The following is a 56,976-nucleotide window of genomic DNA, read 5'->3' on the forward strand; positions in this document are numbered from 1 at the left end:
GAAGAGTTCGAACAGCAGGAGTTTAAGATGGCAGCATAAGGGTTTTTAACGTGTCCTCTATTGCGAAGACAGGTCACTCCTCAACCCAAAAGCAAATCCCCCTAAATCCCCCTTCGCAAAGGGGGACTTTCAACGTCACCGCTGACTGACCACGAAAAAAGGGGCCGTCAAAATCCCGGCCCCTTCCCTGTTTTTTTGTCGTTGCAGTGCGGCGGACTGCGCCGCCAACCACGTACCTCCGCCTACATCACGAACTTCAGCATCGCCTGCGGCGCGAACTCGTTCACGCCCTTGACGCCGAATTTGTTGTGCCAGTAGATCACCTCGGTACCGACGAAGACGCTGCCCGGAGCATCCCAGAACTTGCCCAAGTCGAGCAGCAGGCGGGGCTGCGCGTCGATGTTGAAGGCGAGGTTCCCCTCGCTGCCGGCGATATCGGTGAAGCCTTCGAAGATCATGTTGGCTTTGCCGACGGCGAAAGGGAGCTGCCAGCAGGGGGTCACCTGGTAGGTACTGCCGGCCTGCTTCGGATCGTTACGCACGTAGACGTTGACGTCGGCGAAGTTGAATTTGGGCAGGTTGAGGCTGAAGCCGACGCCGTAGAGGTAGTTGCGGAAGCCCTGCCCGACCTCGACGGTGCCCGCCAGGAGCACGTCCTTCACGAAGGGAGCGGAGAAGTCGCGGCCGGTGATCTTGCCCAGGGAAAGCCTCGGAGAAAGCTCGCCGTAGATGCCGGTTTTGTCCTTGTCGGCGTCGGTGACGTCGAAGAACAGGAAGTTGTCGCCGTACTTCCAGGCGTTGGCATGCTCGACGGTGATGGTCGACTGGGTTCCCTTGGTGCCGGTGAACGGGTTCTTGAATTGCCCGCCCCACAGGGTCTGGATGTTGGTCTCGTTCCAGAGGGTCATGCCGGCCTGCGCCTCCTGGGCGGCAAACGGGGCCAGCAGCAGGGCGGCGAGGGCCAGGGCTTTGAAACCGGTGGACAGGGCGCTACGGATCGATCTCTTCTTCAAGGTGCTCTCCTTTTGTGGTACATGCTGACTACTTCGCGTAGCTGAAAAACGCACTTCAGGGGATTGTCGACGGCGCAAGCATACGGGCGCAGCACTGCGGAGACGGGCAGTGGTGGGCCGTAACCGTTATGGGTCGACAGGCACTCTTTTCGGGGAAAGTCGCAGGCTGGGGGTGGTTGCTCTGCTAATGGGGGATAAAGCGCAGGAGACGAACCGCTGCGCCCGTGACGGGCGCGACTCACCTTGTCAAACGTTTCCGCTTCAAAAGCGGCGTAAAACTACCACGTTTTTCGGCGCAGTTCACCTTTTTTTGATCTAATTAAACAACATAAAAAATTGGTCAGACCAGGTCTCTCCATCTCATCAGCGTTTCCATCAGCTTGTTGGAGACCTGGTTGAAGTGCCCTTCGTGATCCATGAGCTTTTCGGCCTCCTGGGTTTCACCCTGGGCGGCCAGACCGGCCACGCGGCAGGCGACCTCGTGGAACTCGCCGTGCAGCTGTTTGACCTGCTTGTAAAAGTAGGACGAACGATGGCGGGAGGAAACGGCGGTGCCGTAAAACCACTTGCCGAATTGGCAATCGGTCTCGGTGCAGGGGCCGTGGTGGTCTTCCAGTTCCCCCTTGCGCACCATCTCGTTCAGTTTCACCTTGTAGATGGCATGTTCAGTTATAGCGTTGTTGATCTCTTGCTTTTCCATGCGCACACCCTTTCTGAAAATATGGTATGACATCCGGTTGCTTTGGCTGATAGAGCGCTTTCCTCTGCTCCACGTCAATGCAATCAGCAACAACTGTTCCAATTTGCAGCAAGTAAAGCCACCGCTGGAACCCGAACTCAACGCAAGTACTTTTCCTGCTGAAATCATTAGCAAAAATGCAACTGAAGCGTCAGCACGCCGTTTATACAATTAACACAGTTTTAACAATCAGATCTCAGCAGGCGTAACAGCTGCGCTAATTGCCCCACCTCCTCCGGTGTCATGCCCCCTTGCCCCGTCCACATTCATCTTGCAAAGCGCCCTCTGCTATGGCAATTTTGCCCCACTTCGAGGAGGCTGACCCCATGAACAGGAACACACCCAGGCTCTTTGCCGCCGGAGACGTCAACGCCTTCTTCGGGCTCATGCTGGACAACATGTCCGGTCTCGTCATCATGGCCGGCATCTTGACCGGCGTCTTCGGCATGCCGCGCGACCTGGTCCTGTCCCGGATGCTTCCCGGCAGCGCGGTTGGCGTCCTCCTGGGCGACCTGCTCTACTCCTGGCTCGCCTGGCGCCTGGCCCGCCGCACCGGGCGCAGCGACGTCACCGCCATGCCCCTGGGGCTCGACACCCCCTCCACCTTCGGTATGGCCTTCGGTGTCATCGGCCCCTGTTTCCTGGCCACCAAGGACGCCCACCTCACCTGGCAGGTCGGCATGGCGACCATCGTCCTCATGGGGGTGTTCAAGGTAGCGGCCTCCTTCTGCGGCCCCGCCCTGAGAAGGAACATCCCGCGCGCCGGGCTATTGGGGAGCATCGCGGCGGTGGCGCTCCTGCTCATCGCCTACCTCCCCTTTTTGAAGCTCTTCGCCTCGCCGGTGGTCGGTTTCCTTTCGCTCGGCATCGTCTTCATCTCGCTACTGGCGCGTTACCGGCTCCCGCTGCGCCTGCCCGGAGCCCTGGCCGGCATCCTGATCGGCACGGTCGCCTATTACCTCCTGGGCGCAGCGGGACTCCTTCCCGGCGGCGCGCCTGCTCCTCTTGCCGCGCCGCAACTCGCCGTCTACCTGCCGCTCCCGACCCTTGAATTCCTCGCGGGGATCCCGCGGGCGCTCGGCTACCTGCCGCTGGCGATCCCGTTCGCCCTGGCCACCGTGGTCGGCGGGGTCGACGTGACCGAGAGCGCCGCGGTCGCCGGGGACGACTACAACACCCGTGACATCCTCCTTGTGGAGGGGGTGGCGACGCTGGTCGCCGGGATGTGCGGCGGCGTCATGCAGTCCTGCCCCTATATCGGCCATCCCGCCTACAAGGACATGGGGGGACGGGCCGGGTACACGGTCGCCACCGCCCTATTCATCGGCTTAGCCGCCGTCACCGGCTACCTCTCCTTCCTGGTCGGGCTGCTGCCGGAAGCGGCGGTCGCGCCGATCCTCATCTTTATAGGCATCGAGATCACCGCCCAGGCCTTCGAGGCCACCCCGCAGCGGCATTACCGCGCCGTCGCCATTTCCTTCATCCCGGTCATCGCCTGCCTCACCACCATCGAGTTCGGGCAGATGCTCGGGGGGCTGGGCAAGAGCGCCGCCGATCTCAGCGGTGACCTCCTGGCCACCTGGCAGGCCACCACCATCCTCGGCAACGGCTTCATCGTCACCTCGCTCATCTGGGGCGCCGCTTTCGCCAACGTCCTGGACCACCGTCCGGGCAAGGCCGCGGGGTACCTTCTCCTTGGTTCGGTCCTGTCGCTGTGCGGCGTCATCCACTCCCCGCTTGCCTCGGGCGCCATGTTCTCCCCACTGGCCCCGCCCCTGCCTATCGTGTGGCACCTCGCCGCAGGATATGCCGCCATGGCGCTCTCCTTCTGGCTCCTCTCTGTTATCGGCCCCGCCTCCGCCGCGCCGGAGTGACCCGCCGCGTGGGGACTGGCTCCGCAGGTGCCTGTCCCCTTTTCCTCCGCACCATCGACAAGGCCGTTCCGACAGGGGCGGCCTTTTTTCGTCGCCGCTGCCCACGTATACGATCCTGGCAAAAGGACCAGCGTGTGCTAGCATTGGTTGTCGTCCGCTTGTCGGAGCGTGCCCACTGTCACAAACTTCAGCTGTTGCTGTCGCAGGAGAATCTGATGCTTACCATGCAGGAGATAAAGAACCACTATTACTTCACCGACACCGATGCGGAACTGCTCAAAGAGCTTTATCCCCTCGCCCAAAGCAAAAGCGACGCGATGGTCGAAGACTTCTACACCTACCTGTTGAAGATTCCGGAAACCGCGGCTTTTCTGCGCGAACCCAAGGACCTGGCCCGGCTCAAGAAGACCCATGCCGAGTGGTTCCTCTCCCTGTTCTGCGGGCACTACGACAACGAGTACATGCTCACGCTGCAGTCCATCGGCCAGGCCCACGTGCGCATCAAGGTGAGCGCCCACTACGTCAACGCCGCCATGAACGTGGTGCGGCGCTTCCTGATCGAGATGCTGCAGGCCAACTTCCCGGACATCGCCGTGCGGCGCAAGTACCGTATCGCCGTAGAGAAGATCCTCGACATCAACCTGGACATCATGAGCACGTCGTACCAGGAGGAGGAACTGCGCCGCGTCTTCGTCTCGCACCGGCTGGAGTCCCACCTGATCCACGCCGCCGAGCGCTTCACCTACGGCCTCAACCTGATTCTGGTCATCGCCCTGGCCGGCGTCTCGCTCTCCGTGGTGAGCCTCTTTTTCTGGGACCTGGTCCACATCTTCCGCGGCGACTTCGAGAAAGGGATACTCTCCGCGCTCGGCTCGCTCCTGATCCTCTGGATGATGATCGAGCTCATGGACAACGAGATCAAGACGCTCAAGGGGGGCAAGTTCAACATCCTCATCTTCATCGGCGTGATCATCGTCGCCCTGATCCGCGAGATCCTCATCTCGACCCTGCGCCACGACGCCCTGGAAACCCAGGCCTTCCTGGCCGGCACGCTCCTCATACTGGGCATCGTCTACTACCTGGTAGCCAAAAGCCAGCACAACGGCGCCCACTCCTGACCAGAGGCGCCTCCGCCGAGTCGCACAAGCCAAAAGCCAAAAGCCAAATAGTAAAGGGCGTCCCGCAAACAGGGCGCCCTTTACTATTCGTTTCAGCCGGTCATCCAGGTTTAAACCGGTCACCGTGAGCCCGTGTCGCGCCCCCACCAACCATCTGTGTTGCCAGTTCATCCCGCCTTCGCGAAGGTTCGTTTAAAAATATGGAAGAGGGTGGAGTGTCAACCATTACCGGCACACGTGGCGAAGCGTCCCCCCCTTTGCGAAGGGGGACAGGGGAGATTTGCCTTGCCCACCCCTCCCTCCACGCAATCAGGTAAATAAAATCACCTTCCTGCCGATACAAGTACCAGCCAACCGGCAGCAAGTGGAGTCTTCGATGCACATCTACCGTCTCATCGAGTTACGTGAAATCTTCCCCCCGGCGCTCACCCCGCTGTTCTACGGCCGTTACCTTGCAGAGGTGCGCGAGGACGGGACTCTTTTCTGCGACAACCACCAGTACGCCATCGACAGCGCCACCCCGCCCAGCCCCGGCACCAAGGTCATGATCTGGTGCAGCAGGGATTACTTCTGCTGCCCCACCCAGGAGTTCAAGCCGAGCTAATCCCCCGCCGCAGGATGCTCCCGCCCCGTTCGACCGTTGCCAGGTTCCCGGTTAACCATGCTGATGCACTTTGCTGTGTCCCGCGCCGAGCACCGCGAGAAAGCCGAGCGTGCCGCACAGGGCCATGGTGCCGGTCATCGGGAGGGCGGTGCCGTTGTGGAAGGCCCCGACCAGCGCGCCCCCCGACGCTCCCAGTAGGTACTGGATGGTGCCGAGCAGCGCCGAGGCGCTTCCGGCCGCCTTGTCGAAGGGGGCCAGGGCCAGGGCGGTGATGTTGGGGTAGAGCAGTCCGGTCATGCAGAGGCAGACGAAGATGAAGAGCATCTGCAGCGGGAAGCCGCCCAGGCCGGTCGCGGTCGCCGCGATGAGCAGGACCCCGGCCACGCCGGCCACGAGAAAGGCGCTCCTGGCGATGACCGCGGGCGTGTGGCGGCGCAGCAGGCGTCGGTTCAACTGCGATGCACCGATCAAGCCGCAGGCGTTGACGCCGAAGAAAACCCCGAAGAACTGCGGCGAGAGGCCGTGCAGCTCGATGAAGACGAAGGGCGCACCGGAGATGTAGGAGAAGTTCACGCCCGCCACGCACCCCAGCGCCAAGGCGTAGCGCAGGTAGTGACGGTTCTTCAGCAGATGCCAGTAAACCCGGCCCATGTCCGAGGCGCTGCGCCGGATGCGCCGCTCCACCGGGAGCGACTCGGGAAGCGCGAGCGCCGCGGCCAGCAGCGAGGCGAGGCCGAAGACGCCGAGAAAGGCGAAGATCCCCCTCCAGCCGGTGAGGAGCAGCAGTTGCCCCCCCGCCAGCGGCGCGAGGATCGGCGCCAGCCCCATGACCAGCATGAGCAGCGAGAACATCCGAGCCGCCTCCGCGGTATCGTAGAGGTCCCGCACCACCGCGCGGGAGATGACCATGCCCGCTCCCCCGCCCAGCGCCATCACCACCCGCCACAACAACAGCCCGCCCCCGGTGTGCACCATGGCGCAGCCGATGGTCGAGGCCACATACAGGGACAGCCCGACCAGCAGCGGCCGGCGCCTGCCCCAGCGGTCCGCCAGCGGGCCGTAGAAGAGCTGCCCCGCCGCCGATCCGAACAGGAACGCGGAGACGGAGAGCTGCACCGTACCGAGCGGCACCTTGAGGTCCCGCGCCATCTGCGGGAAGGCCGGCAGGTACATGTCGATGGACATGGCGCTGAAGGCGGTAAGAGCGCCCAGGATGAGGACGAAGACGGTCAACTGGCGCCGGCTCATTTCGGTGGGGTGGATCATTGGTGCGGCCTTGGCGAAACCCATCATTGAAACCTCGCTGGCCAAATGGTTGCTTGATACAACTATCTGGACAAAAAAACTACTTCAAGTTGCTACAGGCGCGACGCAGAACGTCGCGGCAAATCTCCAGCTGCGCCGGGTCGATCCCCTGCTGCGCCTCTTCCAGGATGGCGCGCGCCAGGGCCGTGGCCCGGTCCATCAACTCCTTGCCGCGGTCGGTCAGGTACAAGAGCCGTTCACGGGCGTCGCCCGGGCTCGGCAGCCTGACGATCAGCCCGCGCTCCTCGAGACCGGCGGCGAGCCGCGCCATGGTGGTCTTGTCCTTGGCCGTCTTCTCCGCCAGCATTCCCTGGGGCAGCCCGTTGCTGTCCCAAAGCTGCACCAGCAGCGAGTACTGCTCCGACGTGATCGGCATCTCGTTTTGCTGCAGCACTGCGTTGAAGCGCCTGAGCACGATCCTCGAGAAACGGGAGGCCAGGTGTCCCAGCGACTTGTCCAACTTGTATTCGGTCATTACGTCCATATGGTTGCACCATACAACTTTGTTTGTCGGCGCGTCAAGACGGTATTCTGCTTCCGGGGACAAAAGGTCGCGCGTGACAGGTGCGATACCACCCCCTAACCCCCTCCCCTTGCGGGAGGGGGTTAGGGGGTGGGGGAAGGTGCCATCACCGCCATGGATGATCTGAACATGTGGCTAATGGCTTGCTGCCACCACAAGGCCCAAGCGCAAAAAAGCCGGCCGCGAGAGGTGTCGCGGCCGGCCCTGTTTTTCTCCACTGCGGGAATCGCAGCTCTTAGTAGTCGGTGAACAAAAGGAGGTTGGGGGATTTCTTGCCGGCGTTGCCCACCGCGCCCGTGGTCGCGTTCCCGGTCAGGGCGGCGGCGACGCCGGCGGGGGTGGCGGTCGGGTTCAACTGCAGGTACTGTGCGGCGACGCCGGTCACGTTGGGGGTGGCCATCGAGGTGCCGCTCAGGGTGGCGGTCGCCGTGTCGCTGCTGTACCAGGAGGAGGTGACGTTGGAGCCGGGCGCGAAGATATCGAGGCAGGCGCCGTAGTTGGAGTAGGAGGCGCGGGCGTCATTCGAGGTGGTGGCGCCCACGGTCAGGGCGGCCGGGACCCGGGCCGGCGAATACCGGCAGGCGTCCTGCTTGCTGTTGCCCGCGGCGATGGCGTAGGTCACGCCGCTGCTGATCGAGTTGGCCACCGCGTTGTCGAGCGCGGTGGAGGCGCCCCCGCCGAGGCTCATGTTGGCCACCGCAGGGAGCTTCTTGTTCCGGGTGACCCAGTCCACGCCGGAAACGACGCCGGAGGTGGTACCCGAACCGGAGCAGTCCAGGACCCGCACGCCGACCAGAGTGACGTCCTTGGCCACGCCGTAGTGGAAGCCGCCGATGGTGCCGGAGACGTGGGTGCCGTGCCCGTTGCAGTCCTGGCCGTTACCTCCGAGGGCGTCGTAGCCGATGGAGGCGCGGGCGCCGAACTCGGTGTGGGAGGTGCGAATGCCGGTGTCGATGACGTAGGCGGTTACGCCGACGCCGGTGCTGGTGTAGCCGAAATAGCCGTCGAGGGGAAGGGCGCGCTGGTCGATGCGGTCCAGGTTCCAGGTGGAGGCGGGCTCAGAAATCTCGATGCCGAGGGTTACCACCTGGTCCTGCTCGATGTACTCGACGTTGGGGTTGTGGCGCAACCCCTGCAGCGCCTGGTCGGGGAGCGTCGCCGCAAACCCCTGCAGCGCGTCGGTGTAGACGTAGTGTACCTTCCCTCCCAGTCGCCCCGCCGCCTGCGCCGCCGCGCTCACCTCGTGTCCGGCGCTGCCGGGGCTGAAGACGACGATGTAGCGCCCGGGGATGGCCCGCTCGGCGCCCACGCCGTAAATGGGGGCCGCTACTTCGGGAGCGGCTGCCGCTACCTGCGCTAGAGAAACGATGCCAAGGAGTGCTAATCCGAATAGTGTCTTGGTCATGAGAGCTGCCTCCTGTAAAACCGTCATTGCTGCTGTGCCCGCAGGCGCCATCAGATTAGCTAAATATAGGACTCGGTAAGGCTTTTCTCAATACTCCTTTTTCACCGTTTCGGCACGGTTCCCCCCTTACCCGTCCAGCATCTCGCGCACCTTGCGCAAAAGCTGCACCGGCTGTACCGGCTTCATGATCAGCTGGATCCCCTGGTCGAAGATGCCGCGCCGTTCCATGAAGTCGGACGTGTATCCGCTGGAATACAGGATTTTGGTCCCCTGCTTCAGCTGCACGATCTCCACCCCCGCCTCCATCCCGTTTTTCCTGGGCATGATCAGGTCCATCACCACCAGCGCGATGCGGTCCTGGTGCGCGGCGAAGAGGTCCACCGCCTGCTGGCCGTCGGCGGCCTCGATGACGGTGTAGCCGAACCTGGTGAGGATGGTCACCAGCAGCCTGCGCACCTCCACGTCGTCCTCGGCCAAGAGCAGTGTCTCGGTACCGCCGCGCGGCGCCGGGAGCTCCACCTGTCCCGCCCCCTCCGTGTCGCCGACCTTTGCCAGCGGCAGGTACACCCTGAAGGTCGTCCCCAGGCCGGGCTCGCTGTAGACGTTGATGAAACCTCCGTGCTGCTTGACGATGCCATAGACGATGGCCATCCCCAGGCCGGTCCCCTTGCCCACCTCCTTGGTGGTGAAGAAAGGTTCGAAGATCCGGCCCCTGGTCTCCTCGTCCATGCCGCTGCCGGTATCGGACATGACGACGCAGGCGTAGCTCCCCGGCTCGGTGTGTCCGAACTCCGTCTCGGTCGCCGTCTCGACCTTCACCACCTCCATGCCCACGGTGAGCGTCCCCCCTTTGGGCATGGCGTCGCGCGCGTTGGTGGCGAGGTTGATCAGCACCTGCTCGATGTGCCCGCTATCCGCTATCACCGGCAGATCCGGCCTCAGGCAGTGCACCACCTTCAGGGTGATGTCCTCCCCGATGATGCGCACCAGGAACTTCTGCACGTGCTGCACGATGTCGCACAGGTTGACCCGCCTGGGCTCCATGACCTGCTTGCGGCTGAAGGCCAAAAGCCCCTTGGTGAGCTGCGCCGCCCGTTCGGCCGAGACCAGGATCTGGTCCACCTCCCCCTTTTGCGGTTCGTCCAGCTTGGGATCTGCGGCAAGCAGCGAGCAGTAACCCATGATCACCTGCAGCACGTTGTTGAAATCGTGCGCCACGCCTCCGGCCAAAAGCCCCACCGCCTCCATCTTCTGGGCCTGACGGAGCTGCTCTTCCAGCCGGCGCTCCGCGGTGATGTCGCGCACCGTGGTGATGACGCCGATGATATCCCCCCGCACGTCCTTGAGCGGCGCGCGGGTGTCGGTCACCCACCCCGAGCGCCCGGTCTGCTCCACGGAGAACGCGAAATCGACGGGAGTCGACTCCTCCCCCTCCAGCGACCTGGCGAGCAGCGCCACCACGCCGCTCTCCTTGAGCGCCGGAATGACCTCCTGTGGCCGCCGTCCCAGCATGTCGCCGGTGCCCAGGCCGGTGAGCTGCTCCATGTACGGGTTCCAGACCTGGCAGCGCAAATCCCGGTCGTAGACGATGATCCCTTCCTGCGCCCCCGCGATGATCTGCTGGTTGTACTGGCTGGCCTCGAGCAGGGCCTGGTCCGCCCTCAGCTTGGAGCAGGAGATGGCGATGTAATCGACCAGGTCCTCGTACAGGGCCACCTTCTCAGCGGACATGAGCCCCGGCGCCGGATCGCTGAACTGGAACAGGCCGATCATCTCGCCGTGGGACCGCAGCGGGATCAGGGCCAGCGACTGGAACGACTCGACGCGGCAGCGCGTTCCGGCTCCCCCCTGCGCGGCGCGGATCCCCGTCGAGGTCCAGTAGCTCCCTTGCTCCCTCCCCTCTCCGACCGCACTTCCGGCAAGGACCTCTGCGCACAGGCAGCGCAAGAGAGCCCCCTGCTCCGCAGCGGGCGGCGCCAGCCCCTGCCTGGCCCGATCACACAGGCCGTCCCCGGCGCCGGGCTGCTCCTCGGCAAGGCCGATATGCTGGTAGTAGGGAAAACCATCTCCCGAGCGCAGGCGGATACCGATGCCGCGGCATCCGGTGAGGTCCCTGAAAAACCGCGTCGTGCGTGACATCAGTTCGTCGAGGTTGACGGCCTCGTTGCAGATGCGCAGCAGTTCGACGGTGGCGTTGCGGCGCATCTCCTCGCGTTTGCGCACCGTGATGTTTTCGAACAGGGCCACGAAGAAGCCGTGCTCCACGCTGTACAGCGATACCGCCCACCACTGTTCCAGCGGAGCCATGAAGCTCTCCAGGTGCTCCGGGAGTCCCGTGTCAGCCACCCGGCCGCAGGCGGCGAGGAAGTCGGCATTGGCCTCGCCCGCCCCGAAGATCACCTGCGAAGCCCGCCTGCCGACCAGGTCCACGACTCCGGTCAGCTGCTGCAGGGCACGGTTCACGTTCAGGAAGACGAAATCCTCCACTGTTCCCGAGGTGTCCCGGACCAGGCGGCAGGAGGCGAACCCCTCCAGCATGTTCTGGAACAGCTGCTGGTAGTCCTGCTTGCTTTTTTGCAGGGCCCGCTCCGCTTGTTTCTGTACCGTTACGTCGCTCAGCATCACCAGCAGGCAGGAGGTACCCTCCAGGACCACCACGTCGGCGGCATAAAGAACATCGATCACCTCACCCGACTTGCGCTTCAGCTGCAGCTCCTGGCTGAAGCCGATCCCCCGCCGGATGGCCGCGACGACCTCGTCGCGGGTCCCCTCGTCAAGGTAGACGCCGAGCTGCAGCGCGGTCCGGCCGAGCACCTCCTCCCGCTGAAAACCGAGCAGGCGCAGCCAGGCCGGGTTCACGTCCATGAGCTGCCCGTCGTCGACGGCAGCGATGCCGATGGCCACCGGCGCGTGGTCGAAGATGGCTCGGAAGCGGTTTTCGCTGTCTCTGAGTGCCGCCTCGGCCCGTTTGAGCTGGGTGATGTCCACCAGCGTCGAGAGGATGACCTGCTCGCCCCCCACCGACAGGAGTTGCGAGGAAAGTTGGGCCACGAAGCGTTCGCCGTTCTTGCGGTTGAACTCCTGCTCCCACCCCCGCAGGGTCCCGGTATCGCGCAACTGCGCCACGAAGCGCTGCGCCGCTTCCGGTGTCGGCCAGATGTGGCGCCCCGACCTGCCGATCGCCTCTTCCCTGCTGTACCCGGTCAGGGCCTCCCAGGTCTCGTTCACCTCCAGGAAGACGCCGTCCTCGAAACGGGTCAGGGCGATGGCGGCCGGGTTTCCGGCAAAGGCGCGCGAGAATTTCTCCTCGGACTTCAGCAGGCCCTCTTCCGCCTGGCGCCGCGCGGATACGTCCTGGAGCACCGCGAGGATCGACTTGGTCCCGCCACCGGCGCTCGGCAGGAGGTTGAGCGTGGTCTGGCAATAGATCGACGCGCCGTCCCGCCGCAGCAGGCCGAGTTCCGTCTGCACCGCGTTGCGCCCGTTCCCGCCCAGGCTCCCGATACTCTCCCGGCAGACCTCCCGGTCCTCCGGATCGGTCACGGCGGCCAGGTCCATGTCCAGCAGTTCGGCCTCCGCATAGCCGGTCATACGGCAGAACGCCGGGTTCACCTTGAGGAATCTGCCGCTGACGGGGTCGAGCCGTGCCTCCCCGACGCTCGACTCCATGAACATGATGCGGAACTCTTCTTCCGTTTCCTCGAGTCGTTCCTGGGCCATCCGCCGCTCCATCTCCAGCAGCTCAATGCGCGCCTCGGCTAGTTCCGCCTCCGAACTGCTCGCCTCGGCGCGGGCGTCCGTCTCTCCATCCAGGGCCCTCTGCAGGCGCTTTTGGGAAAAGCCGAACAGTATTCCCATGATCACGAAGATGAGGACCGAGGCGAGGTGGCTCCACTGGTACAACAGGAGCGAGAACGGCGGCGGGATGAAGACATAGATGATGAGCAGCGCGGAGATGGCGGTGGCGGCGACTGCGGCACGTTTGCCCCCCAGCCGGGAGCTGAGATAGACGGCGGGATAGAAGAGCAGGTAGGCGAACGGTTGCAGGTAATCCCAAAGCAGCAACTGGAGCGCACAAGCCAGGAACGGGAGTAGAAGTGCCAGTACGACCTTTACGTTCTTTGTCGGCACTTCGTCCAAGCTTTCCTCCTTCAGTACACACCCAGGAGCTGATCATGGACCGGAGTGACTGACAATACGCAGGTTTTCTACTCTATCAAGCAGAACGCAGATGGGAGTTTTGGCAGGCGTTACAGCAATCTGGAGTACCCGCGGTAGAGACTAGTCTACCTGGGCGCTTCTCTTTTGCAACATGCTCGTCGTAAAGTACAAGTAATAACGCCGATCCGGTGCCGGCAGGAGAGCTCTCCCCCGTACCACCCGCTCACGCCGACACAACCTCCTTTACGGGAGTGGTAGACATAATGAAAGTTAAACCTGCCAATATATCGTGTCGTGTCAAAGTTTTCGGTGTCAGCGGATCCAGAACCTGTCCGCTTCCTGCCTGATGAAACCTTCCCGCTCAAGCTGTGCCAGGTTGCCCGCCAGCAGTGCTCCCTCCAGGGCGAGCTTTTCCTCCAGCCGCCCCAGGAGCACCCCCGGCTCGGCCAGGATGGCCCTCAGGATCAGGCTGCGCTGCTCGCGGTTGGAGCCACGAAACGGCGACTGGCGCACGTGGTGGGCGCTCTTGCGGCTGGGGTTGGCCCGGTTGCGCTTGAGGGAGCTCCCGTAGTCCATCAGCGCGTAGTACCAGTCGCGCGGGTTGTCCCGGTCCAGGGCGAGTTCGACCAGGGGGAGGATCTGGGCATCGCGCACCGACTCGCTATCCGGGAAGAAGTGGTGGATGAAGACGGAGCGGATGTTGGTTTCGATGAAAGGAGTCGCGACGCCGAAGGCGAAAGCAGCGACGGCGCGGGCGGTGTAGGGGCCGATGCCCGGCAGCGACTCCAGGTGCTCCACTTCGCGCGGCAGCGTGCCTGCGAAACGCTCCACGACGTCCTTGGCGCACAGCTGCAGCGAGACCGCGCGCCGGTTGTAGCCAAGCCCCTGCCATAGCGACAGCACGCGGGACAGCTCCGCCCCGGCCAGCTCCTGCCAGGTCGGGAACACCGCCAGGAACTGAAGGTACTTGTCGCGCACCCGGTCCACCTGGGTCTGCTGCAGCATGATCTCGGACACCAGGATGGCGTAAGGGTCGCGGGTCTCCCGCCAGGGAAGCCGCCGTCCCTGCCTGCGGTAATGGTCGAGGACCGTGTCCCGGAAAAGGTTCACTGCCGCTATGGTTACTGATTCATGCATCTGCCGCCTCCACAACACCGCCGGGATGGCGCCCACTCCCGCCCGGCAGCGATTGTAACTTGCTTTGCCCTCCGCAACCAACTACAAATCGACCGTCTCTATCCTATCCTCTCGGTATACATTCATAAATTATAATCATTGTCACCAGACCACCCCGACGTACTATTTAGAGATGGGTCATCTCTCACAACAAGCAGGAAAAGGAGGCGCTATGAAAAGGCTGGGTGCGGTAGTACTGGTACTGGCTGGTCTGTGCGGCTGTCTTCCTACCCACGACCTCGCGAAAACTCTGCGTTACGCAGACAACACACCGGTCGGAGTCGAGAACATCAAGTTCCTCGATCTGAACCAAATGAAACGAGGAGAGGCCTGTACCTTCAACATCTTCTATGTCATCCCGCTCTTCGGCGACGGCTCCATCTTGACCGCGGCCCGCAAAGGTAGCATCAACAACGTGGAACTGATCGGTCAAACCGGCACTTGGTACTTCCCCTTCAGCACCGACTGTACCGTGGTCTATGGCGACAAGAGCGCCATCATCCAGAGACAGAAGGAACCGGCCAAGTAACAGCTAAAGACTGTCCCACCGGCCCTGCAGCTCTTGCTGCGTCGCAGAGCCGCAAGGATGTCACAAGGGGGGGAGCCCAATCGCGCTCCCCCTTTGCGTTGGTCCCGCTACGTTGCCCGGCAAGATGTTGCCACCAAACGTTGCCCCCGAACCAGCGTTCCCCCCTTTGCGAAGGGGGACAGGGGGGATTTGCATTTACTCTTTGACATCCCCCCGCCCACTACCTTAACCTGTCGCCTCACCTCAACCGCGGCAAGGTCAACACATGCACAGCAGATTTTCACCCGCCCTCACCGGCGCCCTCGCCATGGTCATCTGTGGCTTTTTATGGAGCCTCGCCGGCCTCTTCATCAAGATCCTGGAGTGGAACCCTTTTCTTATCGCCGGCCTCAGGAGCCTGATCGCCTTCCTGTTCCTTTTCGCCCTGGTCGGCACGGTGCGTTTCAAGTGGTCCCGCCCGCTCCTTGGCGCCGCCCTAGCCAACGCCGCCACCATGCTCCTGTTCGTCGCCGCCAACAAGACCACCACCGCGGCCAACGCCATACTGCTGCAGTACCTGGCGCCCGTGTTCACCGCCGTCTTCAGCGTCGTGTTCCTCAAGGAGCACCTGTACCGCGAGCAGGTGCTTGCCCTGATCATGACCATGGTCGGCATGGTGGTGCTGTTTTTGGACCGTCTTTCTCCGGGACAGCTCCTCGGCAACCTCATGGCCCTCACCTCGGCCTTCACCTTTTCTCTGATGTTCATCTTCACCCGGATGCAAAAGGAAGGAGACCCGCTGCAGTCGTTCATGGCCTCCCACGCGGTGGCCGCCCTGGTCGCCCTTGGCGTTGCCGTATTCCTCCCCCTGCCCGTCTTCACCGCCAAGGCGATCGGCAGTATCCTCATCCTCGGCGTAGTGCAGATCGGCCTGGCCGCGTTCTTCTTTTCCTACGGGATAAAACGGATCTCGGCCGTCACCGCCAACCTCCTGGCCGTCATCGAGCCGGTGTTCAACCCGGTCTGGGTCTTCCTGGTACTTGGTGAGGCACCGACGGCCAACACCCTGGTGGGCGGCGCGCTCATCCTCGGCTCCGTCACCCTCGCCAGCCTGATCAGCGCCCGCAGGATTCCTAAATACTCCTTAGCCTCCTCTTAAAATCCTATTGCAGCAAACAAAGCAAAGGTATATATTCCCACACGACTTGTGCGGGTTAACCGGCATCAGTCATAGCACGGCAAGACATACAAGCTGTACCTTTTGTCAGATACCATAGGAGGAGAAGTTATGGCAGATTGCGAGCTTTTGTCCGGATGTATTTTCTTCAATGACCAGATGGCAAACATGCCGTCGACCAGCAACGTGTTCAAGATGATGTACTGCAACGACAACTTCGAGGGATGTGCGCGCTACACCGTACGCAAGGAACTCGGGAAGGATGCCGTCCCTGAGGACCTGTTCCCCAACCAGACCGATCGGGCCAAAGAGATCCTTGGCAAAGGTTGACAACACACGGCTGGAATTGTATAGAATCGTCGTGATCAGGCAGCAATAAGCACCGGTTTAAAGGCCGCGGGATCCGTGGCCTTTTTTAGTGGCACAGCCGGCGTCTGACAAAGGAAGGGAAGATGGTTTCAGCAGAACACGATGCCCTGAAAAGGGGGGCGGCCCGGTTGTCGGTGGCCTCCAACGCGACGCTGGTGGTCGCCAAGCTGGCGGTCGGCATGATCACCGGTTCGGTCTCGGTGCTGTCCGAGGCGGTTCACTCCGGCGTCGACCTCGTCGCCGCGGGGATTGCCTGGTACTCGGTGCGGGAGTCGGGCAAGCCCGCCGACGAGGACCACCACTACGGCCACGGCAAGATCGAGAACGTGGCCGGCACCATCGAGGCCGTCCTCATCTTCGGCGCCGCCTTCTACATCATATGGGAGGCGGTGCAAAAGCTTCGCGCCGGGGTGGCGGAAGTCGAGGGACTCGGTCTGGGTGCGGCGGTCATGGCGGTGTCGGCGGTCGCCAACTACCTCGTTTCCCGGCACCTCTTGAATGTCGCCGCCGCCACCGACTCGGTCGCGCTGGAAGCCGACGCCATGCACCTGCGCACCGACGTCTACACCTCGGCCGGTGTCCTCGGCGGCTTGATCGCCATAAAGTTCACCGGCATCCCGATGCTCGACCCGCTCGTCGCCATCGTGGTCGCGCTCATGATCATCAAGGCCGCCTGGGATCTGACCAGGAGCGCCTTCTTCCACATCCTCGACGTAAAGCTGCCCGAAGAAGAGGAAGCTGTGATCCACGAGGTGCTGGAGAACTACCGCGAGCACCTCATCGAGTACCACAAGCTGCGCACCCGCAAGTCCGGGCATCTGCGCTACGTCGACATGCACCTCGTGGTCCCGCGGCAGATGACCGTCGAGGGCGCGCACGCCCTGAGCCACGAGATCACCGCCGAGATCGAGCACCGGCTCCCCTACAGCCACATACTGGTGCACCTCGAGCCCTGCCCCGGCGGCTGCGACCACTGCACCGTGGACTGCCACAAGCTCCCTGCCAGGCGGTAAGCCGGATAAATGTAAAAAGGAATTGTTATGACGGCGGTGGAGGTCAGGCGGCGCCGACGCCGCGGGTGAAGATTTTCAGGTACTGCTGCACCAGCTCCTCGTCGCGCTCGGGCGAGTGGCTGATCAGGTTCTCGGTCGCCTGGCTGCTCAGGAAGAAATAGTTCACCATCCCCGCCAGCGCCAGGGCCGCGTTGGTGGGATGGACGTCGGCCCGGAAGCGCTGCTGCCGTATCCCCTCCTCTATGGCCTGTGCCATGATCACGATCACCTCATCGATAACCGGCATGACCAGGGTGGCGAAAAACGCCGTCGGGTTGGTCAACTCGCTGGTGTAAAAGCGCAACAGGTACGGGTTGTCACGGTGCCTGCGGAAGGTCCAGCGCAGGTAACTCTCCACCATCTCGACCGGATCGCTCACCCGCTCCCTGATCTCGTGAATCTCCGCGAAGCAGGCGAACTGCCGCTGCAAAACCGCGGAGTAGAGACCTTCTTTGCTGCCGAAGTGGTAGGAGATCATGGAGATGCTGGTCCCCGCCGCCTGGGAAAGCTCCCGAATACTCACGCCGTACAGCCCCCTCTCCGAGAAGAGCTGCGTCGCCACATCCAATAACTTCTTGTTGCACTCCGTCTTTTCCATTACCTACCCCGGCCCAGTGATACGCGCGCGCCAACATTAGCAAAAACGACGTCGAAATACCAATTCTATATTGCAAATAAAACATCGTACTGTTATGTTGTATTCGCCGAACGATCGTTCGATTGTCACATCGAGCGCCCCCATGGCTAACTTAAATTTCCCGCTGTCAGAGTGGGATGACATCATCAAAGGAGGATCCAGATTAATGTCTGAATTGCACAACAGGATCAGAAAGTCCAGCCTTCACTCCCGGATCACCACCGTCGACCAGGTAATTCCCCTCTTTAAAAACGGTATGAACCTCGGCTGGTCCGGCTTCACCCCCGCCGGCTACCCGAAAGCGGTGCCCATTGCCCTCGCCGACCACGTCGAGAAGAACCAGTTGCAGGGGAAATTGAGGTTCAACCTCTTCATCGGCGCCTCCGTCGGCGTGGAGACCGAGGATCGCTGGGCCTCGCTCGACATGATCGACCGCCGCTGGCCCTACCAGACCGGCAAGAACATCCAGGCCGGCATCAACGACGGGCGCATCCGCATGGGTGACAAGCACCTCTCCATGTTCGCCCAGGACCTGGGTTACGGCTTCTACACCAAGGATAACGGCGGCCGTCTCGACCTCGCCATCATCGAGTGCTCCGCCATCACCGAGAACGGCGACCTGGTACTCACTGCCTCCTGCGGCGCCGTCCCGGAAATCGTCCAGATTGCCGACAAGATCATCATCGAGATCAACACCTCGATCCCGAACTTCGAGGGTCTGCACGACATCGTGGAGCCGATCGCGCCCCCTAACCGCCTCCCCTACCTCATCTGCCGCGTCGACGACCGCGCCGGTTCTCCCTACGTCCGGGTCGACAACGACAAGATCGTCGCCATCGTCGAGTCCGACAAGCCCGACAACGGCCGCGCCTTCAGCGAGCAGGACGACACCTCGGAAGCCATCGCGGCCAACATCATCGACTTCTTCTCGACCGAAGTGAAGGCCGGGCGCCTGCCGAAAAACCTCCTGCCGCTGCAGTCCGGCGTCGGCTCAATCGCCAATGCCGTCATCGGCGGCCTGGCCAACGGCCCCTTCACCGGGTTGAAGGTCTGGACCGAGGTGCTGCAGGACACCATGCTCGACTTCTTTGACTCCGGCAAGCTTGACTTCGCCTCCACCGTCTCGCTCTCCTTCTCGGTGGACGGCTTCAAGCGTTTCTACGGCAACTGGGACAAGTACTCGAACAAGGTGATGATGCGTCCGCTCTCCATCGCCAACCACCCCGAGCCGATCCGCCGTCTCGGCTGCATCGCCATGAACACCCCGGTGGAGTTCGACATCTACGCCCACGCCAACTCGACGCTCGTGGGTGGCACCAGGATGATCAACGGCATCGGCGGCTCCGGCGACTTCCTGAGAAACGCCTACCTCTCCATCATGCACACCCCGTCGGCCCGTCCCACCAAGACCGACCCGACCGGCATCACCTGCGTCGTTCCCCACGTGCCGCACGTCGACCACACCGAGCACGACCTCGACGTGCTGGTCACCGAGCAGGGTCTCGCCGACCTGCGCGGGCTCGATCCCAAGAGCCGCGCCAAGCTCATCATCCAGAAATGCGCGCACCCCGACTACAAGCCGCTCCTGGCCGACTACTTCGAGCGTGCCGCGCACGACTGCCTGGGGCGTAAAGCAGGCCATGAGCCCCAGCTTCTGGACCGCGTCTTCAAGATGCAGGTGAACCTGGCCAAGAAGGGCACCATGAAGATCGACAACTGGGACGTCTAGTCCGTTCCACTGCTGCACCGCAGATGCAAAAGCGGCAGCGAAGCCCCGGCTTCCTGCCGCTTTCTTTTTTCATCTCCGGCAAGGTCGTCGGACAGGACAAAGCTGAGAACCTGGACCACCTCACCACGTTACTACGAAGCCCTGAACGTGCCCCAGCGTCCCCCCCTTAGCGAAGGGGGAGCCTGCCCCCCGTAGCCTTGGCGAAGGGGGGACAGGGGGGATTTAGCCTCCCTGTCCCCACCACTCACACAATTAACTTTCCCCAATAATACTGTAAGCTCTACGGATGAAAAAATTCCCCCTGCTCCATGTCGTACTCATCCTCCTCGCCCTCACCGTCGCGCCGGCCGCCGCCTTCACCCTCCCCGAGCGCCTGACCTATGACGTGACCTGGTCCGGCATGAAGGCCGGCTCAGCGCTACTGGAAGCGACCGCCCAGGGGGACGAACTGCGTCTCACCAACACCATCCGCTCCACCGGAATAGTCTCCGCCTTCTTCAAGATCGACGACCGCACCGAATCCGTGACCACCCGCGCCGGCAAACCCAAGTTCTTCCGGGAGAACAAGCGGGAGGGGAGCTACCGGGCCGCGCGCGAGGCGACCTTCAACTTCTCGACCCTCAAGGCCAACAGCATCGACCTGCTGAAGAAGATCGAGCAGACCGACGCCATCACCTCCCGGACCTACGACAACCTCTCCAGCATCTACTTCATACGCGGCAGCGACCTGTCCCCCGGCCGCACCATCCCCTTCGACATCTACGACACCAAGCGCCTCTGGAACACCGAAGTCCGGGTGGTAACGCGGCAGGAAGTGAGGACGCCGTTGGGCAGATTCAAGACCGTGATGGTGACCTCCCGCCTCAAGCACAACGGGGAGGAGGCCAAGGTCGGTAACGCCACCTTCTGGTTTACCGACGACGACCGCAGGATCCCCGTCAAGATAACCACCACCATGAAGGTCGGTGAGGTGACCCTGACCCTGGTCGGGGGGATCTAGCCTGCTCCCACTCGGAAAGCTGTTGCGGTCCGCTTCTTCTTTAAGGTACGATGCTCCCGGTTGCCGGCCTTTGCAGGCGGACTACCGAACCCGAAAGAAGAGACGTACCCGACCTGATGACAGAAACCATCCCCCATCTGATCAAGTTGCTCCTCGACTGGCTCCCGCCGCTGTCCGCCATGCAGGCGGTACTGAAGCTGTTCCTCATTCCCGTGGGAGGCGGCATCCCCGCCGGTGTCCTCCTCGCCAAGGCCCAAGGGCTGGCCTGGCCTGTCACCACGCTCCTCTATCTCGTCTCCGACGTCATCCTCGCTATCGCTTTCGAACCCTTGCTGCGCCTGATCGCCTTCGTCTGCGGCAAGATCACGTTCCTGCGCCGCGTGAGCGACACCATACGGGCCGCCAACGCCCACAGTGCCGCCAAGTTCCAGATTACGGCCACCGGGCCGGTGGCGCTGATCATGATCGCCTTCGGCGTCGATCCCATGACCGGACGGGCATCGGCACTCGCCGCCGGGCACGGCTTCGTGGCGGGGTGGGCCTTCGCCATAGCCGGTGACATGCTCTACTTCGCGGTGATCGCCTTCTCCACCGTGCGGCTGAACAAGTACATAAAGGACCCCGACACCACCATGTGGATCATCCTGGCACTCATGCTCCTGGTGCCGATGGTGGTGCGCCGGATCAGGTCGGGGCGGGCACCCTACCAGGCACAGGAGCATGGCGCCTGAGACGTCATCCCAGCAGCAATCAGTAGCAATTTCCTCATTTCTGCCACATTGCTTCCCTATTTCATGGATAAGGTGACGCTGTGCAATGAGGAATCTACCCAAAGGTAAGTGGAAACGGCCGACAGGTAGAGCCACACAGAAGGGGGTATCAATGAAAAGACGGATCTCGTCGTTGTTAGTTCTGCTGGCACTGGGAGGGTGCGTCACGGTTCCCACCGGCCCCAGCGTCAAGGTGCTGCCCACCAAGGGGAAGTCCTTCGAGACCTTCATGAAGGAGGACGAGACCTGCAGGCAGTGGGCTAATTCCCAGATCGGCTCGTCGGTGCAGGAAACCTACGATAAGAATATGGCGACCAGCGCGGTCGTGGGCACCGCGGTCGGTACCGGCGTGGGAGCCGTGCTCGGTTCCGCCTCGGGCAACACCGGAGCCGGCGCCGCCATCGGTGCCGCGACGGGGCTCCTGTTCGGGGCCAGTGCCGGTTCCGGTTCGGCGCAGGTCTACGGGGCGCAAACGCAGCGTCAGTACGACAACGCCTATGTCCAGTGCATGTACACCTACAACAACCAGATCCCGGGAATGCGACAAACGGTCGCGGCACGACCGGCCCCGCCTCCTCCCGCCCGGATCGTGCCTCCGCCTCCGCCTGAAACCGCTCCGCCGGTCATGGCGCCTCCTCCGCCGCCCGAACGTGTCGTCGTGCCTGCTCCCGAAGAGTACGAGGCGGAGCCCCCCGAGTTCGTCTACTCGCCGCGCCTGGATTCCTACGTCGCTGTCGGCGTCCCCTATGAGCTGGTCTACACCGGCAACGACTACTACTACTATTCCGGCGGCAACTGGTACCGCGGCGCCTATTACAACGGCCCCTGGAGCTACGTCCCGCGCGCGGCGTATCCGCCGGTTTTCGTGCGTTACGAGGTGGTCAACATCCGGCACTACCGCGACGTCGAGTACCGGCGCTACGTGCGCGACCGGGGACACTACGACGGCCGGGTCTACCGCCCGCAGTACCGCCGCGTGGCGAGGCATCGCCCCGTCTACTGACTTTTCCTGCATCCACAAGGCACCCGCTCACCGGGTGCCTTTTTTGTTTCCCGCCACTCCCCTGCCACCCTTTCCGCCACCGCCGCACGCCGGTCTTCTCCCTTCGCGCATTGACAAACCGCTACATTAAGATACTTTCATTTGGTCTGCTGATTCCAGAGATCTTTTCAACACCAGAGCCGCAAGGGTAGCCTCACCGGCACAAGCGTGGCGCCATCCGTTGCGGGTATGCCGCGACCAAGGGGGAACTGCATGAGAGGCAAAGCGATGGGGGTTGCTCTGGGTGTCGTGGGGATTGTGCTCTGGTTCATGCCCCTGGTAAAGGTGGGCTTCAACGTCTACGCGGCGGGCAGGCAGATCGGGAACATCAGCTATATCTTGGTATTCTGCGCGCTGGCCTACTCCCTTTTCGCCTTCTTCGAACTGCACAGGCTGCGGGTCATCACGGCCACCATATCGACCGCCATCAGCCTGCTGTTGCTTTCCGAGGCCTGGACCTACGCCGCCTGGGGCCTGTACGGCCTTTGCATCGTGTCCATCGCCAGTTGGCTCGCCGCGGTATCCGATTGGGATGCGGGGAAGAAATCGGTTGAAGACATCCAGCAGAGCTAGCAGCGAGCCGGCACAGGGGGCGGAGGGGAAAATGGATCACAAAACGAAAGGGGTGGTGCTAGGCCTGGCGGGTGTCATCCTCTGGTTCATGCCGCTGGTCAACTTGGGCTTCATGGGCCTCGACCTCTATCAGACCGGCACCCATATCGGTGGGATCGGCTACCTGCTTTTGACCGCCTCCGCGACGTATGCCGCGCTTTCCTGGTTCGAACAACATCAACTGAGGATCATCGCCGCCGGCATCGCCACCGCCATCGGTCTGATGTTCCTGGTCCAGTTCGGCGACCGGGCGGCGTGGGGGCTGTACCTGCTCATCGTCGTTTCCGGCGTCAGCTGCATCGTGGCCTACTGTGACGAGCAGAAGCGCAAGAAGTCGCTGCAGCAGGCGGAGGGGAGCGACGCTCTCTGACCGCTATCGTCACAGGAGGAAGCAGAGGGGACTGGCTCCGCAGGTGCCAGTCCCCCTAGCGGAACGCTCATTTCAGCCCTGCCGACTTCGCCAATACCTGAGGGGGACCGGCACCTCGCGGAGCCGGTCCCCTCCTTCGGAATACCTCTACTTTGTGCCTTCCACCGGGTAGTTTCGGTTTTCGGTCATGCTCCGCATGAACGCCTTCATCTTGCCCAACCCTTCCGTCTCGTCGTTCCACCCCAGCGTCCCGAAGCGCAGATCGTAGGCCTCGTATCCCAACTGGTTCAGCATGAGCGCAACCGCCGCTCCGATGTGCCCGATGTAGCACACCACGACGATTTCGCGGTCCCTGGGCAGCTGGGCAAGACTCTCCTTCCTGGCGATCTGGTTGAAGGGGATGTTGATGGCGCCCGGCACGTGTCCGACGGCATAATCCTCGGGGCGCTGGATGCTCACCACGAACACCCCTTTGCCGCCCTCCTTGCCCTGTTCCCGGTACAGTTCGCTGCGGTCCATGAACAGGTTCCTCCCCGAGGAGAGCACGGCCCGGGTCCGCTCGGTGATCAGCTCATTGCCCTGTGCCGCCTTGGCGTTAACCTCAGGAAGTTTCTGCCCCGGCGCGGCATCTTTTTTTTCCGCAGTCACCGGATACTTCGGGGAAGGGGTGTAGGGCGCGGCAGATTGGGCGCTGTTCCAGTGGTTGAGCCCCATCGGCATCGTCGTGGCGCTGTAGCCGAGCTGGTTGATATACAGCGACGCCACCATCGAGCGGTGCCCGTCGTCGCAGGTCAGGATGATCTTCCTATCGTGCGGCAGCAGGGCGAGAGACTTCTGCTCGGTGATCTCGTCGAAGGGTATGTTCACCGCGCCCGGCACGTGTCCCTTGGCGAAGTCGGCGCGGGACTGCAGGCTCACGATGAAGAACTCCTTGTCGCCCCCTTGCACCACCTCGTCGTAGACGTTTTCCGCCGTCATGAACGGTGGAGCCGCAAAAAACGTGGTGCTTCGCTTCAGGATCTCCTCGGACAACTGGGCCGTTGCCGCAGCCTGCACGGATTCCCCCTGGGCCTGCGCCTTTCCGTCCTTCGCTGCGCCGGCGCCGGCCCACGCCGGGAGGGCGAGGCAGATCAAGAGGGCCGCCATGCGGATAACCGATTTGCAGTTAGTGGGTCTGATTGTCATCGAACTTCTCCTTCACACCGAAAATGTCCCCATAAGGGCAACGCCATTGCCGGGCACTATCCCACCGCGAGGACGCAGGCTCAAGGAGAACTTGATGAACGGGTCAATCCGATGGATGAACGGCGACGACCGAGGCAAGCGCCTTCTTCACCTCGGCGACTAGGCGGCGGGAAACCGGAACGGCGGGGATGGCAGGATCGGAGAAGGAGACCATCATGCGGCTGTCCCCGGCCGGCCCAATCGCCTGCACGTGTTTGAGGTTGACGACGAAACTCTTGTGCACCTTGAGGAAGTCGGAGGTGGGGAAGCGCTGCAGGACCGCTTTCAGGCTCATCAGGAGGTAGAACCTTTTGTGTGGGGTATGGATGCGGCAGTAGTTGCCGTCGGCCTCGATCAGGTGCACCTGGTCCGCCGAGAGGAAATGGAAGGCGCCGTTCTCGTAGATCGGCATCTTCTTCAGTTCGAGGTGGCCGCTGGTCGGGTTGGTGCGGGCACCGGTCTGTTCCGAGAGATCCATGAAGGAGACCGCCCAGGCCATCGGGCTTCCCGGGACGACCATGCGCGACAGGCTGATCATGAGCACCTTGCCCAGGAAGTCGATGACCATCGACCTTTGCGTCGACTCCTGCAGGCTGGAGAGCTCGTTCAGGATGCCGCGCACCTTTTCCCGGCTCCGCGCCGGGTGCATCTGGAACAGGTTTTGTCCTATGGGTCCCATGTCGGGGGCCGCAATGCGCAGAGCATGTTCATTCATGCCCAGCACCTGCCAATCCTCCGACAGGAGTACCAGTCCAATCTCAACGCTGCTGCCTTGCCCGCTCAGGTACTGTTCCAGTGACATGAGTCGGACTCTAGCCACTTTTGAGAATCCATGCAAGCAAAACGCTGCCAGCGCATCCCCCCGACAAACCCAGCCCCTGAGGAAAGTGCGTCTTAACAGGATGAGACAAGACAATTGCGTCACCCCCTTTGCGGAAGGGGGGACAGGGGGGATTTTTTCTTCCTCGCAACGCCCCCCGAGCCCGCTCACCCCCGCCGCGCGGCCTCGATAGCGGCGACATCGATCTTCACCATCTGCATCATCGCATCGATAGCGCGCTTGGCTGCTGCGGGATCGGGATCCGCAGGCCCTCACCTTTACCCTGTCATTCTGTGCTGGAAAGAAAACAGGCGCACCCCGAAATGGGATGCGCCCGTTGTTGAATCACAGGGTAGTGCTTCCTGCCACGCTGAACTACCAGTAGATAAAGGTCCCGATGGCACCGATGTTGGCGTCCTGGGTGGCGCCGTTGAACCAGCGATCCTGCGCCCAGGTGTACTCCCCGATGATCTGGACGAACGGGTTCACGTTGTAGGTCACCGCGACCACCGCCGCCTGCTGTTTCTGGATATTCACATCGGTGTCGTTACCCGCCAGCTCCGCCCTGCTCTGCCCGTAGTTGAGGCCGAGTTTCACCACCGGCGTTACCTGGTAGGTCGCCTGGTTCAGGAAGCCCCAGTTGGTCCGCTCCCTGCCGTCAGCGGAAAGCGCATCCGCACCCTGCATCCCCAACATTCCCAGCGCCTGCCCGCCGTAGCAGGAGGTAAGTAACTGGAGACCGCCGAGATCGAGCTGGACGCCGCCCGCGCCGCCGAGCGAAGTCACCTTACCGCCCGGACGCACCGCAGGAACCGTGTGCTCAGGCGTGATGCTTCCGTCCGGGTTCAGCGTTACCGGCACGGTCACCGTCTGTGCGGAGGAGAAGCTCGCCTGCTGGTACAGCCCGGAAACCCAGGCCTGGAACTTGCCGCCGGTGAAGCTGTTCACGTAAGAGAGTTCGGTCTCCAGGCGCGGCACGTTGCGGATGGTCGCGGCACCGATGTTGTTGGTGTCGTTCACGCTGACGGCGGCCTTGAAGCCTTTCACCACCGGAGTGGTGTACCTGATCTGGGCGCCGAAGTTCGGGTAGAGGTAGCCGTAGCCGATGTGTCCCATGGTCGGCCCGCTGTCCACCGGCCCGATCACCCCCGCGCCGAACAGGGTCATGTCGGTGAGGATGTTCTTGGCCTGGTACAGGTTGATGGCTCGGCCGGCCAGGATCTGGCCGAAGCTGCCGGTCGCGGTCATGTTGATCTCGCGGAAGTCGATGTTGGGCGAGAGGTCGGTGCGGCTGCCGCCGTTATTCTGCACCTGCGGATAGAAACCAAGACGCACCGCGTAGTCCACGCCGTTAGTGGTGGGAGCCTGGATGTTGAGGCCAACGCCGACCGGCAAAAGACCAGTCCTTACCCGGAACTGCTGCTGCCCCTCGCCGGTACCGGTCTGGTCGCCGCCGATCTCGCCGCCGATGACGCCTGCCGGGCGCTGACCGACCGATTCATACGTGGCGAAGACGTTGAGGAAGCCGTCCGTGGAAAACTTCCACCCGTTGGCCCCGCCTATCTCGAAAGCCTGCACTGACTGTGCGCTCGCTGCGACAGCCAGAACCGCTGCCAGCATCGTTATTTTCCTTTTCTGCATTTGTCCTCCTGGTTTTATTAATTGCATTACAGCTCGTGAATGTATGTAAAAGCGGCGTCTCTATAACAAACGCTGCTGGTTCACCTGTTAGAAATATGTTTTTGTATGACAATATCTGGAGGAGTTTTTGGTCACACTTATTTGTTCTGTGAACCAGAGCATATCCAGCTCCTTTCACACAATATTGCGCATACAGTTAAATAGAATGCCTTTATAGCAACTGCCGTACCTACATCAGGCCAGCAGCTACTATTACAGTGTTGAGGAGCCGTTACTCTGTGTAAACAAAGGGGAGTTAGTCGGTGAGGTGTATCAAGATAGGAGAGGAACATCTTGTGGAGTGGAATAAAACGGAACAGCGAGACCGGTCCAAGCTGGAACACGTGGCGGTTTTGGAACACCTAACGGCAAAGGCGTTTAACAGGGATAAAGGGGATAAAAGGGATAAAGCTAACAGGGGATCACCGCCCCCTCAATACCCCCCGAATGTCGGTCCCGCATCGAACATGCGTTTCCACTCGTCATACCCGATGGTGTAGTTGTAGCCGCACACGGTGGATAACTGCCGCCCCTCAAGATGGTTGCGTATCCGGTCCCCTCCCGCGATGGTCTGATCGGCCGGGCCGAAGGGGTTGTACTTCAGGCTGTCGCCATGGAGGAAGACGTAGTCACAGATGAAAAGGACGTCCTCAAAGATGTAGAAGGTGAAGCCCGGGGTGTGCCCACCGATGTGGAAGGCTTCGATGCCGTTGTGGACGAAGTTTTGTTCGAAAGTGACGTCGAATAGGAAGGGACGGCAGATATCGTGGAGTGAGTCGTTGCGGTGGATGTGGATTTCGGCAGAAAAGAGATCGCGGTAAAGGTTGGAGGCGCCCAGGAAATGGTGGTGGGTGAAGAGTATCGCATCGGCCCGGCTTAGGGAGCGATCGAAGGACGAAGGGCAGTCGATCCAGCAGGGACCATGAGGCGTCTCGATCCGGTAGGCCGCGTGTTCCAGTCCGAGTGGCGGGTCCGAGTTCAACCGGGTCACCTTGTCGTTGACCGTTGTGCTGGTCACCCTGAAGCGTGCAGAGCACTCGTCCGCGGCAATGAAGTGACTGCTCACCGCGCCGCAGAATGGGCAGCGATCGGGACGAAATCCAATCATGTTGAAGCCGCAGACCAAGCACACGTGCTGTTCGACCTTCATGCGAGCACCTCCGGTTTTTAAGGGTTGTTCTCACACAGAAAGCAAGATACGGGGCCCTCTACGCCGCTTGCACCGACCGGATCATTGCCAGTTCTTTCGAAAGGCTCTTTTCTGCCTGCCAAAGATCGACCGCCCGCTGGGCGTTTAACCAAAATTCCGGGGAGTTGCCGAAGAGCCGTGACAACCGAAGGGCCATCGCCGGACTCAGCGCCCTCCGCTCGCGCAGCAATTCGTTGATCGTTTGGCGGGATACTCCCAAAGTGCTGGCCAGCACTCCTGCGGTCAACCCGTAATCCGGCATGAAGTCTTCGCGCAACATGGCACCCGGATGAGTTGGCGGGATCGCCCTTTTGTCTCGATCATTTCTGAACATGATGCACCTTTATCATAGTCCGTTACTCGACTTCAAACACGGACTCTAGGTTGTAGCGCGTCGCGTGTCAACCCTTCAGACTCCCTTCAGCAGGTTACTCGTCAGGTTCAGTTGCATTATAGCAGTCGCCTCATTTGCCGAGCAGCCCCTTCTTCAAGCTCGCATCGGCTGGATGTTCGCCTACGTAGATGGCGAGGATGGCGGTGGCGAGGGGGCGGGAGACCAGGGTGCCGAGAAGTTTACCGTTGAGCTTCCCGGTCACGGTGCCGTCGCCGCCGAGAAAGAGATCGACTTGGTCGCCGCGTTTGAAGTCCTCGGTGATAAGAGACAGGAACTTTTTCACCTCCGCGGAATCGGCTAGTTCAGGCGTATTGCTGTTGAAGCCCTCCTGGAACGCGTCCACGATCTTTTCCTTCTCCACCTTCGAAATTACGAAATTCATCCTGATCAACTTGTCCCCGGTGTCGCGCAGCGCCTCGGGCCCGCTGGTCAGGCGTCTTACCGAATAGAGCGAGCCCACGTAGACCTTGAAGAAGAATTTCTTCCTGATGCCACTGCCATTCAGCTGCAGCGTTTCAGCATTCACCGTCACCTGTGGTTCGATCTTCACCCTATCGATTTCCTTCGCCGACGCGGTGCCGGCAACAAGCAGCACCAACATCAACATAAGTAGCACTCTCATAACCGAGGCCTCCTTTCCGGTCACTACGCGACAGCGCCTAAAGCTATCCCTTGCCGGGCTCCCGCACCTCGCGATTGCGGTTGGCGAACATCCGGATCGCCAGATAGACCACGGGGAGGATCCCCACCAGGAAGAGTATGTCCCCCGGCAGCCGCAGCCACTCGAATATTCGTACCAGCGGAAGCAGGAAGAAGTCGGGCTGGCGACCCTCCCAGTACGACGTCGCCAGAATCTGGTTCATCTGCAGCATGCCGACGGGGAAGAGGTTGATGAACAGCATCAAGGCCAGTCCGATGTTGGTGCACCAGAAGGCGATGCCCATGGCACGGTTGCTGGCGCGGTCCATCGGGAGGAAGTACCTCGCCACAAACATGAAAAACCCGAGCGACAGCATCCCGTAGACCCCCATCATGGCGCCGTGCCCGTGGTTGGCCGTCCACTGGGTCCCGATCTCGTAGTAGCTCACGATCGGGAGGTTGATCAGGAACCCGAAGACCCCTGCACCAAGGAAGTTCCAGAACCCGACCGCGATCAGGAACATCACCGCCCATTTGTGGGGGAACACGTTCGCCTGCGTGCTCAGCATCGACGTTCCGGCCGGAGCCCCCAGCCGCATGAACTTCCACGCCTCGTAGGTCAGAAGGAGCAGCGGGATGACCTCCATCGCTGAAAAGAACGCCCCGAGCGCCATGTGGATCTCCGGCGTGCCGCTGAAATAGAGGTGGTGCATGGTTCCGATCATACCCCCTATGGAATAGAGGATGATGTCCATGTAGATGATGGTGGTCGCGACCCGGGCGCGCACGACACCTAAAAGCAGGAAGACGTAGGCGACCATGATGGTGGTGAAGAGTTCCAAAAAGTCCTCCACCCAAAGATGCACCACCCAAAACCTCCAGAACTCGATCTGGCTGAAGTGAGTCGTTTTGCCGAACAGCATCCCGGCTGCGTAGAAGAGCGGGATGGAAATCGCGCTATAGATGAAAAGCCACGGCATGTTGCCGGGGTGCTCCCCTTTCAGCCTGTCGGCCATGCCGCGGATCAGGATCACGAGCCAGATGATCATCCCCGCGGTGAGAAGGATCTGCCAGAGGCGTCCCAGGTCGAGGTATTCCCACCCCTGGGTTCCGACCCAGAACCAGGGGCCGGCGGTGGCAAGCTTGCCGAGCAGGCTCATCGCCTCGCCGGAGAGACTCCCGAGCACCACGACCACCAACGCACCCAGGAGGATGAGGGCGAGCTTGTCCTGGTGGCGTGGTTCCTTCCCCGCGATCATCGGCGTCAAGAAGATCCCCATGGCGAGGAAGCTGGAGGCGACGAAGAAGAGGGCCAGTTGCACGTGCCACATCCGGGAAAGGTTGTAGGGCAGAAAGTCGCCCAGCGCCAGCCCGTAAAATCCGGCGCGCTCCACGTGGTAGTGGGCGTTAACCCCACCCAACAGGCCCTGAAGCAGAAAGAGCACGGCCACGATCAGGAAATACCACGCCACAGTGCGCTGCGACGGCGTCAAGCGCGTGTCCTCGGGAGCCGGGTACTTCCCCTGCGGTGCTTCTTCCGAACCGTGCCACCCCAGCGTCTCGAAGCGGCCGAAGAGGAAGAAGATCAGGCCGGCGCCGCACAGGAGGGCGACGAGGCTGATCACGCTCCACATGAGGACCCCCGGAGTGGGCCGGTTTCCCGCCAGGTCGTCCGGCGGCCAGTTGTTGGTATAGGAATGGCTGGTTCCCGGGCGCGTTGCCGCGCTCACCCAGGCAGCCCAGGAAAAGTAGGCGGTAAGCTTTTTCACTTCCTCCTGGTCCTGCAGGTACGGGCGCCGTAGTCCCTTTTGCGTCTCGACCGGCCCGAACATCTGGCCGAAGTAGGTGATGAGGTCTTGGTGAGCGCTGGCCTGTGCCGGGGTGAAGGTGAGTGCCCGGGTCCCCGGATCATAATTGTTCGCCTTCAACTCGGTGCGTACCTTCTCGGCCGCCTCAGCCTGCGGCAGCCCTTGGGTCAGGTAGTAGGCGTGCATCTTGAGGCCGCCTGTGTGCAGGTACTCCGCGGTGAAGTCGGGCCCCAGGTACGCCCCATGACCGAAGAGCGTGCCGTACTGCATCAAGCCATACTTCTGGAAAAGTTGTTGTCCGGCAAGCACGTCCTGCCCGCTGTAGAGCACGACGCCATCGGCCGAGCGCACCTCGCGCGGAATCGGAGGCTGGTCGGTTCCGGTCCGGTATGCCAGGTACCCCAGCACCGCGAAACCGAAAATAAAGGTGACAATGGCAGTCACCAGCCAAGCAGGTGAGAGGATCATGTTCTTCTCGCGAACCACGTCCATTACAGCCTCCTTTTCCGGCAAAGTAGCTTTTTAAGTATGCTAGCGGCCGGTGGTGTGGAACCGGCCATGCCCTATATGGAAGATCGGGAGCAGAAACGAGAAATCTACAGCGAGGCAGCAGGTGCGGTTCAAGAAGCAAAGGGAGATTACCGGTTAGCAGGGCGGGCCGTTCCGTATCCCAGCAACGCCGGCCGGGACAGCAGTCCCGGTTCGCCTCCCAGGTGTCGCCCCCCCTTCAAAGGCGGGGCGTAAAGATTCAATAGTGCCAACAGTAGGTGCAGTGTCAAGGCCTTCTTTCCAGCAGGCAGTTTGAAGCAGGGGGAAAAAGCAGAAAGCAGAGGGGAAAAAGCAGGGGGACGCCCTGCCTCTCTGACGTCAAAGTCACAGGCGTCACCTCCGGCCATATTTGCATCTTGACTTGCACCATAGCGGCAAGTAATACTTTAAGAAGTATTACCTCAAGGAGGACCTAAATATGCGGGTGACAAGCAAAGGGCAGGTGACCATCCCTCTCGATATTCGTCGCAGGATGGGTATTGGCGCACACGCCGAGGTTGAGTTCGTCATCGAGGATGACGCAGTGATACTTCGTCCGTTGAACGGAACTTCCACCAAGGGGAAACGAGTCGTGGAGAGTTTGCGTGGGCGTGCTTCGGTTAAGATGACAACAGACGAGATAATGGCCCTGACCAGGGGCGGAGAATGATACGAGGAGTCGTGGTAGACAGCAACGTGCTGCTAGACGTTCTAGAAGAAGACCCGATATGGTATGAGTGGTCGGCGAATCAGCTGCAGCAGGCGGCCGACGCCTCCATTCTCATCATCAACACCGTCATCTACTCTGAGATTTCAATAGGCTTCCGGGAAATTGAAGAATTGGAGAGAGTCCTTCTTCCTGAGATGTTTCAGCGGCGACCCATTCCTTGGGAAGCAGCGTTCCTGGCCGGCAAGTGTTATATGCGTTACCGAAAGCTGGGGGGGACTCGCCGCTCTCCACTTCCCGATTTTTTTATCGGAGCCCATGCCGCCGTGGAGAAGCTGACCCTGTTGACGCGTGATGCGACAAGATACCGAACCTATTTCCCTTCTGTAAAACTCATTGCCCCTTGATTGCGACTAGACAGGTCCGCCGTTGATCAGTTTTTAACGATCTGGGCCAGTTTCCGCACCATTCCCTCTGCGGTGAGACCTGGGATGTGCTTTGCCGCCAAATCCTTTGTCGCCTGCTTGAAGTCGTCCCGCACCCGGACGCCCGTCGCCTGTTTCCCGTCGTGCTGAAACACAAGGGTACCGATGTAGACGGCCTTTGCGTTACTTGGCAGATCTACTTTGATGTCCTTGACCAGGTAGAGTGACTGCACGTCGATACCGCGGAATCCAGACTTACCGCCAATAACCACCGGCATGGAGGCGTGCGACGACTCGTCCATGATCCCCAACCGCAGGTAACGGGTGCCTGGGGTCAGCGGGATATACGATATCCCCTTGAGGTTCATAATAAAAACTTCGTCAGATGACAGGGGAATGGTAGCCTTCATGTCCACCTTTTGGCTCAGGTCTTTGGTCACGCCGAAGCGGACAACCCCGCGCGATGCTCCGCGCACGTCGTAATGGATCATCTCCCCCTGCTCGAGCGGCGGGTCAAGGACAACCGCACCGACCAACAGCACCTTGCCATCAGGCAGAGCTTCTCCTTCCTTTAGCGAATGCTGGAACGGCGCACACCCCGAAAACATAACCAATACAAGCATCGCGACAATGAATCTCTTCACACTCATCAACCTCTCCCGGTACTCATCAAGGGGTATCCTACCTGGGTTCTGACCCTCTAACCATCCTATTCAAGAGCCTTTACATCCACGATGAAATATTCGGATTCGCCAAACAAGGTGGTCGGAATACCCTTGTGCTGTTCATAGGACAGCGACACCTTTTTGCCGAGGGCTGCGTTGATTTTTGTGACCACCGCCTTGTCGCGCACTGAGAACGGGAAGCGTTCTGGAATCGTTCCTGGTACGGGAAGCATTTGCAGCTCTCCTTCCCAAGTCTTACTCACCCACCCCTTTTCGGAGAACTTCTGGACGTAGCCAACCCTGTCGCCTTTAGAGAAACTCCAGTTGAGCACCGCGTACATGTAGCCAGCGGCAAGGACGGCGATTGCTACCAGCACTGCTACCAATGCTTTGATTGCTTTGCTTTTGATTTCAGAAGCGTTCACTCATTCCTCCAGGGACCCCCCTCCCCTCCTGCCTGAGATGGATGGGTAGACTGCGTTTGGCGGAATATAGAATATTAATATTGCAATGTAAATCGGTATCTCACGCAAAACCCGCTCCGCCCCCCCGCCGTCCCCGATGTGGCATTCCCCGTTCTTTCAAATAGTTCTTCAGAAGGTAGAGGCCAGGCCCGAAAAGGATGTGGCTGATGTTTTTTGTTCATAAAAAACTCCTACTACATCCGGCGGAATAGGAACGACTATGATCGACGAGAATCAGGAGTCATTCACGGAAGAGGCGGGCGAGCTCTTGGCCGAGCTGGAAACTTCTCTGCTGGCGCTGGAAGAGAGCCCTGAAGACCCCGACCTGATCGGGCGGGTGTTCCGTTGCCTCCATACCATCAAGGGATTGGCGGCGATGTGCGGCTTCCAGGAAGTCTCCGCCTTCACCCACAAGCTTGAGTCGGTTTTCGACAAGGTGCGCTACGGCGAGATGCCCGTCACCGCGCAGTTGGTGACGTTGTCGCTTGCGTCCCTCGACAGGATCCGCAGCATGCTCTCTGATGCCAATGAATCTTGTGACGATTTCGAGGGCAGTGTCGATATCCTTTCCGCCCTCCAGGCCCTTGTTCCTGCCGTAACGGTGACGCCCGCATCTCTTCCCTTCCGCTCCACGGGTGGCATACCCCTTCGTGACTACCTGGGGGTGATGACGGAATACGAACTCTCTCGGATCAAGGCGAATCTTCTGCAGGCAAAGAAGCTCTTTTCCGCCCGACTGCACTGTTCCCTGGACACGCTCGACACGCAGATCCGCGATTTTTCCGCCGGCGTCAAGTCCCAAGGGGAACTGTTCTCCTCCATTCCCGATATGGCAGACCAACCGGGAGATGGCATCTCCCTGCGCTTTTTCTTCGCCTCCTCAGAAGATGAATCGTCACTGGAACAAAAACTCGGGGTAAAACCGGAGCGTGTCGATGCCGGGGGATGTTTCGGCCTGGGCGAAGCGGAAACCGCAACAAACCAATGTGCTGAAGCACGGGAGGTGACCTACCGCATCCGCTTCAGGTCCTGTGCCGATGCCCCCGGGAGCTCCCCCGACCTGAGCGAGTTGATCTCCAGCCTGCGTCGGATCGGCGCCTGCCAGATACTGGCCCGTACCGACTTCCTCACCGCCCTGGGCGGGGACAAGTCCGCCTCCTGCGTTGTCAGTTGGGATATAACCCTCACCACTGTCGAGACGGAGGAGGCGATCATCTCACTGTTTTCTTTTGTCGGAGCTGATGGAGCACTCAAGATTGAGGTCGCCGACTCTGAAGCTGCCGGTGACGCACCGAAACGGCTGGGAGAACTATTGGTGTCGCGAGGGGAAATCTCGCCCGAGGATCTTGGCAAGGGGCTGGCCCGGCAGAAACAGCTGGGCCAGATACTGGTCGAGGACGGGGTGGTACCATCCATTGCGGTCGAAGCGGCCTTGAGCGAGCAGCAGCATATCAAGAAAATCCATCAAGAACGTCAAAGCCGCGACGCGGCCGCAAGCATCCGGGTTCCCACCCACAAACTGGATCTCCTGGTCAACCTTGTGGGCGAGCTGGTCACCGTTCAAGCCCGCCTGGGGCAATTGGCCACATCAACGAGCGAAACAGAGCTGCTCCCCATATCAGAAGAGGTGGAACATCTGGTCGGCGATTTGCGGGACAACGTCCTCAGTATCCGGATGCTCCCTATCGGCAGCACCTTCGCCAAATTCCAGCGCATGGTGCGCGACCTCTCCCTTGAATTAGGGAAGGACGTGGAATTGTGCACGGCGGGTGCCGAGACCGAACTCGACAAGACCGTGATAGAGAGGCTGGACGACCCGCTGGTCCATCTGATCAGAAACTGCCTCGACCACGGCATCGAATCGAAAGAAGCGAGGGAAGCGGCCGGAAAGCCAGCCAAGGGGACGGTGCGACTGGCCGCCGCCCAGTGCGGCGACAGCGTGGAGATCACCGTCGAAGACGACGGGGGCGGCCTGGACCGGGAGGCGATCCGGGCGATCGCCATTAAGAAAGGGCTGGTTCCACCCACCGCCAACCTGACCGAAAAGGACATTACCGCCGTCATCTTCGCCCCGGGGCTCTCAACCGCCCTGACCGTCAGCAACATTTCCGGGCGCGGTGTCGGGATGGATGTGGTGAAGCGTTCCATCGAGTCGTTGCGCGGCACCATCGAGGTAAGCACTATCGCGGGGAAAGGGACCACGATCACGATGAGGATCCCGCTCACCCTCGCCATAGTCGAGAGTCTCCTGGTGGCGATCGGCACCGATCGTTTCGTCCTGCCGCTCGCCCTCGTCGAGGAGTGTGTCGAACTGAGCAGGGCCGACATTACCAGGACTCATGGTCGCAACATTGCAGACGTCCGCGGGAAGATCATCCCCTACATATCGCTGCGCGAGCTGTTCCGGATCCGAGGTGCAGCGCCGGAGATGCAGCAGATCATCATCACCAGCGTGAACGGTGAGCGGATCGGATTCGTGGTCGACTCAGTAATAGGAGAGCATCAGACAGTGATCAAGCCCCTTGGCAGGGTGTACCGAGACGTTCCAGGGATCTCAGGGGCCACCATCCTGGGCAACGGTTGCGTCGCATTGATCCTCGATCCCCCCAATCTCCTGGAGGTTGCGGAAACGGCGGCGGCTTTCGCATAAGCGGAGGCTCTATTCCAGCTTGCTCTTGAAGGTGGTCATCAAGACCCAAGAAGCTGGGGTCAGGCTTGCAAAGTTGCAAACTCAACAAGAATCTTCTGCAGATTCTTCATCCGCTCAGCAAGATCATGATCGGACTTTGATCTGGCGGTCAACCTTGAGATAGACGAACTCAGTGTCGTGACGTCGCGCCCCAAGACATGGCCCAGATCAGTAAGGGTATCATCACTCAATTCCCGTACCGCCCATGCCACCATGGAACGTGCTTCTGCCATCTTGAAGCTTCTGTCCGCTTTAACCAGCCCCCCTTCCGGCAGCCCATAGAGACGCTCCACAGCCTCAATAACTTCGTGTATTACCGGTTTCCTCAAATGCTCAGGCTCCATCTTCTCATAGACCATATCCACAAATTCATCCGGTCCGAGGAAACGTGTGTCGGCTATATCTCCGCGACTGAAGGCCTCACAATGGCCGCTTCGTATATTTCCGTTGACGAAGTCAAGGAAGGCGGATCTTGCCCGTTGCATGTTACTGCCAAAGTAGGCAAGGATGGGTTCCGTCCGCAACCAGGGCAGGATCTCTTCGCCAGCATAAGCACGATGGCTGCTCCACGGATAGGCCCCAGGGACTTTTACAAGATTCGCACGTATTGGATTTAGGTGAATGTATGAGGTCAATTGGAGGAGGTACTCGTCAGCGTCGACCAGGATCGCCCTGTACCGTCCTTGGAAGAGGTGGCCGACTCGGTTTTGTCGCCAGTTTATCCAGCGGGTGTACCTGAAAGCCAGGTTCTGGATGATCCTTGATAGCGGGACATCAGACACTTGGCAGAGGAGGTGTACGTGGTTGGTCATCAGACAAAAAGAGAGGATCGAATGGCCAAACCGTTCGATCCCCTCCTGGAGAAGCAGGTAGAACTTGTACCGGTCCACCTCATCGTAGAAAATATCCTGCCGGTCATTCCCGCGCAGGATGACATGATAGTGAGCACCAGGGAAATGTATCCGCTGCCGGCGAGCCATTAACCAAAGCTAACCCAACTTTGCAACTTTGCAAGCCTGACCCCAGATTCCCCTAGAATGTCCCCTCCCCCTTGATCGTTCCCTGCCTTTTCTATGCCCGACAGAGGGGGGAAGTAATTCTTTCAGCAACGAATTTAGAGTGCCGCGAGAAAACCTTCTTTAGATCTGCCATATCAGTATCTAAGTCTATAACTACTGTTCCTCCGCAACAGTAGTTACAAGCTACTCCTTTTGACGGGAAAGCCAGCAGGTGACTGGGGGTGCCGGAAGGCAACTCTGCGGAGCAGCGCATTGAGAGTTGGGTACATATTATATGTGCGTCAGGGGCAGCCTCCTTAACGCTTTTGACAACCGTTGGTTGCGGATTGTCATACCGGCCCCTCTCCATTGAAAAAACAACAATTGAGGGATTAACCGCTTCAGTGAGAGATTTGACAAAAGCTTCGTTATCTGCTTTACAATGGCCACCGTGATGAGGATAAACCAGCATTGCAGCAGTAACGTCAGCTCCTTCTTTTAACATGTAATCGAGGGCAGAGGCATCCATATCGCCAGGAATCAAGGCAATGGGGACCCCTTTGTAAACAATCTTTATTACAACAGACATCGTGTTCTGCTGGATTGTTTTACCTTCTAGCAATTTCTCTCCGACACCACCTAATACATTTTCTGGGAATGGAGATAAAATTTCGACTTCTACCTCTCCACAACCTAACTTTTTTGAAAGGGTCGTTGTAAGCTCAGTGTGAATTTCGGTCCCCCTACGCCTGGCATCACCAGCAGCAACCCTAAAATCAGTCCAAGCTTTTGAGTTCTTGGCTTTCTCCTGATTTATAAACACCCTTCTAACTGTGATGTCCTGGTTCAGCAACAGGTTGGTCAGGCCACCAATGTGATCTGCGTCAGGGTGGGACACAAATATATAGGCAAGTTCCTTGACCGCTAACTGCTCTAGCGCCTCCATCAATGTAGCACCAGAAGGTGCATCAATAACCATTGCCCCACCAGAATCAACAAGTATTGTTGAATTACCATGCCCTACATCCATTACAATTAACTTATGCAAGACCATCATCCTCCTCAGGTTCTGGAGCAACTTCAAAATCGAAGAAGAACAGCTCGTCTGGGTCTACGGATCCAATGTTTACCTTGGCGAAGAGGTATTGGCCTACTTTCGGTTCGATTTCGCATTGAATTAACGCAGCAGGAAACCTAACTGCTCTTTGAAAATCCCACCCGGGAAGAAACGCATCAATTACATTTTCACCCCCATCTTGAGTCAAGTTGTCAATGCGTAGCAGGACCCGATGAGGCTTGCGGTTTAGGTGTATGTTACCGAACAACTCTGACAAGCATTTTTCAAAGCCTTTAACTATCGTCTCAGACGTTGCTTGATGCCTTGGCAGAAGCACGGGGATGTGACGTCGCCATTCTCGTATTGACACGGCAGTGTCCATCTCATTGTATTGAGTAATTAATATGGCAGGAACTTTATTCTCGTATAATCTAGCTACCAAACTCGCACCGTTAAAGGTAGCGTAGCCATATGGATTTAGCCTATGGTCACATAGGGCCGCCTGAGCAGACGACATGATTTTCGCCATCAGATCATCTATGTTCTCGAACGGGCCAGTTATCACAACAGGCTCGAGCCCGGCATCTTCAATTTGCCACACAGCAATTTCTATTTCTTTCTCATCATCATCGATCACCGCTACTCTATCAATCTTCAAACTCGGATGTTCTATCGGCTTATGCACCATTGCCTCCTGCTATTGGTAATTCGACTGTGAATTCAGCTCCACCCATTTCACCCTGTGGTATGGCATATACTTTTCCAGAAAGATCATTAACAGCGTCACGCACAATGCTAAGGCCAAAGCCAGTCCCATCTGCAAAGGTTGTTCGCCCCGGAAGCCAAATTTCGTCAAGATCTATGTCTACAATTCCTAAAGCGTTATCCATCACCTGTATTAAGACTTTTTCTCCTGACAGCAGTGTCCTTACAGTAACTTGCCGACCTGTTGTTCTAGCGCCCTCGACCTTAAAGGCGTTGATGGTATTAGTTATAAGGTTCGCAATGATTGCTTCAAGCAGTGCAACACTTCCGACTACGAAAGGCACAGAATCAACGAATTCTAGATTGAGCAAAATCTTAGAATTCTCCAAAAAAGGTCCAAATAACATGCGCATAGCTTCTATGACATCATGAACATTGACATTTCCACCACGCCGCTTATCCCTTTTAAGCAAGTATAACGGGAGGGAAGCAAAACTACGCAGTGACTGAGCTGACTTTCTGATTAGCTCGACCTGTTTCCCTATAAGGGAATACTGCTGTCCAAACGCTTTTTCACCACGAATTTTAATAATTTCCGACACCTTCTCTATTTGAGTAGCAGGTTTCGAGGCTTCGTGGGCAAAAACTGCTGAGGTCGTGCCAGCAGTAGCTAAAGACCGATATAATTGTAAGTCCTCCCTTAGTGCTTCTGTTTCACGACCAACAGCCCTTTTATATTCTTCGATCGCCTTCTTGACAATAATCTGCTTATCATCCGGCAGTTGCGCCTTAATTATCTCGTCAAGTTTTTCTGTGCGTCTCTTTACGGATGATGTGGAGTCCTGTCTCTCTTTGGCTCTTCTTGCCTCAGCTTCTTTGAGGCGCATTTTTGCCATCCAGTCTAGAGCTTCTTTTGCAAACCGCTTCAATTCATGAAACGCATCATTTTCGATAAATCCCATTCGGTCTGTTTTTTGAACCAACCGCTCATCAGCCTCTTGGAGTATGACTCTTCCAATCGAAGTATTTGTAGATGGTCGTTCTTCAGGACTTTTTACTCGGGAAAGATTCATTTCAAGCCAGTCATGGCCGCTATCGCCGTATGGCCTCACGCGCAGATGGCGTTGATACAAATGGACCCCTCCTACAACCTTCAACCACTCTTTGACTTCCTTTTTTGTCGCATTACGAGAGGAAAATGTCTTGGAGTCGAGGAGAAACACCCACAAATCAAACCTAGCCGCCACCGTACTAAATTGCTTTTCCGGGTTCAAGTTTTCGGTGTGCCACCGGACACTTCCCTTCCAATCAACAACCCTCACATCCGCAATTCCCGATCCATTTACCTCAGCAATTAAGTGATACTCCGCTTCGTCAAAGTACGCATTGCGAACCTTCCTTTCGATATCATCGTATCCAGGAGCAATTAAAGATGGGTTAAATCCGGTGGCATTACTAAATGGATCAGAAAGTAAAAGAATGTGCCGAGCTAAACGTTCTATTTCCCTTCTATTCAGAGGTATTCTAAGATCTGTGATGAGGATTTCAATACCTGAGCTTTTGTCAGTAACGCGTCTTTTTATATCAAGCTTTACGTCCTCAAGAAACTCGACTGTGTCATATTTATCCCAATCCAAGCAGACTTCGTACTCAATACCAGGTTCGCTAGCCGGGCGGGATATCAGAATCGCTTCTTTGCCCATTCTTAAAGCAGCTAAACGTCCAAGCCCTTTATCTCCAACGGGAATCCTACCCTTTTTTGTCAGGAGATATTCGGATTTTCTAGATTTTCCTAAAACAAGCCAGCCATGTTTAATATTATGATAATCCATCCCTTCCCCGTTGTCGCTAATAAGGAGGGACGTCCTGTTTGTTGCTTCAACAATGATTTCAATTACACAATCAGTTGCATCTGCATCATAAGAATTTCTTACCAACTCCATGATGCCTTGGTCGGGGTCAGGAGTGAGTTCTTCCCCTAGCCGCGCAAGGATTCCAGTAGCGACTTTGAGATGTTCACCTTCTATATGATCATTATTATCTTCCATTGCAACCATCTGTTTTGATTCCAGCTTTTCCATAGTTCCTCGCATATGGCATTTTGTGTTTTGCTTCAACCAATTTAGTTTTGGTTAGCCACTAACTCATGCCCGCAGTCGCGGCCGCTCGCAGATACGATGGGACTTAGACAACCGGACCCTAAGACTTTGGCGCGACCTGGGTCTTGCCTATAACAGCAATATGTAAGGCCTCTTGAACATCGTGCCCCTTCGAAATCATCTTCTTCAACAACGTCGGGTTAGGAAGAGATAACTGACTTAGTTCGAAAGCCGAGACATTTGTCGCACCAGAAATACACCGAAAGAATCGGTCGACTATATCGGCAGTCAGTAAATCTGCCATTTCCTTTGGTGATAGTACCGGCTCTTCTGCGACCTGCTCCAAGATCACCGTGTGGTTTTCTCCGACAAAGCCACCATACTTCTCAAAGATAAAATGCGGAACAGCTGCCGCAACAAGCCTATGGGGTTGATCGTTCGATGTCACTCTTTGAATTAAGACGCTAGGGCGTCGGATGACTGAGGCATGGGTTCTCGCGCCAAAGTCGACAAAACACGGCTCTTCATTATTCTTCTCATGACCATCAAAAATTAAATTCCCTCCCTTCTTTATGTCACTTGACCAAAGCAAAGGCACGGCTGTACTCGAGCCATGAGTATCTGCAGCCGACATAAAGACTGGTCTAGTATCACGGTTCCAAACGAATGATCCAATCCGAACTCTATATCCATAGTCCTTTATCCGAAAAGGCAAGACAGCAGCATTTTCGAGTAACGACACATCATCTACGACTCTTGGAATAGGCCACACCGCACCAGATTTCGGCAGAATGCATTGCCCTACATCTACGTATTTACCATCTCGAGAGACTACTGACACCGAGGGCTTCAATTCTGTTGCAAAGGGAGCCAACGCGCGCCGTAGAATGGTCAAAGCCGTTTCTTGTTCAACATCAAAGAAAACGCCGGACCGATCGCTGACCATCCCTATTCTCAAGATTCGAGCTTCTTTTACCAAAAACACCCTAAGCTTTGAAAAATACTGCCCCGAAAGAAAACTTGTCGGGGTGACAAGGGCACATACACCGTTTGGCTTCAACAATCGTACGCTCAAAGCGATGAATAAACCGTACATGTTGGGTTGCGACTGCATAACCTCTTCAAAGTGGCTTCGATAAGTTATACTTTCATTTGGCGTTACCTTGCGGTAGGGCGGATTGCATACAAGCACATCAATAGCACCATGCAGATGTTCCATATCCCGGAGAGAATCACAGGTGGTTATTTTGAAGGTCGGCTCTCTCTGAGCTTTAATTATTTCTTCATGCAAAGCCATCTTTAGGAACTGGTGTGACATTGCACACAGCGTTACATCGAGGTCGGCACCAAACAAATTTGATTCAACATGTTGCAAGATGCGGTCTGGGGTATGTTTTTCCGCTTTTAACGCAGCTTTCATTCTCAAGGCTATGGGTGCCAGAAAAGCAGCCCCACCGCAGGCGGGGTCGAAAAAATTGCCGGTAGAGAATTGAACGCCCTCCAACTCCAGGTCACTGAGGATCCGCTCAGTAATAGATGGTGGAGTAAAGAACATTGCAAGCGATTTGCGATATTTTTTCCCCACCAAGATTGCATACGCAGAACTTAGCCAATATGCCGCCTCCAAAAAGCTTTGCTCCGTTAAAGCGGTAATAAACGAAGCTAAACAAGGCACTTTTTGTAAAGCAGCCTTGGATGGCAGGTTTGCCGGTGTCAGCCCGGGGAATTTCTGCGAGCACCAGGTGTCCAGAACAGTCCCTACCATTTCAGCAGGACTGTACGTATTGCCTTCCATCAAAGATACTAAATTACGGATGTGTCTTGCGAATGCTGTCTTTGAAGCTTTATCCATTTCACTTCCAGTAGGTTAACTAGGTGAACAACATTTGTGCAATGATAGGCTTAGTTGTTGCGGCTGAAAATGAGCCCAAGGCAGGTAAATTTACCACGACCAGCCCTTTAACGACACTGGAATTATGGCGATGCTTTGTCGGCAGTATCTGCGCCGGGCTTTACGCAACCCTCAAGAATTTCAATGAAAACGAATAACACATAGTAAGGCTTTAATAAAGCAGATTCCCCTAGCCCCCCTCCGAAAGAACCTCCTTTACCTCACGCAGAGACTCAAAGTCGCAAGAGGCCGAGGCGATTCCTGGGTATTAGTTGGATTAACGGCGATCCACTCACGGGAGTGGGAGGTTCGTTTACCACTATCCTCAGCGAGATTAGCCAAAACCATGTGGTGCTTACACTATTTATAATGGAACAGTGAAATCTCGAGCTCGATTTCCACAAATTCCATCGCAATAGTGCATAGTCAGTCCAAGATTTCACTATTTCAAATGGAATAGTGCAATCTTGGGTCGGAATTGCACTATTCGGTTTGAAATTTCAGTATTTTCTCCCAAGATCTCACTATTCCAAACGGAATTGCACTATTTCCATCAGGATTGCACTATTTCAGTTGGAATAGTGAGATCTCGAGTGGGATTTGCGCTATTCGAAATGAAATTAGAAAATTTCGGATGAAATAGCACTATTCTGGTCCCGGCTGTGGAATTCCGGCGGGAAGAGGTCCAACCCAAGCGGGTCGAGCGGCAGGAAACCCGTGTGGGTGCGGACAGGGGCGGCTGGGTGTCAAAGCGGCCGTGAGGATAGTGGGATTCGGGCTGGGATTCATTTCGTGGGGTAAAAGGCGGGATGTTCGGGGGATGAAAGAGCAAAGCCGGCTGCATTGCGGTGCAGCCGGCTGGTGTAACGTGTGATCAAAAACCACTCCCCCCTGTCCCCCCTTCGCAAAGTGGGGAACCTGGTTGTTCTGCAGCGCTTCGTGAGTGAAGACTCTGCGCTTCCTGGGGTTACCTTCCCAAAGGGGAACTGGTCTTTGCTTTAGATGATGATCAATTCCTTCACCTCCGACCAAGGCCCGACTCCCGCATCGGTCATCAGCCGTGCCCTGAAGTAGGCCCGGCGTGCCGGATCCAATCCTTCTACGGTGAAGTGACAGTAATGGGAAATCTTCAGCGGTTGCCACGATTCTGCCAAGGCCGGATCGCCATAACAGACCTTTAATTCGACACTCCCCTTCCCTTCCCAACTGCTGACGTAGATTTTTATAGTTCCGGACTTGTCGCCATGACTGACCTTGAACTTGTTGAACTGCTTGGGCAGCTTCACGGCGGTGGTCCGGGGCGCTTTTTGATGTCTGTTCACAGGAACGCCGTCGAGGTGGCTGGGATCGTTATTATGGGTCGCGTACATGACCACATACTGGCAGGAGAACTTTATGGACTGGATCATCTTTTCGCGCTTCTCAAGCCTTTGGGGCTCTTTCGATGGATCCTGCCTTGCCGCATTCGATGCCTGTTTGACCTGCTGGGAGTCATCCCTGAGCATGCCCGGGCCAGGAATACATTTCGGAACGTCCTGCTCCTTGTAGGCTGCGTGTCCCTCCAGATGGTCTGCCAGCGTTTCACCGCATAGCGCCAGATCTCCGTCAGAAAGTTCCTTTAGGCCTGCAATGTCGAAAGGTTCGCTCATCGTCGCCTCCATTTTTGTGCATAGTGGGTGGGTATAACTATTAAAGCACGCCAATCCAGTTGTCAAGGAAGCCGCTAAGATTTTTCCTTACCGGGTACATCCTTTTGGCGTGAGTTCGGAGTTATGGTGGGCTTCGACGGTGCACTTGGGGTGGGAATTACCGAAAGATGGGCCCAGAGGGGGGGGGAAGATGGGCCTTTATACGGAGGGGGGGCTATAGAAAAACGCGGTAATCTATATTGAGGACGTCAGCGAGCCTTCTGGCGGTTTCCTTGCCTATCGGACGTTTGCCGTTCTCCATTTCGCTGATGTGGTGTTGCGCTATACCCGTCAATTCTGCCAACTGCTTTTGCGCCAGTCCCTCTTTGCCCCGAGCACCACGGATGGCTACTCCGCCGCTGTTCCATGCCAGCTCAGGTGACACTTCCTCGGGGGTATAGGCAGGTTGTGTATTGTGCATCATTCATTACTCCAGTCCGCCACTTCGGCAACTTCCTCAAGATCTTCCAGATTGTGACGGCCTTGGAATACCAGGCGAGATTGCCTCTGGCATTCTGCTTCCAAATCAGGGATGGCTTCGGGCTCCAGGTACTCGCATTCTCCAGCGTGGCTCATGGATCCACCTCTGGCTGGAGGCCAGCCAAAAGCGTTTCGGGAGCGATATCCTGCTCGTTGGGCCAGGTCACGGCACCGAGAAAGATACCTACCTTGTTGAAATATGTCACATCCTTCAGCTCTTGGAAAACGCCATGCTCCAGATATGGCTTCACGTCGAAGACGCCCTTGCGTCCGTCCTCAATTTCGACATAAATGCGGTAATCGGGCATCGCTTTTACGACTTTCACATCCCAGTACATCTTTTCCTCACAAAGGCTTAATTTTGTATGGGTTCTCTCCTTGAGCAGCAAGAGCCCAGTCCGCCTGCAATTCTTCACGATGGAGTTCTAGCCAGGCCAGAACTAGCCTAAATTGTTTTCGTGGGAGTTGTCCAGCCAAAACTTTTCCATCTTCGATACTTATGGAAGCCTCATGTTCTGCGTATCTAGCGTGGAAGTGAGGTAGGCTGTGGTGATGGTTGTCGAGCAGGTACATTCTAATGATTATGCCGTAGAACATGGAAATAACCGGCATTGCGCCTCCAAGGGGCCTACCAGAGCATTCACTGGATGCCTCTACAGCTCATGGTGATATCTCGTCACCTGTGCGGGTCGCGTTCCGTTGTTCTGGTGTACGTTCCGGAATAGGAATCTCCAACCCATGCATAGGACTTATTGTTTTTCAGCCGGAACCCATACCACTTCACCTTGATCTTTCCGTGCTTTACGTCGGAAACATCTACCACTGCCAAGGGCTTGTGCTTATCGAAACGATTCCAAGGCAAGCTTGCCCCACCAACGCCAACCTCAATTACGTCTCCAAATACCACATCAACCTGGTTTAGCTTGGCATTGAGCTGATAGAAGACCGTTATGTACACTTGGTTCGACTCAACGCAAAATGGTTGCGGCTTACCTTCCGGCTGAATGTCTATGCACTCTCCGCAAAGGCATTCTACCGAGTTAGCTCCAGCCTTTACCCATTTGCCCGAAATTTCTTTTGCTGTAACGCCTGCATTAGCCGCATTTGCCGCCCCCAGAAGAATTACCACCACGATTTGTTTGACCCAATTTCTCATCGTTGACTCCACCTTGTTAGGCTCCTTGTATAAACCTCAAGCAATTCCTTCATTGTTCGTGTTGGCTGGCCATATGGGGATCCTGGTAGGCTTGCCCACTCTCTATTCCCATTGCGTATGGCTTGCTCAACAGCTCCAGCCAGTAGGGGCTTCAACATATTCCTTCTCTTGAAGAGCTTTACTGCCGCTTCATCCTGAGACTTCGGAGAGAAATCCGGCATGTTCAATCCACTCCAGGTGCTATGAAGGAATTGGTATCTGCCTGCAGCTGTGCTTTTCAGTGATTTGCTGAGGGTAACAATGACGTTGGGATGCTTCCCGAAATCAGTGATAGGTTGACTCCCCTTCCCCTTTACCATGGTGTTGTAACCTGCACCTTCTGCGTGCGCGACTACATCCAGCAAAGCTTTTACGCGAGGATCTTTTACTAACTCCTCTTCAGAAGACAATTCATTTACTGGCTTCGGCTGACGACTTCTGGCAGCACTCGCACCACCTAGGCCAGCCACATTTCCACTCAATTGTTTTATATTTGGATCACCATGATCCTTCATCCCAAGTGGACCGGGTGTGTCGCCGACAAATGATCTTGGCGAGTCTGGTGAGGCAGCATCGTTGTGGCCGAGGGGGCCGGGGGTGAGGGAGGGGCGCTGGAAGGGGTCGCGACGGAGGTGCAATTGACGGGAGTTGGCCATCTTGGAACCTCCTGTGGGAGGGTGCGTGAAGATGGAAATGTACCAAGGGGGGAACGGGTGTCAAACGGGGTGAGGCGGGATTGGTGGGTGGATCAAAGGCAAATCCCCCCTGTCCCTCCTCCGGGGGAGGGGGCTCCCCGACCTCAGCCCCCCGCCACTCTGCCCACTCCCAATCCGGCAGCTCCGCTACCTCCGCTGGCTCCCATAAATCCCATCATTCTCATTGCTCCCATAACTCCCATAATTCCGCCCTCCCCCGTTGCAAACCAACCGGCTTATGTTAGTTTGTTCTAATTCAAAAAACCGGACCTTAATAAGAGCGAGCGGCAACAGCTTCCAAGGGAGGATCAGGCATGGAACCGAGTGAAACCGAACGCGGCCAGTCGAGAGAATGGCGAAGAGACAGGCGTGTCAATGTAGGTCCCGCCGAGAGGAAGGCGTCCGTCGTCGGCGGTGCCGCCCTGGCGGTGTCGGGGCTGAGATGCATCAGCAAGAGGAATTACGCCTCGGGGCTGGCGATGATGATCGCGGGAGGAATGTTCCTGTACCGGGGCCAAACCGGGCACTGCGGCATCTACGACGCAATGGGGGTCGACACCGTGCACACACACAACTCTGCCTTGACCATTACCAAGGCGGTCACCATCGGCCTGCCGCCACAGGAGGTTTACGAATTCTGGCGCAACCTGGAGAACCTGCCCCGTTTCATGAGGCACCTGGAGTCGGTGCAGGTGACCGGCGCGCGCACCTCGCACTGGAAGGCGGTCGGCCCGGGCGGCATCAGCGCGGAATGGGACGCCGAGATGATGGAGGACATGCCGGGCCAGCAGATCAGCTGGCATTCGGTAGGCGAAGCGGACGTGCCCAACAAGGGAAGCGTGGAGTTCAAGGAGGCGCCGGGACACCGCGGCACTGAGGTGAAGGTCACCATCGACTACTACCCCCCCGGCGGTGGCGCGGGGAAGGTGGCGGCCAAGCTCGCCCAGGGGATCAACGCGCAGCAACTCGAGGAAGATCTCAAGAGGCTCAAGCAGATCCTTGAAGTGGGAGAGGAAACCACGGCCCGGCGGACGGTCGCATAAATCGCTATCCCGCCGGAGACGCGGCGGACAAGGGGGGTATATGAGGGCGGTATGCTGGCACGGCAAGCACGACGTGCGGGTGGACGAGGTAGCGGACCCGCAAATCGTCAGCAAGGGAGATGTCATCGTGAAGGTCGGGCTCACCTGCATCTGCGGCTCAGACCTGCACCTGTATAACGGTTACGTCCCCACCATGAAGAAAGGGGACATCATGGGGCACGAGTTCGTCGGCGAGATCGTCGAGACCGGGAGCGGCGTCACCCGCTTCCATATCGGCGACCGGGTCATCGTTCCCTTCCCGATATCCTGCGGCGTCTGTTGGTACTGCAAGCACGAACTCTGGTCGCTGTGCGACAACTCCAATCCCAACTCCTGGATGCTCGAGCACCTCTACGGCGACACCGGCGGCGGCATCTTCGGCTATTCGCACATGTACGGCGGCTTCTCCGGCGGCCAGGCCGAGTACGTGCGGGTCCCTTTCGCGGACGTCGGGCTGGAAAAGATCCCTGATGGGATCCCCTACGAACAGGTGGTGCTCCTGACCGACATCTGCCCGACCGGCTACCAGGCCGCCGACAACTGCAATATAAACCCCGGCGATACCGTCGCCGTCTGGGGGTGCGGCCCGGTCGGTCTGATGGCCATGATGTCGGCGCGCCACCTCGGTGCCGAGCGGGTGATCGGCATTGACCGCTTCCCGGACCGTCTGCAGATGGCGCACTCCCAATGCCGCGCAGAGGTACTCAACTATGAGGAAGTGGATGTGGCGGAAGCGCTGCAGAACATGACTGGCGGACGCGGCCCTGACTCCTGCATCGATGCGGTGGGGCTGGAGGCGGTCGGAACCGGCATCGAGGGGATTTACGATTCGGTGAAGCAGACCCTCCGGCTGGTAACGGATCGTGCCTCGGCGTTGCGCCAACTGACCAAGGCGTGCCGCAAGGGGGGGACGCTCTCCATCGTCGGGGTCTACAGCGGCTTTATCGACAAGTTCCCCATGGGCGCCATCTTCGCCAAGGGGCTGACGCTACATGCAGGGCAGGCCCACGTACACAAGTACCTGCCGCATCTGGTCAAACTGGTCGCCGAACAGCAACTGAACCCGTCGTCGATCATCACGCACCGCCTGTCGCTCGATCAGGCGCCCGGCGCCTACAAGACCTTCCTAAACAAGCAGGATTCCTGCATTAAAATCGTGCTGAACCCTCAGGAGTCGGCCAGTGCCGCCAGGCCGGGTTCGCAGGACGCGGGAGCAGTCTAAGCTCCGTCCGCAACCCCACATGGCGTGCCGCCATAGAGGAGGTAACAGATGACCCCGCAAGAGGAGAAGCCCTTCCCGCGCCAGCGCCAGGAGCAGCCGGCCAGTGAAGCGGAAATGACCCCCAGGCCGGATAGCGGTGAGTTCGAATACCGCGGTTCGTCGCGGCTGCAGGGGAAAACCGCCCTTATCACCGGGGGCGACAGCGGTATCGGCCGCGCGGTCGCCATCGCCTACGCACGCGAGGGGGCCAACATCGCCTTCGCCTATCTCGAAGAGGACCAGGATGCCCGGGAGACCCGGGACATCGTGGAACGGGAGGGGGTGCGCTGCCTCGCCTTCCGCGGCGATGTGGGGCAGGAGCAGTTCTGCATCGACATCGTCGGCAAGACCGTGGCCGCCTTCGGCAAGCTGGACATCGTGGTGAATAATGCCGCCGAACAGCACTACCGCGAGAGCCTGGAGCAGATCTCCGCGGAACAGCTGGAGCGTACCTTCCGCACCAACATCTTTTCCTACTTCTTCCTGACCAAGGCGGCGCTCAAGCACCTGCAAGAAGGTTCCCGCATCATCAACACCACCTCGGTGACCGCCTTCAAAGGGAGCCCAATGCTGCTCGACTACTCCTCGACCAAGGGGGCCATCGTCGCCTTCACCCGTTCGCTCGCCCTCTCCCTGGCGGAGAAGGGGATCCTGGTCAACGCCGTCGCTCCGGGCCCGATCTGGACGCCGCTTATCCCCGGCACCTTCCCAGAGGAAAAGACCGAGAAGTTCGGCACTGACGTGCCGCTTAAGCGTGCCGGGCAGCCGGTGGAGGTGGCCTACAGTTACGTCTTTCTCGCCTCCGAGGGGGGCTCCTACATGACCGGCCAGATCCTGCACCCCAACGGCGGCACCATCGTCGGCGGCTAGCAAAGCCCCAATCAATTGCAAAAGTTGCCCTTGTCCCCCCTCCCCCTTGCGGGAGGGGGGGCAGTCCCGAAAGAGCCTAGAAAGGAGCATCCATGAAATCTGCCGATCGACGCAATTCGCTGGCCCTGGCCATGTTGGGAGCCGGGGCCGCTTTTTTCCTCTGGAGCCTGCGCCGCAACGCGCGCCGCATCGACTTTCTCGGCAAGACCGTAGTGATCACGGGCGGGTCACGCGGACTCGGGCTCGAGATCGCCCGGCAACTGGTCAAGGAAGGGGCGAGGCTGGTGCTGCTGGCGCGCAGGCCTGACGAACTGGAGCGCGCCCGGGCCGAGTTGGCTCGCTCCGGCGGGGACGTGATCACCTTCCCCTGCGACGTCGGGGTGCGCCAACAGGTCGAGGAAGCCGTGGCTGCGGTGATCGAGCTGCGCCACAAGATCGATGTCCTCATCAACGTCGCCGGCATCATACAAGTGGCCCCGTTCGAGAACCTGGAGCTGAAGGACTTCCAGGAATCCATGGATGTCCACGCCTGGGGACCGTATCACATGATCCGCGCCGTGGCGCCGCACATGCAGCGGCGCCGGAGCGGCCGCATCGTCAACGTCTCATCGATAGGCGGATTGGTAGCCGTGCCGCACCTGCTGGCTTACACCATGGGCAAGTTCGCGCTGACCGGCCTCTCCGACGGCTTCCGCGCGGAACTCGCCAAGGACGGCATCTACGTCACCACCGTCGCCCCCGGCCTAATGCGCACCGGCTCGCACGTCAACGCCAACTTCAAGGGGCAGTACAAGAAAGAATTCGCCTGGTTCGCTATTTCCGGCGCCAACCCCGCGTTATCCACCTCAGCGCCGGCCGCCGCGCACAAGATCATCGAGGCCTGCCGGTATGGCCAGGCCCGCCTGATCGTCAACTGGCCCGCCCGCATCCTGCACGCCGCCAACGCCCTGCTCCCCGAGGTCACTTCTTTCGCCACCGGGATGGCGGCCAGAATGCTCCCCGCGCCGGCAGCATCCACCGACAACGAACAGCATCCCGGCTGGGACAGCCGCTCCAAACTGGCCCCGTCGCTCCTCACCCGTCCCAGCGATCGCGCCATCGAGGCGAATAACGAGCAGCCGGCAGAGTCACCCTACGTGGCACGGGTCCATGGCGGGAGACAATGAGATCGCCGCTCGATCATCAGTAGAGGCGCAGTCTCTTCGTCCCCTCCCCTGGAGGGGGAGGGACAGGGCGGGGGATTAGCACTGTTGCCCCCCTCCCAACCTCCCCCCTCCAGGGGGAGGAGTGGCACAGCCACCCAGTCTGACCACCGGAGCAAGGAGGCCCACATGTTCTCACTGCGCAGCTACTTCAAGCTGGGTGACACCAGCTATATGGACCTGGCCAAGAAGGTCTTCCACAAGTTCAGCGACGAGGATTGCTCGGAACACGCCGCGGCCATGGCCTACTACTTCCTGTTCGCATCGTTCCCGTTCCTGCTCTTTCTCACCACCCTGATCGGGTACCTCCCTATCCCGCACCTCATGGAGTACATGCTGAACAACGCTGCAAAGTTCCTCCCGTCGGAAGCGTTTTCCCTGATCGAGAGCAACATCCGGTCGCTGTTCATGAACAAGAAGCAGGGGCTTTTGTCGGTCGGCATCCTGCTGGCGCTGTGGGCTTCCTCGAACGCCATCGTGTCGGTCATGGACGCCATGAACAACCTCTACGACGTCAAAGAGGGGCGCCCGTTCTGGAAGGTGCGCCTGATCGCCATCGGACTGGTGCTCGGTCTCTCGCTGCTGGTCCTCGGGGCGATGGTCCTGCTCATGTTCGGGGTGAAAATCGCGAACTTCGTGGCGGGGCTGATCAACTTCGGTGTGGCTTTCAAGGTCGGTTTCGTGATCGGCCTCATCCCGGTCACCCTGTTCCTCCTGGTACTCGCCATCGCTGTCATTTACTACTTCACGCCGGACGTAGAGCACGAGTGGAAATGGATCAGCCCGGGTGCGGTGGTGGCCATCCCCTGCTGGATCGCGATGTCCTTCGGGTTCTCCTATTACATCAACAATTTCGGCTCCTACGACAAGACCTACGGTAGCATCGGCGCCGTCATCGTGCTCCTGTTGTGGCTCTACCTGAGCGGCCTGATCATCCTGGCGGGCGCCGTCATCAACGCGGTGATCGAGCACAGTTCGGAGGAAGGGAAGGAGCCGGGTGAGAAGGTGGAAGGGGAGCATGCCGCCGAGCGCGGCACCCATTCAAAAGCGGAATCACAGCAGAAGGAAAAGGAAGAATTGACAAGATCATAGCTTCGTTAGTGTCGTGTAGTGGTCCCCCCTCCCTATCCCTCCCCCTCCGGGGGAGGGGGCCAAACGCGCCTCCCCCCAGAGGGGGGAGGCTGGGTAGGGGGCGCAAAACTTGGCGCCTCCTACCAGTTATTTGATCTGCCCCCGGATCTCGCCCATGGGGTAGGTCACCGTCGGCACGTCCACGTAGGCCTCTCCGGCATCTATAATGCGCACCAGGTCCTCCACCGTCTTCCCCTCCAGCTCTCCGATCAGGTTTTCGTTGGTGATGAGCCCCTCGGAAAGAATTCCCTTGAACTTACCCATCTTGACCGGCCCCCCGAACAGCCCCACCAGCGGAGGGCCGTTCTGCCCCGGCTTGCCGTGGTGGATGTGCGCCGCGACCGGACTCGTTATCCTGCTCACATTCAGCTCGTAACTCATCTCGCCGTCCGCGTAGATCATCTTGATGTCCCCCCGGGCCGGAGTCTTCACCGCGGGAACCTCCTGCTGCCCCGAAAGCTTCGCCCGGAAGATCCGCTGTTCCGCCGCCGCCGGCAGGGCAGCAAGTACCGCCATAACCACGACCGACATCTGCCATTTCTTCATAATGGATATCCCCTTTTTCAGCGTCCCTCCGGCCGCGCGCTTGCCTGTCCCACGGCCAGAAGGTCGAGTATGCCGGAGAGCGGGATGGAAACCCAGTCCGGACGGTTGTTGAGCTCGTAGCCCAGTTCGTAGATCGCCTTGTCCAGCATGAAGGTCTGCAGCATGATCTCGATCTCGTCCTGCGCCGTCGGCATGAAGCGGGCGCCAGCTACCCCCTCCTTGTACGCCTGCAGGAAGACGGTGGCGCTGTAGCGATACCAGGCCTGCACCCAGGGGAGCAGGTAGGCGATGTCCTCGTCCCGCACCTGGGTGCGCTGCATGATGACGGCATGCGCGGCGTAGTGGAAGGAACGCAGCATCCCCGCCACGTCCCGCAGCGGAGACTGCTTGATCCTGCGCTCGCTGAGCGACTTCACCGGCTCCCCTTCGAGGTCGATGATGAGGAAGTTGTCGCCGGTGTAGAGCAACTGGCCCAGGTGGTAATCGCCGTGGATGCGGGTCTTCATGGCGCCGAACTTGCGCACCATGAACTTCTGGAACACGGTGAGCACGTCGTTCTCCATGGCGAGGAGCCCTTCGGCATCGCCGGCCACGTGCTGCGGGATGCGGGCCATGTTCTTGCGCAACAGGTCGAACACCTTCTTGCAGCGGCTGCGCATGGACTGGTACACCGAGCGCTGGTACAGGAGCGCGAAGGGCTCCGCGGCGAAATCGGGATCGTCGTTCCGAGAGGAAAGCGCCAGGTGGAATTCGGCCGTCCTCCTGCCGATCAGGGCCACCATCTCGGGGTAGACACCCTGGATCAGCTCCAGCAGAGTCGCGGTATAGCCGCTGGACTCGTTCCCTGGATGCGGCTCCAGCTTCGACTTCCTGGCCTCCTCGCGCTGGGCGAGGACCCGGTCCACGAACTGCCCGACCTCGCCTAGGGTGAAGGTCCAGGCGTCTCCCTGGTTAGGCACGAACCCCTGCAAAAGCCCCAATGCGTAGCTCTCGCCGTTGCTGCGCCGGTATTCCAGCGACCCGGCCAGGGGCGCGACGTGCGGGAAGCGCACCCGGTCCAGGAAGGTGCCGATCTCCACCTCGGGATGGGCCCCCTCCTCCATGCGCCGGTACATCTTGAGGAAGAAGCTCTTCTCGAAAAGCACGGCGCTGTTGCTCTGCTCGGATTTCAACACCTGCGACGGGAACGGGATCTGCTTTCCTTCCATGAGAGCGGCCATGCCGGAGGTGGGGCGCCCGGAAAACCTGCCGCTGTCGCCGCGCAGCGTCTTGCGGCGCCAGATCAGTTCGAAGAGGATCCAGCGCAGGTGGGAGTTGTGCAGCCCGTCGTAGAGCACCCCCGGGCGGTCGCCGACCTTGAGCAGGCAGATCACCGCCTCCGGCGCGTCTCCCAGCAGGGCTTCACCGCCGCCGTCCATGGGGAGGTAGTGCAGCGGCAGCAGATATACCTCGGGAGCCCCCTCGCTGTAGGTCACCTCCAGGAAGGTGATCATCACCGAAGTACCGTCGATGGGTACCGGGAGCCGGTCCAGCACCGAGAAGCGCACCATGACTCGGCTCTTGCCCTGGAACCAGCGCGATTTCCTGAGATAGTCCGGCAGCACCGATTGCTCCAGCTGGCGTAGCCCGGCGGCCTTCAGCACGTTCTCCCAGCCACCCGCCACCGCGATCTCCTCCAGCACCCCTTCTTCGCGCGGCTTGGTCTTCTCGCGGCCGTCGGTCAAGAGGAGCAGGTGGTAGTCGTACGGCCCCATGATGACTCCGTAGGGTGAGTCCTTGATGGCGGGGAAGCGGTTGCGGCTGAACATCTCCTCGGGGAAAAACCCCACGAAGCGGGGCTGGTTCACCTGCACGAACTGGGTGGCCCGGGAGAGGTTTATGAGCACCAGGATGGTCTGGTCCTCGTACTGGCGCAGCATGGCGAGCACCTTGGGGTTGTCCAGGGTGATGAACTCCAGCGTCCCCCACCCAAAGGCGCGGAACCGCTTCCTGAGGTCGATCATCCGCTTCATCCACCAGAGCAGAGAAGAAGGGTTCTTGGCTTGGTTCTCGACGTTGCGCGCCTCGTAGTGGTACTCCGGGTCGATGATGGTCGGCAGGTAGAGCTTCTGCGGGTTGGCCGGCGAGAAGCCCGCGTTTCTGTCCGGGCTCCACTGCATCGGGGTGCGCACGCCGTTACGGTCGCCCAGGTAGTAGTTGTCCCCCATGCCGATCTCGTCGCCGTAGTAGATGATGGGGGTGCCGGGCATGGTGAAGAGGAGCACGTTCATCAGCTCAATCTTGCGCCGGTCGTCCCCCATGAGCGGCGCCAACCGGCGCCGGATGCCCAGGTTGATGCGGGCGCGCGGGTCCCGGGCGTAGATGCGGTACATGTAGTCCCGCTCCTCGTCAGTCACCATCTCCAGGGTGAGCTCGTCGTGGTTTCTTAAAAACATGGCCCACTGGCAGTGCGGGGGGATGGTCGGGGTCTGCTGCATGATGTTGATGATGGGGAAGGAGTCCTCCATCTGCAGCGCCATGAACATGCGGGGCATGAGCGGGAAGTGGAACGCCATCTGGCAGGCGGCGCCCCCCCCGAAATAGGAGGCGGCGTCCTCGGGCCACTGGTTCGCCTCGGCGAGCAGCATCTTGTCCGGGTACTTGGCGTCGATGTAGGAGCGCAGCTTCTTCAGGAACTCGTAGGTCTCCGGGAGGTTCTCGCAGTTGGTCCCCTCGCGCTCGTACAGGTAGGGGACCGCGTCGAGCCTGAGGCCGTTCACCCCCATGCCGAACCAGAAATCGATGACCCGGAACATCGCCTCGTGCACCCGCGGGTTGTCGTAGTTCAGGTCGGGCTGGTGCGAATAGAAGCGGTGCCAGTAGTAACTCTTGGCGATCGGATCGCGGGTCCAGTTGGAGACCTCGAAGTCCTTGAAGATGATGCGCGCGTCCAGGTACTTGTCCGGGGTTTCGCTCCATACGTAGAAGTCGCGCCAGGGGGAGCCGGGCTTGGCGTTGCGCGACTTCTGGAACCAGGGGTGCTGGTCCGAGGTGTGGTTCAGCACCAGCTCGGTGATGACCCGCATGCCAAGGGCGTGCGCCCCCTTGAGGAAGTCCTGGAAATCGCGCAAGGTGCCGTAGTCCGGGTGGACGCTGCGGTAGTCGGCGATGTCGTAGCCGTCGTCCCTGAGCGGCGAGGGGTAGAAGGGGAGCACCCAGACCGCAGTGATGCCCAGGTCGCGTAGGTAGGGGAGCTTCTGCAAGAGCCCCCGGAAATCGCCGATGCCGTCCCCGTTGGAATCGCAGAAACTCCGGATGTGCACCTCGTAGATGACGGCGTCCTTGAACCAGAGCGGGTTTTTCTCGTTGCGAAATGGCATGGTTCCCCCCCAAGCACTGCTGCCAACTCCGGACTTTAGCTCCTCCCCCCGGAGGGGGGAGGCTGGGAGGGGGGGCGTTGTGCCGATGGTCCGGAAGCCCCCTCCCCACCCTCCCCCTCCAGGGGAGGGAGATAGGACACGGAGCCGTCGCTAAAAGTAGTAGTCGAAATCGGACTCCCGGCGCTGCCAAGTGCTGATCCGGTAGATGCAGGCCGGATTCACCTGCGGGTCGAGCCGCACGGTGGTGGTGTCACCCTGCCAGATGGAGTGATCCCCCCCGATCAGGTCGTGCAACAGGTACGACTGCCCCGGCAGGACGCCGAACAGCTCCAGCGGTAGCT

At 59.2% G+C, this 56,976-nt stretch carries 53 protein-coding genes (1 of these 53 only partly in view); 21 read left to right on the forward strand and 32 right to left on the reverse strand.

What is annotated here, in order from left to right; genetic code table 11:
- Window positions 1-242 precede the first annotated feature (242 nt).
- Window positions 243-1,013: a DUF5020 family protein gene (locus tag JFN90_RS00005; RefSeq protein ID WP_199393052.1), complete on the reverse strand. Its 771-nt coding sequence runs from the start codon at window positions 1,011-1,013 to the stop codon at window positions 243-245.
- A 340-nt stretch (window positions 1,014-1,353) separates the two neighbouring features.
- Window positions 1,354-1,713 carry a CZB domain-containing protein gene (locus tag JFN90_RS00010; protein ID WP_199393053.1) on the reverse strand — a complete coding sequence of 120 codons (360 nt, stop codon included), beginning with the start codon at window positions 1,711-1,713 and terminating at the stop codon, window positions 1,354-1,356.
- Between the two features lie 365 nt (window positions 1,714-2,078).
- Here JFN90_RS00010 and JFN90_RS00015 point away from each other — a divergent pair, with 365 nt between their 5' ends.
- From JFN90_RS00015 to JFN90_RS00025, 3 genes are all read left to right on the forward strand, one after another.
- A complete protein-coding gene (locus tag JFN90_RS00015) occupies window positions 2,079-3,626 on the forward strand; it encodes a SulP family inorganic anion transporter (protein ID WP_199393054.1) in 1,548 nt (515 codons plus the stop codon).
- A 215-nt stretch (window positions 3,627-3,841) separates the two neighbouring features.
- The gene (locus tag JFN90_RS00020) at window positions 3,842-4,744 is read left to right on the forward strand and encodes a protoglobin domain-containing protein (protein WP_199393055.1); all 903 of its coding nucleotides are present in this window, start codon (window positions 3,842-3,844) and stop codon (window positions 4,742-4,744) included.
- 376 nt (window positions 4,745-5,120) lie between these two features.
- Window positions 5,121-5,348: a hypothetical protein gene (locus tag JFN90_RS00025; protein WP_199393056.1), complete on the forward strand. Its 228-nt coding sequence runs from the start codon at window positions 5,121-5,123 to the stop codon at window positions 5,346-5,348.
- A gap of 51 nt (window positions 5,349-5,399) precedes the next feature.
- Here the strand turns inward: JFN90_RS00025 and JFN90_RS00030 are convergent, their stop codons facing one another.
- The 5 genes from JFN90_RS00030 to JFN90_RS00050 form a co-directional block, all read right to left on the reverse strand.
- Window positions 5,400-6,641: a multidrug effflux MFS transporter gene (locus JFN90_RS00030; protein WP_236018780.1), complete on the reverse strand. Its 1,242-nt coding sequence runs from the start codon at window positions 6,639-6,641 to the stop codon at window positions 5,400-5,402.
- Window positions 6,642-6,693: 52 nt separating this feature from the next.
- A complete protein-coding gene (locus JFN90_RS00035; protein WP_199393057.1) occupies window positions 6,694-7,137 on the reverse strand; it encodes a MarR family winged helix-turn-helix transcriptional regulator in 444 nt (147 codons plus the stop codon).
- A 274-nt stretch (window positions 7,138-7,411) separates the two neighbouring features.
- Window positions 7,412-8,581, reverse strand: a complete 1,170-nt coding sequence (locus JFN90_RS00040) for a S8 family peptidase (RefSeq protein WP_199393058.1) — start codon at window positions 8,579-8,581, stop codon at window positions 7,412-7,414.
- 126 nt (window positions 8,582-8,707) lie between these two features.
- Window positions 8,708-12,712 carry a PAS domain S-box protein gene (locus JFN90_RS00045; protein ID WP_328755273.1) on the reverse strand — a complete coding sequence of 1,335 codons (4,005 nt, stop codon included), beginning with the start codon at window positions 12,710-12,712 and terminating at the stop codon, window positions 8,708-8,710.
- 342 nt (window positions 12,713-13,054) lie between these two features.
- Entirely contained in the window at window positions 13,055-13,879 is an 825-nt protein-coding gene (locus JFN90_RS00050) for an HhH-GPD family protein (RefSeq protein WP_199393060.1), read from the reverse strand.
- A 211-nt stretch (window positions 13,880-14,090) separates the two neighbouring features.
- On the opposite strand from JFN90_RS00050, the gene JFN90_RS00055 reads away from it, so the two are divergent.
- The 4 genes from JFN90_RS00055 (at window position 14,091) to JFN90_RS00070 (ending at window position 16,985) form a co-directional block, all read left to right on the forward strand.
- Window positions 14,091-14,447 carry a TRL domain-containing protein gene (locus tag JFN90_RS00055; RefSeq protein ID WP_199393061.1) on the forward strand — a complete coding sequence of 119 codons (357 nt, stop codon included), beginning with the start codon at window positions 14,091-14,093 and terminating at the stop codon, window positions 14,445-14,447.
- Window positions 14,448-14,712: 265 nt separating this feature from the next.
- Complete coding sequence (locus JFN90_RS00060; RefSeq protein ID WP_199393062.1) at window positions 14,713-15,585, forward strand: DMT family transporter; 873 nt, start codon at window positions 14,713-14,715, stop codon at window positions 15,583-15,585.
- A 129-nt stretch (window positions 15,586-15,714) separates the two neighbouring features.
- Window positions 15,715-15,933, forward strand: a complete 219-nt coding sequence (locus JFN90_RS00065; RefSeq protein WP_199393063.1) for a hypothetical protein — start codon at window positions 15,715-15,717, stop codon at window positions 15,931-15,933.
- Window positions 15,934-16,055: 122 nt separating this feature from the next.
- The gene (locus JFN90_RS00070; protein ID WP_199393064.1) at window positions 16,056-16,985 is read left to right on the forward strand and encodes a cation diffusion facilitator family transporter; all 930 of its coding nucleotides are present in this window, start codon (window positions 16,056-16,058) and stop codon (window positions 16,983-16,985) included.
- Window positions 16,986-17,028: 43 nt separating this feature from the next.
- On the opposite strand, the gene JFN90_RS00075 is transcribed toward JFN90_RS00070, so the two are convergent.
- Complete coding sequence (locus JFN90_RS00075) at window positions 17,029-17,622, reverse strand: TetR/AcrR family transcriptional regulator (RefSeq protein WP_199393065.1); 594 nt, start codon at window positions 17,620-17,622, stop codon at window positions 17,029-17,031.
- 205 nt (window positions 17,623-17,827) lie between these two features.
- Here JFN90_RS00075 and JFN90_RS00080 point away from each other — a divergent pair, with 205 nt between their 5' ends.
- The 6 genes from JFN90_RS00080 (at window position 17,828) to JFN90_RS00105 (ending at window position 23,184) form a co-directional block, all read left to right on the forward strand.
- A complete protein-coding gene (locus JFN90_RS00080; RefSeq protein ID WP_199393066.1) occupies window positions 17,828-19,390 on the forward strand; it encodes an acetyl-CoA hydrolase/transferase C-terminal domain-containing protein in 1,563 nt (520 codons plus the stop codon).
- A gap of 286 nt (window positions 19,391-19,676) precedes the next feature.
- Window positions 19,677-20,390 (forward strand): DUF3108 domain-containing protein, encoded by a 714-nt coding sequence (locus tag JFN90_RS00085; RefSeq protein ID WP_199393067.1) that lies wholly within the window; start codon window positions 19,677-19,679, stop codon window positions 20,388-20,390.
- 116 nt (window positions 20,391-20,506) lie between these two features.
- Window positions 20,507-21,121: a hypothetical protein gene (locus JFN90_RS00090; protein ID WP_199393068.1), complete on the forward strand. Its 615-nt coding sequence runs from the start codon at window positions 20,507-20,509 to the stop codon at window positions 21,119-21,121.
- Between the two features lie 151 nt (window positions 21,122-21,272).
- Window positions 21,273-22,163, forward strand: coding sequence for a YMGG-like glycine zipper-containing protein (locus tag JFN90_RS00095; protein WP_199393069.1), 891 nt, complete (start codon window positions 21,273-21,275; stop codon window positions 22,161-22,163).
- Window positions 22,164-22,415: 252 nt separating this feature from the next.
- Entirely contained in the window at window positions 22,416-22,775 is a 360-nt protein-coding gene (locus tag JFN90_RS00100; protein ID WP_199393070.1) for a hypothetical protein, read from the forward strand.
- 31 nt (window positions 22,776-22,806) lie between these two features.
- Window positions 22,807-23,184, forward strand: coding sequence for a hypothetical protein (locus tag JFN90_RS00105; RefSeq protein ID WP_199393071.1), 378 nt, complete (start codon window positions 22,807-22,809; stop codon window positions 23,182-23,184).
- Window positions 23,185-23,331: 147 nt separating this feature from the next.
- On the opposite strand, the gene JFN90_RS00110 is transcribed toward JFN90_RS00105, so the two are convergent.
- The 7 genes from JFN90_RS00110 to JFN90_RS00140 all read right to left on the reverse strand — a co-directional run bounded on the left by JFN90_RS00110 (window position 23,332) and on the right by JFN90_RS00140 (window position 31,430).
- On the reverse strand, window positions 23,332-24,369 hold the full coding sequence (locus tag JFN90_RS00110; RefSeq protein ID WP_199393072.1) for a rhodanese-like domain-containing protein: 1,038 nt from the start codon (window positions 24,367-24,369) through the stop codon (window positions 23,332-23,334).
- A 103-nt stretch (window positions 24,370-24,472) separates the two neighbouring features.
- Window positions 24,473-25,123, reverse strand: coding sequence for a LytTR family DNA-binding domain-containing protein (locus JFN90_RS00115; protein WP_199393073.1), 651 nt, complete (start codon window positions 25,121-25,123; stop codon window positions 24,473-24,475).
- Window positions 25,124-25,603: 480 nt separating this feature from the next.
- Entirely contained in the window at window positions 25,604-26,869 is a 1,266-nt protein-coding gene (locus tag JFN90_RS00120; RefSeq protein ID WP_199393074.1) for a hypothetical protein, read from the reverse strand.
- A gap of 472 nt (window positions 26,870-27,341) precedes the next feature.
- Window positions 27,342-28,058, reverse strand: coding sequence for an MBL fold metallo-hydrolase (locus JFN90_RS00125; protein ID WP_199393075.1), 717 nt, complete (start codon window positions 28,056-28,058; stop codon window positions 27,342-27,344).
- 58 nt (window positions 28,059-28,116) lie between these two features.
- Window positions 28,117-28,431, reverse strand: a complete 315-nt coding sequence (locus tag JFN90_RS00130) for a HigA family addiction module antitoxin (protein ID WP_199393076.1) — start codon at window positions 28,429-28,431, stop codon at window positions 28,117-28,119.
- Window positions 28,432-28,561: 130 nt separating this feature from the next.
- A complete protein-coding gene (locus JFN90_RS00135; protein ID WP_199393077.1) occupies window positions 28,562-29,113 on the reverse strand; it encodes a chalcone isomerase family protein in 552 nt (183 codons plus the stop codon).
- 43 nt (window positions 29,114-29,156) lie between these two features.
- The gene (locus JFN90_RS00140; protein WP_199393078.1) at window positions 29,157-31,430 is read right to left on the reverse strand and encodes a nitric-oxide reductase large subunit; all 2,274 of its coding nucleotides are present in this window, start codon (window positions 31,428-31,430) and stop codon (window positions 29,157-29,159) included.
- 475 nt (window positions 31,431-31,905) lie between these two features.
- Between JFN90_RS00140 and JFN90_RS00145 the strand changes: the two genes are divergently transcribed.
- Complete coding sequence (locus tag JFN90_RS00145) at window positions 31,906-32,136, forward strand: AbrB/MazE/SpoVT family DNA-binding domain-containing protein (RefSeq protein ID WP_199393079.1); 231 nt, start codon at window positions 31,906-31,908, stop codon at window positions 32,134-32,136.
- A gap of 11 nt (window positions 32,137-32,147) precedes the next feature.
- Window positions 32,148-32,540: a type II toxin-antitoxin system VapC family toxin gene (locus tag JFN90_RS00150; RefSeq protein WP_199393080.1), complete on the forward strand. Its 393-nt coding sequence runs from the start codon at window positions 32,148-32,150 to the stop codon at window positions 32,538-32,540.
- A gap of 26 nt (window positions 32,541-32,566) precedes the next feature.
- On the opposite strand, the gene JFN90_RS00155 is transcribed toward JFN90_RS00150, so the two are convergent.
- Both JFN90_RS00155 and JFN90_RS00160 read right to left on the reverse strand, forming a co-directional pair.
- Window positions 32,567-33,208, reverse strand: a complete 642-nt coding sequence (locus tag JFN90_RS00155; RefSeq protein WP_199393081.1) for a hypothetical protein — start codon at window positions 33,206-33,208, stop codon at window positions 32,567-32,569.
- A 59-nt stretch (window positions 33,209-33,267) separates the two neighbouring features.
- The gene (locus JFN90_RS00160) at window positions 33,268-33,648 is read right to left on the reverse strand and encodes a hypothetical protein (protein WP_199393082.1); all 381 of its coding nucleotides are present in this window, start codon (window positions 33,646-33,648) and stop codon (window positions 33,268-33,270) included.
- A 259-nt stretch (window positions 33,649-33,907) separates the two neighbouring features.
- On the opposite strand from JFN90_RS00160, the gene JFN90_RS00165 reads away from it, so the two are divergent.
- Window positions 33,908-36,337 carry a chemotaxis protein CheA gene (locus JFN90_RS00165; RefSeq protein WP_199393083.1) on the forward strand — a complete coding sequence of 810 codons (2,430 nt, stop codon included), beginning with the start codon at window positions 33,908-33,910 and terminating at the stop codon, window positions 36,335-36,337.
- A 59-nt stretch (window positions 36,338-36,396) separates the two neighbouring features.
- Here JFN90_RS00165 and JFN90_RS00170 read toward each other — a convergent pair whose 3' ends face one another.
- The 12 genes from JFN90_RS00170 to JFN90_RS00225 form a co-directional block, all read right to left on the reverse strand.
- Complete coding sequence (locus JFN90_RS00170) at window positions 36,397-37,356, reverse strand: transposase (RefSeq protein WP_199393084.1); 960 nt, start codon at window positions 37,354-37,356, stop codon at window positions 36,397-36,399.
- Window positions 37,357-37,447: 91 nt separating this feature from the next.
- Window positions 37,448-38,422: a ComEC/Rec2 family competence protein gene (locus JFN90_RS00175; protein WP_199393085.1), complete on the reverse strand. Its 975-nt coding sequence runs from the start codon at window positions 38,420-38,422 to the stop codon at window positions 37,448-37,450.
- Entirely contained in the window at window positions 38,415-39,116 is a 702-nt protein-coding gene (locus tag JFN90_RS00180; protein WP_199393086.1) for a response regulator, read from the reverse strand. Before JFN90_RS00180 ends, JFN90_RS00175 begins: the two co-directional genes overlap by 8 nt.
- On the reverse strand, window positions 39,109-41,217 hold the full coding sequence (locus JFN90_RS00185) for a sensor histidine kinase (RefSeq protein ID WP_199393087.1): 2,109 nt from the start codon (window positions 41,215-41,217) through the stop codon (window positions 39,109-39,111). Before JFN90_RS00185 ends, JFN90_RS00180 begins: the two co-directional genes overlap by 8 nt.
- Window positions 41,218-41,335: 118 nt before the next feature.
- A complete protein-coding gene (locus JFN90_RS00190; RefSeq protein ID WP_199393088.1) occupies window positions 41,336-43,087 on the reverse strand; it encodes an HsdM family class I SAM-dependent methyltransferase in 1,752 nt (583 codons plus the stop codon).
- Between the two features lie 1,037 nt (window positions 43,088-44,124).
- Complete coding sequence (locus JFN90_RS00195; RefSeq protein ID WP_199393089.1) at window positions 44,125-44,775, reverse strand: fibronectin type III domain-containing protein; 651 nt, start codon at window positions 44,773-44,775, stop codon at window positions 44,125-44,127.
- A gap of 214 nt (window positions 44,776-44,989) precedes the next feature.
- A complete protein-coding gene (locus JFN90_RS00200) occupies window positions 44,990-45,238 on the reverse strand; it encodes a helix-turn-helix domain-containing protein (RefSeq protein WP_199393090.1) in 249 nt (82 codons plus the stop codon).
- On the reverse strand, window positions 45,235-45,390 hold the full coding sequence (locus tag JFN90_RS00205) for an antitoxin MazE-like protein (protein WP_199393091.1): 156 nt from the start codon (window positions 45,388-45,390) through the stop codon (window positions 45,235-45,237). The genes JFN90_RS00200 and JFN90_RS00205 overlap by 4 nt, the downstream gene beginning before the upstream one ends.
- A complete protein-coding gene (locus JFN90_RS00210) occupies window positions 45,387-45,632 on the reverse strand; it encodes a DUF2442 domain-containing protein (RefSeq protein ID WP_199393092.1) in 246 nt (81 codons plus the stop codon). Before JFN90_RS00210 ends, JFN90_RS00205 begins: the two co-directional genes overlap by 4 nt.
- A gap of 7 nt (window positions 45,633-45,639) precedes the next feature.
- Window positions 45,640-45,906 carry a DUF4160 domain-containing protein gene (locus JFN90_RS00215; protein ID WP_199393093.1) on the reverse strand — a complete coding sequence of 89 codons (267 nt, stop codon included), beginning with the start codon at window positions 45,904-45,906 and terminating at the stop codon, window positions 45,640-45,642.
- A gap of 64 nt (window positions 45,907-45,970) precedes the next feature.
- Window positions 45,971-46,450, reverse strand: coding sequence for a hypothetical protein (locus tag JFN90_RS00220; RefSeq protein ID WP_199393094.1), 480 nt, complete (start codon window positions 46,448-46,450; stop codon window positions 45,971-45,973).
- Window positions 46,447-47,145, reverse strand: a complete 699-nt coding sequence (locus JFN90_RS00225; RefSeq protein WP_199393095.1) for a glycoside hydrolase family 24 protein — start codon at window positions 47,143-47,145, stop codon at window positions 46,447-46,449. Before JFN90_RS00225 ends, JFN90_RS00220 begins: the two co-directional genes overlap by 4 nt.
- A gap of 353 nt (window positions 47,146-47,498) precedes the next feature.
- On the opposite strand from JFN90_RS00225, the gene JFN90_RS00230 reads away from it, so the two are divergent.
- The 5 genes from JFN90_RS00230 (at window position 47,499) to JFN90_RS00250 (ending at window position 52,691) form a co-directional block, all read left to right on the forward strand.
- Window positions 47,499-48,227 carry an SRPBCC family protein gene (locus tag JFN90_RS00230; protein ID WP_199393096.1) on the forward strand — a complete coding sequence of 243 codons (729 nt, stop codon included), beginning with the start codon at window positions 47,499-47,501 and terminating at the stop codon, window positions 48,225-48,227.
- A gap of 40 nt (window positions 48,228-48,267) precedes the next feature.
- Complete coding sequence (locus JFN90_RS00235; protein ID WP_199393097.1) at window positions 48,268-49,488, forward strand: zinc-dependent alcohol dehydrogenase; 1,221 nt, start codon at window positions 48,268-48,270, stop codon at window positions 49,486-49,488.
- A gap of 48 nt (window positions 49,489-49,536) precedes the next feature.
- A complete protein-coding gene (locus JFN90_RS00240) occupies window positions 49,537-50,397 on the forward strand; it encodes an SDR family oxidoreductase (protein ID WP_199393098.1) in 861 nt (286 codons plus the stop codon).
- Window positions 50,398-50,489: 92 nt separating this feature from the next.
- Window positions 50,490-51,563 (forward strand): SDR family NAD(P)-dependent oxidoreductase, encoded by a 1,074-nt coding sequence (locus JFN90_RS00245; protein ID WP_199393099.1) that lies wholly within the window; start codon window positions 50,490-50,492, stop codon window positions 51,561-51,563.
- A 165-nt stretch (window positions 51,564-51,728) separates the two neighbouring features.
- Window positions 51,729-52,691, forward strand: coding sequence for a YihY/virulence factor BrkB family protein (locus JFN90_RS00250; RefSeq protein WP_199393100.1), 963 nt, complete (start codon window positions 51,729-51,731; stop codon window positions 52,689-52,691).
- A 126-nt stretch (window positions 52,692-52,817) separates the two neighbouring features.
- Here the strand turns inward: JFN90_RS00250 and JFN90_RS00255 are convergent, their stop codons facing one another.
- The 3 genes from JFN90_RS00255 to JFN90_RS00265 all read right to left on the reverse strand — a co-directional run.
- Window positions 52,818-53,276 (reverse strand): CHRD domain-containing protein, encoded by a 459-nt coding sequence (locus JFN90_RS00255; protein ID WP_199393101.1) that lies wholly within the window; start codon window positions 53,274-53,276, stop codon window positions 52,818-52,820.
- 17 nt (window positions 53,277-53,293) lie between these two features.
- Window positions 53,294-56,635, reverse strand: coding sequence for a maltose alpha-D-glucosyltransferase (treS, locus tag JFN90_RS00260; RefSeq protein WP_199393102.1), 3,342 nt, complete (start codon window positions 56,633-56,635; stop codon window positions 53,294-53,296).
- A gap of 150 nt (window positions 56,636-56,785) precedes the next feature.
- Window positions 56,786-56,976, reverse strand: partial view of an alpha-1,4-glucan--maltose-1-phosphate maltosyltransferase gene (locus JFN90_RS00265; protein ID WP_199393103.1) — the 3' end only. 1,789 nt of this gene lie beyond the right edge of the window; 191 of the gene's 1,980 nt are visible here — the last part of the coding sequence; its start codon lies off the right edge, out of view — the gene reads right to left on this strand; the stop codon is at window positions 56,786-56,788.

Origin of the sequence: Geomonas propionica (assembly GCF_016458235.1) — a bacterium.
GTDB lineage: Bacteria > Desulfobacterota > Desulfuromonadia > Geobacterales > Geobacteraceae > Geomonas > Geomonas propionica.

What these genes read in the sequence shown, in the direction of transcription:
- JFN90_RS00010 (WP_199393053.1), bottom strand. Translation starts at nt 1,713, where the DNA reads ATGGAAAAGCAAGAGATCAACAACGCTATAACTGAACATGCCATCTAC.
- JFN90_RS00015 (WP_199393054.1), top strand. Translation starts at nt 2,079, where the DNA reads ATGAACAGGAACACACCCAGGCTCTTTGCCGCCGGAGACGTCAACGCC.
- JFN90_RS00020 (WP_199393055.1), top strand. Translation starts at nt 3,842, where the DNA reads ATGCTTACCATGCAGGAGATAAAGAACCACTATTACTTCACCGACACC.
- JFN90_RS00025 (WP_199393056.1), top strand. Translation starts at nt 5,121, where the DNA reads ATGCACATCTACCGTCTCATCGAGTTACGTGAAATCTTCCCCCCGGCG.
- JFN90_RS00030 (WP_236018780.1), bottom strand. Translation starts at nt 6,641, where the DNA reads ATGATGGGTTTCGCCAAGGCCGCACCAATGATCCACCCCACCGAAATG.
- JFN90_RS00035 (WP_199393057.1), bottom strand. Translation starts at nt 7,137, where the DNA reads ATGGACGTAATGACCGAATACAAGTTGGACAAGTCGCTGGGACACCTG.
- JFN90_RS00040 (WP_199393058.1), bottom strand. Translation starts at nt 8,581, where the DNA reads ATGACCAAGACACTATTCGGATTAGCACTCCTTGGCATCGTTTCTCTA.
- JFN90_RS00050 (WP_199393060.1), bottom strand. Translation starts at nt 13,879, where the DNA reads ATGCATGAATCAGTAACCATAGCGGCAGTGAACCTTTTCCGGGACACG.
- JFN90_RS00055 (WP_199393061.1), top strand. Translation starts at nt 14,091, where the DNA reads ATGAAAAGGCTGGGTGCGGTAGTACTGGTACTGGCTGGTCTGTGCGGC.
- JFN90_RS00060 (WP_199393062.1), top strand. Translation starts at nt 14,713, where the DNA reads ATGCACAGCAGATTTTCACCCGCCCTCACCGGCGCCCTCGCCATGGTC.
- JFN90_RS00065 (WP_199393063.1), top strand. Translation starts at nt 15,715, where the DNA reads ATGGCAGATTGCGAGCTTTTGTCCGGATGTATTTTCTTCAATGACCAG.
- JFN90_RS00070 (WP_199393064.1), top strand. Translation starts at nt 16,056, where the DNA reads ATGGTTTCAGCAGAACACGATGCCCTGAAAAGGGGGGCGGCCCGGTTG.
- JFN90_RS00075 (WP_199393065.1), bottom strand. Translation starts at nt 17,622, where the DNA reads ATGGAAAAGACGGAGTGCAACAAGAAGTTATTGGATGTGGCGACGCAG.
- JFN90_RS00080 (WP_199393066.1), top strand. Translation starts at nt 17,828, where the DNA reads ATGTCTGAATTGCACAACAGGATCAGAAAGTCCAGCCTTCACTCCCGG.
- JFN90_RS00085 (WP_199393067.1), top strand. Translation starts at nt 19,677, where the DNA reads ATGAAAAAATTCCCCCTGCTCCATGTCGTACTCATCCTCCTCGCCCTC.
- JFN90_RS00090 (WP_199393068.1), top strand. Translation starts at nt 20,507, where the DNA reads ATGACAGAAACCATCCCCCATCTGATCAAGTTGCTCCTCGACTGGCTC.
- JFN90_RS00095 (WP_199393069.1), top strand. Translation starts at nt 21,273, where the DNA reads ATGAAAAGACGGATCTCGTCGTTGTTAGTTCTGCTGGCACTGGGAGGG.
- JFN90_RS00100 (WP_199393070.1), top strand. Translation starts at nt 22,416, where the DNA reads ATGAGAGGCAAAGCGATGGGGGTTGCTCTGGGTGTCGTGGGGATTGTG.
- JFN90_RS00105 (WP_199393071.1), top strand. Translation starts at nt 22,807, where the DNA reads ATGGATCACAAAACGAAAGGGGTGGTGCTAGGCCTGGCGGGTGTCATC.
- JFN90_RS00110 (WP_199393072.1), bottom strand. Translation starts at nt 24,369, where the DNA reads ATGACAATCAGACCCACTAACTGCAAATCGGTTATCCGCATGGCGGCC.
- JFN90_RS00115 (WP_199393073.1), bottom strand. Translation starts at nt 25,123, where the DNA reads ATGAATGAACATGCTCTGCGCATTGCGGCCCCCGACATGGGACCCATA.
- JFN90_RS00120 (WP_199393074.1), bottom strand. Translation starts at nt 26,869, where the DNA reads ATGCAGAAAAGGAAAATAACGATGCTGGCAGCGGTTCTGGCTGTCGCA.
- JFN90_RS00125 (WP_199393075.1), bottom strand. Translation starts at nt 28,058, where the DNA reads ATGAAGGTCGAACAGCACGTGTGCTTGGTCTGCGGCTTCAACATGATT.
- JFN90_RS00130 (WP_199393076.1), bottom strand. Translation starts at nt 28,431, where the DNA reads ATGTTCAGAAATGATCGAGACAAAAGGGCGATCCCGCCAACTCATCCG.
- JFN90_RS00135 (WP_199393077.1), bottom strand. Translation starts at nt 29,113, where the DNA reads ATGAGAGTGCTACTTATGTTGATGTTGGTGCTGCTTGTTGCCGGCACC.
- JFN90_RS00140 (WP_199393078.1), bottom strand. Translation starts at nt 31,430, where the DNA reads ATGGACGTGGTTCGCGAGAAGAACATGATCCTCTCACCTGCTTGGCTG.
- JFN90_RS00145 (WP_199393079.1), top strand. Translation starts at nt 31,906, where the DNA reads ATGCGGGTGACAAGCAAAGGGCAGGTGACCATCCCTCTCGATATTCGT.
- JFN90_RS00155 (WP_199393081.1), bottom strand. Translation starts at nt 33,208, where the DNA reads ATGAGTGTGAAGAGATTCATTGTCGCGATGCTTGTATTGGTTATGTTT.
- JFN90_RS00165 (WP_199393083.1), top strand. Translation starts at nt 33,908, where the DNA reads ATGATCGACGAGAATCAGGAGTCATTCACGGAAGAGGCGGGCGAGCTC.
- JFN90_RS00170 (WP_199393084.1), bottom strand. Translation starts at nt 37,356, where the DNA reads ATGGCTCGCCGGCAGCGGATACATTTCCCTGGTGCTCACTATCATGTC.
- JFN90_RS00185 (WP_199393087.1), bottom strand. Translation starts at nt 41,217, where the DNA reads ATGGAAAAGCTGGAATCAAAACAGATGGTTGCAATGGAAGATAATAAT.
- JFN90_RS00190 (WP_199393088.1), bottom strand. Translation starts at nt 43,087, where the DNA reads ATGGATAAAGCTTCAAAGACAGCATTCGCAAGACACATCCGTAATTTA.
- JFN90_RS00195 (WP_199393089.1), bottom strand. Translation starts at nt 44,775, where the DNA reads ATGAGCGAACCTTTCGACATTGCAGGCCTAAAGGAACTTTCTGACGGA.
- JFN90_RS00200 (WP_199393090.1), bottom strand. Translation starts at nt 45,238, where the DNA reads ATGATGCACAATACACAACCTGCCTATACCCCCGAGGAAGTGTCACCT.
- JFN90_RS00205 (WP_199393091.1), bottom strand. Translation starts at nt 45,390, where the DNA reads ATGAGCCACGCTGGAGAATGCGAGTACCTGGAGCCCGAAGCCATCCCT.
- JFN90_RS00210 (WP_199393092.1), bottom strand. Translation starts at nt 45,632, where the DNA reads ATGTACTGGGATGTGAAAGTCGTAAAAGCGATGCCCGATTACCGCATT.
- JFN90_RS00215 (WP_199393093.1), bottom strand. Translation starts at nt 45,906, where the DNA reads ATGCCGGTTATTTCCATGTTCTACGGCATAATCATTAGAATGTACCTG.
- JFN90_RS00220 (WP_199393094.1), bottom strand. Translation starts at nt 46,450, where the DNA reads ATGAGAAATTGGGTCAAACAAATCGTGGTGGTAATTCTTCTGGGGGCG.
- JFN90_RS00225 (WP_199393095.1), bottom strand. Translation starts at nt 47,145, where the DNA reads ATGGCCAACTCCCGTCAATTGCACCTCCGTCGCGACCCCTTCCAGCGC.
- JFN90_RS00230 (WP_199393096.1), top strand. Translation starts at nt 47,499, where the DNA reads ATGGAACCGAGTGAAACCGAACGCGGCCAGTCGAGAGAATGGCGAAGA.
- JFN90_RS00235 (WP_199393097.1), top strand. Translation starts at nt 48,268, where the DNA reads ATGAGGGCGGTATGCTGGCACGGCAAGCACGACGTGCGGGTGGACGAG.
- JFN90_RS00240 (WP_199393098.1), top strand. Translation starts at nt 49,537, where the DNA reads ATGACCCCGCAAGAGGAGAAGCCCTTCCCGCGCCAGCGCCAGGAGCAG.
- JFN90_RS00245 (WP_199393099.1), top strand. Translation starts at nt 50,490, where the DNA reads ATGAAATCTGCCGATCGACGCAATTCGCTGGCCCTGGCCATGTTGGGA.
- JFN90_RS00250 (WP_199393100.1), top strand. Translation starts at nt 51,729, where the DNA reads ATGTTCTCACTGCGCAGCTACTTCAAGCTGGGTGACACCAGCTATATG.
- JFN90_RS00255 (WP_199393101.1), bottom strand. Translation starts at nt 53,276, where the DNA reads ATGAAGAAATGGCAGATGTCGGTCGTGGTTATGGCGGTACTTGCTGCC.
- treS (WP_199393102.1), bottom strand. Translation starts at nt 56,635, where the DNA reads ATGCCATTTCGCAACGAGAAAAACCCGCTCTGGTTCAAGGACGCCGTC.